Here is a 57,671-nt window from a genome sequence, read left to right as displayed (position 1 = left end):
AAGCCGGCAAGTGTCTGCCTGATCGCAGTATCTAGCAGGTCGGCCTCTGTGCCCGTCTTCTGCTGATCGAGAATGTACAGAGGCTTTTTAAAATCAGGGTCACGTTTTTTTATTTCTTCCTCTAGAATGCTGACTTGCGCATTTTGGCAACCCAAACTTAAAACAGTGGCACCCGCCACGTTAGGGTGGGTGATGTAACCAGCTAACAACCCGCAAAGCGTAACAGAATCTTGCCGTATACCGCCGCAGCCACCGCTATGATTTAAAAATTTAATGCCATCCACGTTTGGGAAAAGCCTTGCATTACCTGCAACAGTGTTCTCTGGCTCAATTTCGGTGAATAACACTTCATCAATGCTGCCACCTGCTTTAATTTTATTGATCAGGTTCTGGGCCTTTAGTTCGTAGCTTTTTTTACGACCGTATCCCAAAGGTTTTACCAGGGCTTCCTGTAGCACTTCTACGTTTCGGTTCTCACAAAATACCATCGGAATAATCAACCAGTAATTGGCCGTTCCAACGCTGCCGTCCGCTCGGTGAAAGCCGTTGAATGTTCTATCGGCAAATTTGCTGCTGTCGGGTTGCTTCCAGCTGTATTGATGCCCCTCGGACATAAAGCTATTGGCTGCATGCTTTACATTACCTGTGGTTAGCAAGCCGCCTGCAGCAATTTGGTGCTGGGCTTTGCCTACCAAAACGCCATACATGATAATATCGGCGCCAGTGGCAAGCGTATCAATGGCAAACTTATGTTTAGCCGGTATAAATTCAGAAGGCTTGTATGTGGTACCTTCGTAAGTTACTTCTTCACCTGGTTTAAGGTCTGTTAATGCAACCAGCACATTATCTGCCGGGTGTACCTTTAAAATCCATTGTCTCATCACATTATCCTTTAATCTCTTCTTCTAATACTTGTAAAGCACCTGCCTCTTGTATCGCTTCCAATTTCTGCACTATGGCCTCTTTAAAGCCTTTTAAGCGGGTGAGGTCTGTTCCCCAAAGTGTTATGTCTTTCAAAATCTTGTTTACTACTACTTTTAAACTGGTATTGCTCCATGCTTTTTGAAATATAGCTGCATTACTATCGGTAATGGTGTAGTCATTTCCGTTAATATTACCAACAAAGACATCTTTGTCTGGCGAAGTTGTTTTCATAAACCTGATGAATGCCGCAAATCCTGTTGCAAAATGTTCCGGCACGGTATCATGCTTTTCATAGTGGTTAAGCAATAAAGGCAGCACCCGCATTTTTATCTTCGAGGAATATTGAGCCGAAATACTGATCCATTGATGTTCGATATTAGGGTTCTTAAACCGGTCGATCACACTATTGATAAAACCGGTTTTAAGTTCATCTTTAATGTTATGCGGAATGGCTGGGGCTATTTCGCTTATCATCAACTGCCTAAGCCATGTTGAAAATGTCTTGTTACTCATAGCCTCCTTAACTGTCGTAAATCCCGACAGGAAAGCCAAAGCACATGACAGGGTATGCGTACCATTAAGCAGGCGCAACTTCAGCTCGCGGTAGATCTCGATATTGGGCGTAACAATAACGCCGCTGTGGACTTCGCTGAAGGAGAGGATTGATTTTACCTTTTCGTTACCTTCAATAGCCCATAAACAATAAGGCTCTGTTACCGTGCGCAGGCTATCTTCATAACCAGATTGCTGATCGAAATCTGCAATTTGATTAACCAGGGGTTTACCCGGCACGATGCGATCTACCAGCGAATTGCAGAAGCTATTGCAGCTTTCCAGCCAGTCCATAAACGCAGGTTCGAGATTGTTGAGGTGCGCCAGCTCTAATACTATTGATTCTAACTTTTTACCGTTATCCACAATTAGTTCGGTTGGGATAATCACCAGTCCGCTTTTAGGGCTGGCGCCAAAAGCTTTATAGCGCTCATACAACAATGCCAATAACTTACCCGGGAATGATACCGGAGGGTGGCGTGTGATATCATCCTGCACCAGTTGAATGCCTACTTCGGTAGTGTTGGAGATAATAACCTGCAGGTGCGGGTTATGGGCAGCCTTTAAAATGCTCTCCCAATCTTTTGTGGCACTAAGCACCCGGCTTATAGATGAGTTGACGATTTGCTCATCAATCTCCTTCCCATTCTCAATTCCTTTAATGTATAAAGTGTATAAACCATCCTGCCTGTCGAAATCAGAAGTAGAACCTGCGTCTGTTGATTTCACAACAGCAATGCGTCCGTTAAAAATTCCTTCGCGGTTAGCCTTGTCGATAAAATAATCCGGTAAGCCTCTTAAAAGTACACCTGTGCCAAATTGTAAAACCTTTTCGGGCAGATCAAACACTTCTTCATCGGGCACCACCAGATTAGGGACATCAATTTTTTTAAGATTAAATCGGGTTAAGATCATAAGTTTCAATAATGTTTCAGTGCTTTTTTGCAGTTGGGGTTGTGCTTATCAGCCATTTTACAAAATCATCTGCCGCCTGGTAGTTCTGATAATCGGCTGGGAGTTTTCGTCCGTCTACATACTCATTATAAAACCAGGGATCGCCAACGGCAAACACAGTTCCTTTGTCATATTTAGCGGTAGCTATAATTACATCCCCTTTGTCTGTTAAAATTGATTTTGCCGGCGATGTAAGTTTTAGGGTGCTAAGCTCTTTAATGTAAACCTTTTGTGTGTTCTTAAATATGGGGTTGCCTGCAGGAATCGACAGGGCTCCCTGTTCAAATTGTGTTCCGGTAACGTGGTTTCGGCTGCCTTCATTAAACTGCATGCCAAATTTGGCCATCAGCATATTCAAGTGTTTAAATTCCGCATTTCCGGTATCGTTGTTTAACACCACCAATGTGCCGCCAGCTTTTACCCAATCGCTAATTGCCTTAATGTGCGGTGCTTCAATAAACTTAGCATCAGGGTTTTCTTTCGGTATATCAGGATCTACAATGATGTAAATGTTAGCTTTCTTAAGATTAGCCGAGGTCGGGGCATCGTTAAGCGTTTGTGTGCTTACGCCATAATTATGGAACAGATGTGCCATAAAAGAAAAACCACTGTTTGGCAATTCGTCCCATTTGTAATGAAACGGCATAGCTGTGCCGGTTATGTCTTTTTTATGTTCGTTGTTAAAATAGCTGTCCAGCAAGGCTGTTTTTCCTTTTCCTTCGTTGATGTGCGCTAGCCGTTCTATCTCCACACTTGCCAGTATAAATGCACCTACACCTTTAGGGTCGTTGGTTACCACTTTTTCACTTAGGTAATATTCGTAGCTACCATCGCGGTAAGGTTTACCACCCAGTCCGCCAACGCTTACGGTGCCGTTTAAATTGGTTTGGCCGGTGGCATCCGTCTCAATAAATTTACTAACGATACCTTTATACCCTTTTTGAGCCACGCTTAAATACGACACAGGTAAATAACCTTTACGTGCACCTTTTGCCATGGCATAAACAAACATGCTGGATGCTGATGCTTCCGGATAGTTACCCTTTGCCGATGCTTTATCCAATATCTGGTACCATAAGCCCGATTTAGGGTCTTGATAGTTTTTAAGAGCTAAAGCCAAGCGATTTAATATGGCAATCAACTCCGCGCGTTTAGGATGCTGCTCTGGAAAATAGTCGAGCACATCTACCAATGCCATTGCGTACCAGCCATCGGCACGGCCCCAAAAGTTCTTAGATAACCCTGTCTTAGGGGCGGCCCATTGCTCTTTATGGCTTTGGTCCCAGGCGTGATACAGCAAGCCTGTTTTAGGGTCGCGGGCGTGCTGCTCAAGTAAGATAAATTGATTGGCTATATCATCAAAAGCAGCATCGTCATGAAACGTTGCGGCATACTCGGCGTAAAAAGGCTCGGCCATATACAAGCCGTCCAACCACATTTGGTCAGGGTAGCGTTTTTTATGCCAAAAGCCGCCCTCTGTTACGCGTGGCTGATTTTTTAGTTGCTGGCGTAACAGGGTAGCCGCTTTATAGTATTTCTCGGTTCCCAATACTTTGTACAGGGTAAGCAGGTTGCGGCCACACAATATATTATCCAGGTTATAGTCTTCGGCTTTATAGGTTTTGATACCGCCATCAGCTGTAACAAACTCGTCCATGCAATGCTGTATGTATTTAAAATAGCTACCGTCGCCGGTTTGCATCCAAACGCCTTCAATGCCTTTTAACACCACGCCATGGTCATAGGTCCACTTTCCCGATGGAAGAGTGTCTTTCCATAAAGTCATAGCAGTTGCGGCCATGCGTTGCGAAAGCGGCTTATTTTGCGCCCACGAGCTATTTGCCCAAATGCTGAGTAACAATAAAATGCAGCGTAATTTTCTCATAGCTTAGTTAATAGTTAGTGATTGCTCCGAAGCACCATTTGCAAATTCAGCTTTGTTTTTGGCTGATGTAAGAGATGTGTTATTTACCCTGATATTCTTTGTTTTATCGCCGTTGATTGAAAACAACAGATCGATTCCGTCCGGGTATTTTAAGCCATCGAAAGTGATGGCGCTGCTATTGTTAATGCTGATTACAGGGCTGGTGTTATTGGTTATCAGTTGCACGTTATTTAGATGCACACCAATAGCCTCCGTACATTCCATCCCTTTGTTTGCTTTGATCACCATGTTATCGAGATAGATATCTGAGATATTCATTTCGGGTAATCCACGCACAAAGATGGCTTTGGCAGCACCGGTACAAATAACATTACTGATATGAAAATCTTTAAATACCGGCGTACCAGCAGTTACCGGGAATATTTCGGCTTTGGGTGCTTCGCGTTTTTCACCAGCAAGAGGCACGGGGTCTTTAGCCTCATAGTACATATCGAAAAGCAGGGCTTCGCCGACAATATCTTTCATGTTGATATTGGCTATGTAGATTTTTTCTACCACGCCACCGCGACCGCGGGTTGTTTTAAAACGGAGGCCAATATCTGTGCCTACGAACGTACAGTTAGATACAAACATGTTTTTTACACCGCCCGACATTTCGCTGCCGATAACAAAACCGCCGTGGGCATGATAAACAATACAATTACGAATGATGACATTTTCGGTCGGCACGCCACGTTTTCGCCCTTCTTCATCGCGGCCCGATTTGATGCAGATACCGTCGTCGCCCACATCAAAAGTGCTGTTTTCAATTAAGGCATTCTTGCACGATTCGAGGTCAATACCATCACCGTTTTGCGCGTACCAAGGGTTCTTTACCTGCACATTGCGCACGGTTACATCTTCGCAAAGGAGGGGATGCAGGTTCCAGGCGGGAGAATTTTGGAAGGTAACGCCCTCCAATAAAACTTTTTTGCAGCTGGTCAGCGCCACCATGTTGGGGCGTAAAAAGTCTTTAATGTCTTCGTAATCCTTAACCGTTTTGCCATTTAAAAGTACGCCGGGTTGTTTGGTTTGTGAGCCCTTTAACGTTTTTTCAGAAGGGTACCAGGTTTTTTTGTCTTCGCTTAACAATCCCCCTGATGCAATCAGGTTTTTCCATTGCGATTCTGTCAGCTTATCTTTCTTCACCATTCGCCAGGCATCACCGTTGCCGTCAACAATACCAGAACCGGTTATGGCAATATTCTCCAGGTTTTTACCCGATATGGGTGATTGGTTACGGGCCGATGGTAAGCCTTCCCAATTGCCTTCTACCAAGGGGTACTGGTCAAAATCTTTGGTGAAAAGTAACACGGCATCCCTGTTGATATGGAGATTAACATTGCTTTTGAGTACAACCGGACCTGTAAGCCATATGCCGGTGGGTATAGTTACCACGCCACCGCCATTTTTATTACAAGCGGTTATAGCGTTGTTAATGCTCACGGTATTTAATGCCTGGCCATTACCTTTTGCCCCGAAATGTGCAATGTTAAACGTATCCCTTTTAAAGGCTACCTGCTTAACCTGCGGCATAATTTTGCCCGCAAAAGCCTTGGCGGCTGGATTGTTTGGTGTGTGTTTTGGTTGAGCGAATGCGCCTGCAAACAGCATATTGCAAACCACCAAAATGGAAGCTCTTTTATTAAGTATCCTCATAAAAATTATTCTTCGGATAATTTGGTTTGTTAATTGGTTTACGCTTCGGTAAAGCGCATTATTCAAACAATTCTAAATAGTTTTTTACGGTTAAAATATTAATTGGAGATAATTATTTATGCAATCGTTCCCGGAAACGTTTGCACAATTTTTCTTCATTTAGGCTCAAAAATTATGGCTTATCAGCAGGGTTCCAATTGTCGGCACCTGCTAATATGTTGTTGATCGTATAGCCTTTTGCTTCTTTAGATGATAATTGTTTCGCCCATGCCACCCGGCCGGTTGTATTGGCACCGGCACCGGTGTTACCGTATTCGGCGTAGTAGGTAGTAAGCTCTTTATCAGGGAACATGCTGTCGCCTTTCCACGGGTCCCAACCTGCAGCCAGTATATGGTTGCCCAGTTCGCAGTGGATCACAACGGTTTTGGCATAAGGGCGCCAGGGGCGGCCGAGGTAAACCCGTTTGGCGGAGGTATCGGCAATGAACTTACAACGCAAAAATACAAAGCCAAACAATTGCCGCGGCGAAGTTGCTGCTGCCGAAACGTACGAGTTGCTGAGGCTTTTAACTATGCATTTATCAAAAACAGCTGTGGCTTCGCCAAAAATAAAATCGGTTGTTCCCTCAATATAGCAGCCCTGGTAAAACTGTCTGCTGCGTTCTGTAGCTGCATAAAGTGTATCCTGGTTGCCTAACAAACGGCAGTTTTTAATGATGCAGCGATCGCCCTCTATATGTAAAGCCACGGCCTGACCAACCCGGCCAGATGTATTCTGAATGGTCAGATTTTCTGCCGTAAAATCATTCCCCTGCACCAAAACCGTATAGGATGTATAAGTGCTGAATTTATCTTTCCCGAAGGCGTCTTTGACACCCGGGTAAAGCTTACCACTAAAATCAGCATTGGCGATAATGGTATTTTGGGCATCTTCACCAACAAGCGAAATCCTGGTTTTCCACGATGGAATTACCAGTTTTTCGTGATAAGTGCCTTTTCTGATATGGATTACTACCTGTTTCTGCGAAAGATCGCGAACTGAATTAACGGCTTCCTGGATAGTTTGATAGTTGCCGCTACCATCTTGCGCCACGGTAAGTTCGGTAGGGTAGGTGACTTTATTTTGCGCTTTGAGCTGAAGGGAAATTAAGCTACAAAATAGAAACAGAAGCTGTAATTGTTTCTTCATTTTTTATAAGTTAAGTCGGGGTTCCAACCATTCAATACCTTGATTATGGTGTATTCCGCTGCTTCCTGATCCGTTAATTGATGCGACCATGTTACCCGTTCAGCCGGTTTGAAACCGGGACCGGTATTTTTATACTCGGCATAATAAGCCGTTGTTTTATTGCTTTCTTTACCCCAGTGATCCCAGCCTGTGGCAATTATTTGCCGCCCCAGTTCGCAGTTAATATAAGCCACTTTAGCGAACGGCCGCCATGGCCGCCCGAGGTAAAAGCTTTGATCTGGTGCATTGCCAGCGATGCGGCAATTTTTAAACACATATCCATACTTTACACTATCCGGCGTAGAAGCTGCCGTAACATAGCCTTTCTTTTTGCAGAAAATATCACAGTCTTGAAACCAGGCCGTAGCGGCGCCAAATATAAAATCGACCGTGCCCTCTATGTAACAGCCAATATAAACCTGCCTGCTACCGGGACCGAAAGTGTATAATGTATCCTGAAAGCCCAGGAAACAGCAGTTTTTGAACACCGCTTTGTCGCCCGCAACCCAAAGAGCAACAGCCTGCCCTGCATCTATCCCGGCAGTATTTTGAATGGTTAAATTCTCGGCACTAAAGCCCGCCCCATAAATGTAAACGCTTGCTGAACCACTTGTGCCAATTTCTTTACCTGTGCTGTCTTTTCGGGCGTGATAATCATCGTAGGTAAGAATGGTGGCGTTTTTATCTTGGCCGATCATCTTCACATTGAGTTTTGTGGCCGGAAGAATTACCTTCTCTTTATATACGCCCTTTTTAATGTAAATAACAGTTAGCTGTTGGCTGCTGTCGGGCACCGCATTTATAGCCTGCTGCACGGTTTTATAATCGCCGCTTCCGTCAGCAGCAACAACGAGTTTCCTTTGCTGACTGTAGCCACTTAAAACTAACAGCAATCCTGTTAGAATTAATATCAGATGCCTCATTTAGCAGCAGATTTGGGTTTTACGATATGTTCTGCCAGATCTGGTAACAGTGTTCGTACGTCTGCCAATACCAACTCTGCTATTCGGCGTGCGCCGAGTTCGCTGAAATGGGTATTGTCTTGCTTACCCTCAGGATAGTTAGGATGCTCGCCGGGAACCAAATAGTTATATAAAAGCTGGGATCTATCCGGCCCTAACTCCTGCAACAAGTCCTGGCTTTTTTGATCAAGATCTATCATCAATACATTATTTTCCCGCGCCACTTGTTTTACCAGCGGGGTATAAACAGGATGCATGGGTACCACCTTGCCGTTTTCATCAAACTTTCTGCGCGCCACGGGCGTAATCAGTATCGGAATTGCCTTTTTGCTGCGGGCAAGCGTAACAAACTGTACCAGATATTTCTTAAAATCGTCTTCGGGGGTATAACTGGCTTTGGTTTTTACTTCATCATTATGCCCGAATTGGATAAACAGATAATCGCCTTCTTTAATATTATCAGCAACCGGCTGCCATAAACCTTCCGAAACGAAAGTCTTGGTGCTCCGGCCATTTTTTGCGCGGTTATCAATGGTAACAGTCGAATCGAAGAAGTTAGCGAATGGCATGCCCCAGCCTGTTTCCGGATAAGCGCGTTTCTCTTTTATAGACATGGTCGAGTCGCCGATCATATAAAAGGTAACATGCCTTGGCTGCAGCGTAAATGCGGCGAACAGGAAGCCAGCCAATACGATACAAATGCCGTAAACTTTAAACCTGGAGGTATTCATTTGCTTATTCTTTTATTAAACTGTTTAAGTAAACTTCGAGGTTGGTGTACTGCTTGTCTAATTTTACCGTAGCGCCGTCTGTGCCATCATTCGGGTTAAGGCCGTGTTGTTTTTCCCAATCATCGGGTATACCATCACGGTCGGTATCAACAGGGGAGGGAAGCGATTTTAATTCGGGCCAGCCGCCAACATCTTTTTGCGAATCGATAATGCCGTTGTGCTCGTTGCCTTCTGTTGCGGTGCCGGTAGCTACATCTTTTAGCGTGCGTATATCCACCGCATCACGGTGAATGTTACATCCCACCTTTTCCAAAACCAGTTGATAGGCTTCGTCGGCGGTTTGTGTTTTTATCGGCATTGTTTTTAAAGGGGTGTCAATTTTGCCGAGGTTAGGGTTTTCGTCCTTCTGTCCTTGCACCCCAAGCCAATTATTAGCAGAGATACTTTTATCACCTGCAAGCACATTGCCCTTTAAATAATACTGCCCGAATGGTGCCCAGGGATTTAAAATTCGGCTATTGGTTTTGATACTAGCCGGACCTGCCTTGTAGTAATTGTTCACCATGTTGTATTTGCCCTTTTCGCCGCCGTAGGTGCTGTTGCCACCCCAATTGAAAATTACGTTGTTTACAAAATCAACATATTCGTCGGGCGGGTTGGGCACCGTGCTCGAGCCACTGAAACGTGGGTTGCGACTGGTGTGGCTGGCAAGCAGGTTATGATGAAACGTAGCGCCTTCGCCGCCCCAGATGCCGCCGTAACCGTGTGGACCTTTGGAATGGAAGGAGTGCTCCAGGCTTTCGGCAATAATGCACCACTGCATGGTAAAGTTTTTATTGTAATAAAATGAAGCGGTTTCGTCAATAGACCAGCTCATAGAGCAATGATCGATGATGATGTTCTTATGCCCGCGACCGTTGAAAGAGTCGTCTTCATACTTGTGCTCATCGCCCATTCGGAAACGCATGTAGCGCACAATCACGTTGTCGGCATCAATGGTGGTGGTGTAATTTTTCAGACAGATGCCATCGCCCGGGGCGGTTTGCCCGGCAATGGTAACATCGTTGTTTTTAATGGTCAGTTTTGATTCGAGCGCAATAGTGCCCGACACCGCGAATACAATTGTCCGTGCCCCTTTTTGTTGTATGGCTTCGCGCAGGCTGCCCTCGCCGCTGTCGTTTAAATTGGTAACAGTGTAAACCTTTCCACCGCGACCGCCGGTTGTAAATTTACCATAACCCTCGGCGCCCGGAAAAGCGAGCACATCGTTACCGGTCGACGCAAAAGCGGAGCTTATCGCCAGCAGCAATAATAAAATCAATGGGGTTTGTTTCATAGGCTAAATAAAAATACGAAAAGGCCGCCCGGTTAAGGGCAGCCTGATAAATCAAGTTAAATTAATATCCAGGGTTCTGGGTTAGCATTGGATTGGCATCGATAGACTGTTGTGGTATTGGTAATAATTCGCTGTGGTTAACTTTATAAGCCTGTGCATCACTAGTAATGTAAGCCACGGTAAGCGAGCTTATCCAAGCCACTTTGGTATAACCGGTTGGCGTTGCAGATGGGGTTGGGGTATACAACGAGTTACCATAAACCAAAGTTTGCGATGCGTTTTGGTAATACATAGATTGCGGTAAGTTGGCAAAAGGCGCTGTTTTGTTCAGCATCAAAGTCATGTTATTACGTGTCGTAGTAAGTGTCGGTAAAAAGATATTCCAGCGGATCAGGTCAAATTTGCGGATACCTTCGCCACCAAATTCAAATAACCTTTCGTTGTTGATTGCATTAAAAAAACCGTCTTTATCCATCGGTATGGTGCCGATTAATGATGCGTTGCCACCAAAACCGCGTGTCCGCACTTCTTTAAGCGCACTTACAGCCGCAGCGGTAGCGCCACCGTTTATCTCGTTCTCCGTTTCTGCAAACATTAATAAGATGTCCGAAAAACGCAGGATAGGCCAGTTGATACCAAAGTACTGAGCGGCAGATGTAGGAGCGATAATTGGGTTTGCAATCCAATCTCTTCTGAATTTACCTAATGGTAAGCCTACCAGTTTCTGCAATGTTTTAGTACCGTCGATATTGGTAAAATACGGACAGATGGTTACATCGCGGCGGGTATCATTTTGATCGAAAGTATAGAAGTAAGTAGGTGTAGCTGTTAAGCTCGAGTTGCCATAGCTGGTACTGCCATTAACGCTACGCGGACCATCATAATATCCTAATTTACTATCGGCCACACCCGAGCCGCCTGCCATAGCTACTTCGAACATAATTTCGTAAGTAGGATCGAGTGTGTGGGCGTCTACATAGTTTTTAAACAGGGTTTGATAGTTGCTGTTCAGGTTATGCTGATCGCGGCGTGCAATCAGGTCGTTACATTCATCGCGGCAAATCTGGTATAATTTCATGTAATCGCTGCGGCGCTCAACCTGGCTCGATGTGTTTCTTAATGAATAACCGCCGGCATAAAGCGCAATACGTGCGCGGAGACCCTTAACCGCGCCTTTGGTAAGGCGTTCGTCGCGGGCTGAGATTTCTGTACGCCAGGGCACCAGGCTTTCTGCCTGTAAAAGGTCGGCAATAATATGATCGTAGATCTCATCGCGGTTTGTTCTTTTCAGCTTTAAATCTGTTTGATCTGCTGATGGCACAAATGGCGCTGGTACATCGCCCCAGTTTCTGATCAATTCAAAATAGAATTGGGCGCGCAGTGTTAAGGCTTCGCCATATAATCTTTTTAAAGCAGTTTGATCAGAGGCGCTACCACTGGTGTAGGCAGCCATCTGCGGAATGTATTTGATGCAGATGTTTGCCCGCTCAATACCATTGTAAAGGTTTTCAAATGGCGCTTCCAACTGCGCATTGTTTGGGGTGGCTACATAACGGGCAATATCCCTGCGGTCGTTGTCGGGAGCGCTGTTGTTCGGTGGGCCAACAAAATCGTCAGCGTCGACGGTGTAGTACATACTAACGCGGATACCATAACCCGCGTCGCCCGCTAATCTGGCATACACGCCTAAAACGGCAGCCGTGGCTGTGTTAACATTGCTAAATGCAGTGGCTGTTGATAATGTTGCAACGGGAGTTTCCTCAAGATACTTTTTGCATGAGGCGAGCATAGTAAGCGACATCATTAGTACTGCCGCAGGTAAATTATATACAAATTTTTTCATGACCTTTCTGAATCAAATATTATAGACTAAGATTAACACCAAACAAATAGCTGCGGCTGCGCGGGTAAGCTGCGTAATCAACACCAGGGGTAACCGGTGTGCCGCGACGGGTATTTACATCCGGATCGTAGCCAGAGTAGCCGGTAATTACTGCAAGGTTATTGCCCGTAGCGTATACCCTTAATTTGCTCACCTTTATTTTCTTTAACCAGTTACCGGTGAAAGTATAGCCTAAAGTGATGTTGTTGATCCTGATGAAAGAAGCATCTTCCACTGCTGATGAGGTAGGGTAAAAGGCTGCACTACCCGTAACCGGGATCGGATATTTGGCATTTGCATTTATGGCGTTCAATTGGTCTGGTGCTACGCCGGTAACAACTCCGTTTGACACCTTTTGAATCTGGTTGCCATTCGCATCAATCGTTTTCCATCTGTCGGCCTCCTGCGCAAGTAAATTGGTATTAGAAGTATATCCGTTGGTGAACTCAATTGCGTTGGCATTAAGCACCTTAGCTTTTGCCTGGAAATTGAGGAACACGCTCATATCAAAGTGCTTGTAGGTGAACGATTGATTTAAACCACCTGTTATTTGCGGGTTGGTTGTACCCAGTATGGTTTTATCGGCCTCCGTAATAACACCATCGCCATTCATGTCTTTGTATTTTACTAAACCCGGTTGTGCAGTACCGATAACTTTAGATGGATCGGTAACACCTGCTTTAAGTGTGTAGGTTTGTGTTGATGCATTATAGTCAAAGTCTGATGTTTTATAGAAACCATCGCTTACATAACCATATACACTACCCACCGGCGAACCCACTTTTACAATGAAGTCGGCAGGCTGGCCGGATACTCCCCAACCCGAGTTTTGCAGGTATGAAGTTTGGCCAGGGGCCAGCGCAAGCACTTTATTGCTGTTATAGGCGATGTTGAAGTTAGCTGTCCAGCTGAAGCTTTTGCTTTGAATAACCGTAGCGTTGATCTGCGTTTCTATACCCTTGTTTTGTGTTTTACCCACATTTTGCAGTTGGGTTGCATAGCCAGAACTTGTGGGCACGGGTACGTTGATCAGTAAGTTTTTAGTGGTGTTTGAATAGGCATCTAACGAAATCTGGATACGATTGCGCAGGATACCAAAATCAAGCCCAAGGTTTTTAGATTCGGTAGTTTCCCATTTCAATAATGGATTGAAAAGGTATGAGGGGCTGAAGCCGATACTGGTTGTGCTTTCATTTAAACCGTATAAGGCATTGGCGCTAAATGATGGTTGGTACAGATAATCGGCAATACGGTTGTTACCAGATGTACCATAGCTCAATCGCAGTTTAATGTCGGATATGGCTTTAAAATCTTTTAAGAATTCTTCGTCAGATACGCGCCATGCCAATGATCCCGAAGGGAAGTATCCCCACTGGCGACCAGGTGCAAATTTCGATGAACCGTCTGCACGCATGGTAAATGATGCATAGTACTTTTTATTATAATCATAATTAGCCCTGCCAAAGAAAGAAAGTAAGTGGCTTGTTGCATAGGTTTGCATTGGATAGGTAGGCACTATAGTACCCAGGTTAAACTGGTTTAAAGCACTAACAGCATCAATACCTATGGGGAATAACTTAAACTGATTGGCTAAACTTTCGGTATGCAGGTTATAGAACTCGTTACCCAGTATCGCATTGAAATTGTGTTTAGAGTTATTGGCGGCGTTGCTGAATGTTAATACGTTAGACCAATCGAGCGTATTGGTATTGATGGTGGTAGTGCCTGCAATTGGCTGCCCGTTACCATTAATACGCGCATTAAAAGTGATCACATCGTCAAAAGCATTCTGTTCCTGATTGTTGAAGTCTACCCCTAATGTTGATTTAAAGGCAAAGTACTTATTGAAGGTATAGTTGATATAACCGTTTAAATCGGTAACGTTTTGGTAGTTTTTGCGGTATTGCGCATTAGCATTTGCAATAGGGTTAAGCACCCCTAAATTGTTACCGGCCTGGTTTGTCTCGTCGAGGTAACTAGGGTCAATTGATTCGTCGGATACACCAGGAACGCTGAACGGCCTGTATTTAACGCTGTTACGTAAGTTGTTATACGATGAGCTACCAGCGTTTGAGGTACCTGCACCGTCAACAGACTGGTTGCTATAGCGTGCATTGAACCCGAATTTAAAATGCTCTGTAGCGGTATGATCTAACCTGAAGTTGACGAGGTTACGAACGTAGTTAGAGTTTAAGACGGTTCCCTCGTGCTGGTCGTTAGTAAAGCTCAGATTAAACTGAGTAGATTTTGAGCCGCCAGTGATACTTACATTGTGTTGTTGTTGTAATGCGCTTTGGCCTAATGCCTTTTTCTGCCAATCAACAAAAGGTACATTTTTATACCTCGAAAGGGAATCGAAGCTGCGACCGTAGTCTTTTATAAATTGAGTACTGTCTGTACTTGGGCTAAAGCGGTTACGCTCGTATTGATAAACCACGAAATCGTAGGGGGTAAGCACTTTTAATTCATTTGCCAGGTTGCTCACACCCACATAGCCGTTGTAATTTACAGTAGTGCGTTGTTCGCGGCCACCTTTGGTTGTAACAATCACTACGCCATTGGCACCACGTGCGCCATAAATAGCTGTTGACGCTGCATCTTTCAAAACGTCGATAGATTCAATGTCTTGAGGCGAAATGCTGTTTAAACCGTTTTCAACCTGTACACCATCAATAATATAAAGCGGGGAGTTGTCTTGCGTAATAGAACCACCACCACGTACGCGGATGCGGATATCCGCATCGGGCGAGCCTTCCGATTGGGTGATTTGCACTCCTGCAAGCCTACCCGCAAGTGCCTGTCCGGCTGATGCCACCGGTATATCTTTTAATTGTTTAGCGGTAACAGATGATACCGAACCGGTAAGGTCGCGGCGTTTAACGGTAGCAAAACCAACAGCAACAACTTCATTAAGCTCTTGTGCATTGCCGCTAAGTTTCACATTTACCGAAGCCTGGTTTGCAGCAACCGTAATTTCTTCGTTTTTGTATCCGAGGTAACGGATAATTAATAAGGTATTGCCTGTTGCCGGTATGTTTAATTTAAACCTACCGCTGGCATCTGTTTGCCCACCTTGCGAGGTACCCTTGATAATTACACTTGCCCCAATAATCGGGTCGTTAGTGTCTTTATCAGAAACCTGCCCGGTTATCTGACGGGTTTGAGCCAATGCCGCCACAGAGAGAAACAGCATAAAGCAAATCTGGAGTAAAGTTTTAGTCATAAATTGGGTCTAATTGGCGTTGTTTTTTTAATAAGGTTTATCACCATTATGGCTATCGATCAGAAAATGCTTCTGCGCTGAACAGCTTTTATGATGTTGTTTTTATAATTGGTTTTAGGCAAAAAGAACTAATTGGTGAGCGTTTTTTATGCCTGTTTTTTGGTTTATACATAGCAAGATTAACTACTACGGTTAAATAAAAAAAGGATATTCCAGACAAAAACTGTGCAATCGTTCCCGGAAACGATTGCACAGTTTTAATGGCCAGTGTATTTGCCTGATTAGGTTAAACTTTACGGTCGAAATGTGTGGGAATGATGTTGCACCATCATTAGATATTAAATAATTAAAAGTTACTTTAGCGTTGATTATGTTTCAGTCATACACCATTAAGGATATTGCAAAAGCGCTTGGTTTGTCTACCTCAACCGTGTCGCGGGCGCTAAACGGCAGTTATGAGATAGGCACCGAAACCAAAAAACTGGTTTTAGAATATGCCGAGAAAATTAACTCCCGGCCTAATCCCATTGCGCTTAGCTTAAAGGATCAAAAAAGCCATTCGCTTGGGGTGGTAGTGGCCGAGGTTGCTAATACTTATTTCTCTCAGGCTATCAATGGTATCGAATCGATTGCATATAACCGGGGCTATCACGTAATCATTACGCAAACCCATGAATCTGCCGCCCGCGAGGCCGCTAACGTACAACATTTGCTATCGCGTCATGTGGATGGTTTGCTGGTATCCCTCTCATCAGAAATTACAGATCTAAGTCAGTATAAATATTTACATGAAAAGGGATTCCCGATTGTGTTTTTCGACCGCGCGGCTCCGGATATCGATACCCATAAAGTAATTGCCAATAACTACAAAGGGGCATTTGAGGCTACGGAGTTACTGATTAATACAGGTTTTACTAAAATAGCGCATCTAACCAATTCGGCTAATTTGTTAATTAGTCAGGATCGGCTGGAAGGCTACAAAGATGCCTTAGAGAAAAATAATATAGCTTATAATGCTCAGTTGGTTAAGCACTGTAACCATGGTGGTATGGTACATGACGAAGTAGAAGAGGCGATAAAAGAACTGGTTAATTTGGGCGAAGACCGGCCCGATGCCATTTTTGTTGCCAGCGATAGGTTGACTACAAGTTGCCTGGCTACCTTGAAAAAATTAAAGCTAAAAGTACCCAAAGATATTGCCGTTGCCGGCTTTACCAACTCTGACGTTGCCGAACTTTTTGACCCGCCGCTAACGGTAGTGCGCCAGCCTGCCTTCCAGATAGGACAGATTGCTACCGAAATGCTGATTAAGGTAATAGAAAGCAAAAGGCCGGTGACGGAGTTCAGCACCGAAACGCTCGACACTATTTTAATACCAAGAGAGTCATCCATTAAGGTTAAATAATACAAGCTTCCTGGCCGCTGGAAGCCACCTTTGAAATAAGCCATAACATATTATTTGGATATTCCGCTGGCGTTATTCTGACAGTGAAAAGAACTTAAAAGTCATAAAAGTGGACGATTTTTTACCTTTCATGACTTTTAAGTATGTATTGTAATTTGCTAATAATCAGATCATTTGCTGTTGTTTTGAGATAAAAAAAAACTTTTAAGTCGGATTCCTGCGGACGATGTGGACGATCCGCTCCACGCTCCACCCGGCCGCGCAAATCCGCCAGATAAATAGCGGTTTTTACGCCCAATCAAAATTCACGATACGGTTATTCAGTTTCCATTTTTGTGGTTCATTGTTGCTCAGCCAATCTAATGGTTCGCCCAATGGTTGCACCCTGGCTGCCTGGGCGAAGGCCTGTTTTACGGCTGCTTTTTGCGCTTCACCCATAGCCTCAGGTTGTCCCGAAATAAATAGAGGTGCCCCACTTTCGGCTAGCAATTGAAGCCATTGTTTATTCCTGCTCCATTCTATTTTAGTGGTGAGACCAACGCAATCGCCATCAACAGCATAAAATTTATTGTGTTGGGGTAAGCGGAACGCTAAGGTATTTATACCCATTTTGCGCGTACGTGCCCACTCGTTTCCGCTGGTATCGTCTCCAATGCGGCATAGCTCAAATATGCCCGCGCTTAAATGGCTCATAGTATTACAACCAATTATATAAATGCCATCACCCGCTGCCTGGCGTATGGCCCGGTAAAGATCGAGGATGATTTCGGCGGTGGTTTTGCTGCGGTCGTTAAAATTCCAGCCGGGTGCGGTAATGCTATCTTTCATATCAAATCCCCAGCGCCCGGTAATATCATAGGTGCTGAAATCGTGCTTCACCATCTCGTATCCCCACTGTTTGTAAACATCGAAGTTGTGTTTAATGCGTTCGATATTTTCGGGTATGGTTGGATCCAGCACCGGATTTTTAGGATCATCCCTACCTGGTATCTTTGGCGCTAACAGGCTTGCTTTATCATCGTGGCGGGCGCATAACGGCCTCATCCACAAGCCCGGGCGCATGCCCAGCTTTTTAATCTCGTCGCCAAGCAGATGCATGTCTTTAAACTTATCGTTGGGTTTCGAGAAGTCGTCGTTCCAGCCGCCGTCGCCGGGTAATAGGGGTGAGTACGTTGCCCAACCCGCGTCTACTACCGAGAAGGGCTTATTGTTGGTATCGGTAACCAATTCGCTCATCATTGCGGTGGTTTGCTTTATAAGGTCGAAGTTGTTATTGCCGTAGGCGAAATACCAATCATTGATACCATAAACTGGGTGTTTCGGTAACCTTGGTTTTTCGCACATCATACCGCAAAAACGGTGGTCGGTATGGAATGGATTTTCTCCGGCTGTACTAGTAGTGGTGATGATGTCTGCCGCATGTAGTGTGCGGTCGCCCAGTAACACGCCATTCCCCCCGGAGTGCGTATCTAAGGTAAGTTCGAGGCTATCGTTGCTTAGGGCCCACCAGCAAACTGTATTGCAGCCAGTCTTTACGCCGAAACAAGATGTTTGTTTAGCATCGTGTATCAACACATACCATGGGTTTTTAATACCGGTTGTGGTAGTTTTCCATTGCAGGTCGCCGTACGAGCGTTCCCATTGGTCGCCGAGAAATATGGCATCGGAAGGTGTATGATGAGACCATTTTAAACGTATCGCGTTCAGTTGATTACCAGGCGATTTGATATAAACTCCTTTGGCGTTGCCGTTGGTTTTGATATAAACCTCGATGTCTTTGTACGTATAAACCGAGCCGTTAGTATGTTTTAACTGAAACCAGTCGCTCCCCGATTGCGCCCAAACTTCACTCGGTGAGTTTATAAGTGATGTTTGTGGTGAGGAAGCGTAGGTAAGTCTGCTAAATAATAAAGTCGCGGCCGTGGTCGACGAGAGTTTTATAAAATGTCTTCTTCGCATAGTGATGTAAGTAATAGTTGGTATTTAAAGGTAGCAATCTATCTAAATACCAACGCATGCAATGTCTTTTTTACTAGAGAAGTAATTCTCAAACTAAAGAGCAAAGCAAAAACTCACTTTACCGGGCGCATCAAAATGCCCGCTCAAAGCGTCAATTTTTTTATGGAATTGCAGGGGGCTGCGGATAACTGTAAACTAACGGGGGGCTTTTAGCTTATAATTGGCTGAATTTAAAAGGGAGAAGTAGCATTTACGCAATTCTTCTTGGTCTTTTCTTTCTCTCATCATTCGGGCCTGGGCTAGCAGGTTTATTAAACTTGCGTGCTGGGGTCGGCGGCGGACTTGCCGGTGCATCTTCATTTATGTTAACCGTTAGCATTTTGCCTTGCATGTAAGTGCCATTCAAAGCTTCCGCAGCATTTTCTGCATGAGCTCTGTTGGGCATTTCTATAAAAGCATAACCTTTACAGATCCTCGTTTTTTTATCACGAACAATTTTCACTGTACTGATGTCGCCATGAGTGCCAAACATTTTTGCGAGTTCAATCTCTCCAATATCAAGTGGGAAACCACCAATAAACAACTTAACCATTGTATTTTATTATATCACAAATATAATGATATAAACAAGCTTTAGATGCTACACGTGGATACGTGCAAATAATTGTGATGTGTGCCATATTTAACCAATAAGCTATTTAATTTAGAGATTTTGAATTGTGTATCTAACATTTATTCATAATTTAGCTTAAGCAGTAAGCTCAATTCTGCAAACCAATTATAAAATATCATGCGCATTAGAAATTTACTCTTACTGGTAGTGTTAGCTAATCTGCAATCCATTGCATACGCGCAGGGCGGTATGTACCAATTTTCTCATTTAGATATTAATAACGGCCTTTCTAATAATCAAACCAACTGTATATTTAAAGACTCTTACGGCTTTATGTGGTTTGGTACTATTTCGGGGCTTAACCGTTACGATGGTTATAAGTTCAAGGTTTTTAAGAACAAGCAATCAGATCCGGCATCAATAGCAGATAATTTTGTTTCACACATTTATGAGGGGCCGGGAAAGAAAATGTGGGTATTTACTCATAAAAATTATAGTATATATGATCCCGAGACAGAAAAGTTCACCAACAACATCAGTCCCGAATTAGCCCGTCTTAAAATACCAACTAACGATCTCGGCTTTATTAAAAAGGATACCAAGGGCAATTATTGGTTTTCCACAAATAACCAAGGGCTTTACTGTTATCACCCCTCAACTAACGCTACTGCTGTTTATAGTAATTCTGAGCGTTCTGATGTGGTATTGCATAATAACTGGGTTATGGATATTGCAGACTGTGGTAAAGGGCTTATATGGCTAATTTACAGCGATGGGGCCTTGGAGCAGATAGATCTAAACACAAATAAGGTTGTTAGTAAAACGACATTACCACATGATGCAACCAAGGGGCCGATGCCCATCAATTTTTCGTTAAAATTAGATGCGGGAAAAAATCTTTGGGTATGGGCTGAGTCGCGGGCTATTGGTGTGTATTATTATGATACGCAGGCTGAAAATTTTACGCATTATTCAAAGGAATCTCCTGGTAATCTCCTTAATTCCGATATTATCAACTCCATCATAGTAGGCGACGATAACAAAATGTGGATTGGTACGGACCATGGAGGTATTAATATCATAGATACTAAAACGTCTAAAATAACATACCTGTTACCTCGCGAGGATGATCCCAAATCAATAATGGGGAATAATGTTGTGTTATACAAAGATCGCGATGGCATTATATGGGCAGGTACTTATAAACAGGGCATTAGCTACTATCATAAAGGAATTTTTCAGTTCCCGCTGGTAAGGCATTACCAATCTGACAAAACAAGTTTCCCTTACGATGATGTAGACTTCTTTAAAGAAGATAAATCAGGGAATTTATGGATAGGTACTAATGGAGGTGGTTTAATTTACTATAATCCTGTAACGCATGAGTATACTAATTATAAACATGATCCTGCCAATCCAAATAGTTTAGCAAGCGATGTGGTGATTAGTTTGTGTATAGACCATGAAGGTAAGCTTTGGGTAGGAACTTATTTTGGCGGACTCGATTATTTTGATGGGAAGACCTTTAAGCATTTCCGGCAGAACGACAAAGTTGCAGGTAGCATTAACGATGACCGTATTTACTCAATTATAGAGGATAAGGACTTTAATATCTGGTTAGGGACTTTTGCAGGGGGGGTAAACGTATATAACCGTAAAACGCATTTATTCTCGACCCCATATAAGTTAAACGCACGATATATCAGCGAACTTTACCCGGATGATGAAGGGAATGTATGGGTGGGTGAAGATCAGGGTATTGACGTTATCAATACCCGAACTAACAAGATAAAACATTACGCCCACGATGCGCATAATGCCAATAGTTTGATAGATAGGGATATTAACAGCATTGTTAAAGATAGCCGGCAACTGATATGGATCGGTACCAAAGGTGGACTGAGTATTTTAAATCCTAAAACGCAAAAGTTTACTAACCTGGGCGAAGAGCAAAACCTGCCGGCCAATACAGTTATCCATATTTTAGAAGATAAGCAGGGGAGGATGTGGTTTAGCAGCAACAATGGCGTGTCGTGTATTACGTTAATCCGTAACGGCGATGATTATAAATTCGACGTTAAAAATTTTAATGAGACTGATGGCTTGCAAGGGCGCGAGTTTAACATAGGTGCAACTTATAAGACCCACGACGGTAAAATGATATTTGGCGGCGGGCATGGGTTCAATATTTTCGATCCGGCACAAATTAATGTACCAATGCATAAGCCGCCGCTTGTTTTTACAGATTTACAGTTATTTAATAAAAGTGTTGCTGTTGGCGATACCATTAAGGGGAGCGTAGTTTTAACCAAAGCAATATCGGATACAAAAGAAATTGTTTTTAACCATAGCCAAAACGTATTTAGCCTGGAGTTTGCGGCGTTTGATTTTTTCAACCCAACCAAGGTGCAATACCAATATAAATTGGAAGGGTTTGATAAAAACTGGCTTAACATGCCGGCAAGTATCAGAAAGGCAACCTATACTAATCTAGATGCTGGAGATTACATCTTCAAAGTAAAAGCTTACAATAGCAACAACCCTCAAAATGCAAGGGTTATAGAGCTTAAAATAACCGTATTGCCGCCATTCTGGAAATCTACCTGGGCTTTTGTACTGTATTTTCTGGCATTTGTAGCCTCGCTGTTTTATATAAGGCACCGAGGCATCCTGAAATTGAAAAAGGAATTTGCTGCTCAACAGCAACAGCGTGAGATAGAAAGGAAAGCTGCTACAGAAGTATTAGAAGCCAAGAGAATGCACGAGTTGGATTTGATGAAGATCAAGTTCTTTACTAATGTGAGCCACGAGTTTCGCACACCATTGTCGCTGATCTTATCGCCAATTGAGCAATTGATCCGAGCAAATGAAAAACCCGAACAGCAACAGCAATTGCAAATGATTAAAAGAAATGGTCGCCGTTTGTTGAACCTGGTGAACCAGTTGCTCGATTTCAGAAAGATGGAATTTAAGGAGCTTAAGTTGAGCCTAACCCGCAGTGATATTGTAGCTTTTATTAAGGAAGTTACGGTGTCGTTTTCAGATATAGCTGTTCAGAAAAATCTGCGTTATGTATTTGATTCGGAAATAGAATCGTTGGTTACGGAATTTGATCAGGATAAGCTGGAACGTATTTTGTTTAACTTGCTTTCAAATGCATTTAAATTTACGCCTTCGGGTGGCCATGTTTGGGTACTGCTGGGTTTAGGTAAAAATAGCAATGCTCAAATGCTGGAAATTAAAGTTGTTGATACCGGTATTGGTATCACACCTGATAAGCAAAACAAGATATTCGAACGCTTTTTCCAGGATGATATGCCGCAGGGCCTTTTGAATCAGGGTAGTGGTATTGGGCTATCTATTACCCGTGAGTTTGTTAAAATGCATGGCGGTGAAATTAATGTTGAAAGCGAGCCTAACCAGGGTAGCTGTTTCACCATTCTTTTACCTGTTATTTCAGAAAGTACATTAACCGTACCTACGGCAAGTGTTAGAATAGAAGCAGAGGCAAAAAAAGGAAAAGAAGATATCCTGCGTTCGAATAAGAAACCTGTGATATTACTTGTAGAAGATAACGACGATATGCGGTTTTATCTGAAAGATAACCTCAAGCATCAGTTTGTTATCATCGAAGCCTGTAACGGTAAAGAAGGTTGGCAAAAAGCATTGTCTATGCATCCTAACCTGATTGTGAGCGATATCAGCATGCCCGAGATGAATGGTATTGAACTTTGCAGAAAAATTAAGGCAGATGGCCGTACCACCCATATCCCGGTAATATTGTTAACAGCATCCAGCGAGCCTGAAGATCAATTGCTGGGACTGGATAGCGGTGCCAACGACTATATCCTGAAACCTTTTAATTTCGAAATCCTGTTATCGAAAGTTAAAAATCTACTATTGCTGCAAGAAACGCTTAAGAAAACTTATCAGAAACAACAAGATGTTAAGGTAGAGGAAATAGAGATAGCATCTGAGGATGATAAGTTTATCAAAACAGCGATCAAAATGGTTGAAACCAATATAACCAACCCTAACTTTTCGGTAGAGGAATTGAGTAGGTTGATGCTGCTGAGCAGAGTGTCATTATATAAAAAGCTATTAATACTTACCGGTAAAACCCCGGTTGATTTTATCCGTAACATCAGGCTCGAAATGGCTGTGCAATTGTTAGAAAAAAGCAAGCTTAATATAGCCAACGTAGCTTACGAGGTGGGTTTTGGAAACCCAACTTATTTTGCAAAAGTGTTCCGCGAGGAGTATGGTATGCTACCGTCCGAATATGTAAACCAGCTAAAGAAAAAAGAAAAAGAATTTTCGGAGCAAGTTTAATAACGCAGTAATCAATTTGTGATATTTATAAGTAAAGCAAAGCCCCGAAAGGGGCTTTTGCATTGATATTAAATTAACATATTGTTGTATGAATGATACGCTGTTTGTTAATTAGCGGCTTAAAAAAGTGGCATAAGGCCACTCATTTGTCTGTATTCGCCACTTTTTACCCACTTAACATTTGTTGCATAAACGTTAACAATACTGTTACAGGATGATGCGGCTCTCGCATAAATTTATGCTTCAATTATAAACGTGGTTCTTACAGTTAAGGCTGACTGGCCAGGTTTCTAAAAGCCAATTTTTAAACTTTTATAATAATTATGATAAGACAACTACAAATTAAAAATGTTGTGCTTTTATTAGGGGCTCTGTTATTGCTGCTCACAATAACAACACCTGGTTTTGCACAAAACGGAAGGGTTACCGGTAAAGTTACCGATACCGAAAAAGGCTTGCCATTACCAGGCGTAACTGTTAAAGTTGTGGGTAAGGCAGATGCCGCTGTTACCGATGCCAACGGAAATTACTCTGTTAAGGCAGCGCAAGGTGATAAACTTTCTTTTAGCTTTTTGGGCTACACTGCTCAAACAATAGATGTGACCGGCGGAGTTGCTAATGTAAAATTAGCACCAGATGTCAAGTCGCTTTCTGAGGTTGTTGTAGTTGGTTACGGTACTACAAAACGTAAAGATTTAACAGGTTCTGTAAGCTCGGTATCGTCAGCGCAATTAGAGCAAACTCCGGTTACCTCGGTTGATCAGGCTTTACAAGGCCGTGCTGCAGGTGTGCAGGTTACTAATAATGATGGTGCACCTGGTAACAGCGTAAACGTGGTTATCCGTGGTGTGGGTAGTCTTTTTAGTAACGACCCGCTGTATGTTGTTGATGGTTATCCTATAACAGGCGGTCTAAACAATATCAACCCAAGCGACATTGCTTCTATGGACGTGTTGAAAGATGCATCGGCAACAGCAATCTACGGTGTTAGGGCTGCAAACGGCGTGGTTATCATCACTACCAAAAAAGGTAAAAAGGATGGTGTGCAAATTGCATTCGACGCTTACGGATCATTGCAGGCTAAACCTAAAAAATACAAAGTGCTAAACGCCGAGCAATGGGCTACTTTGGCTAACGAAGATCACGCCACGGAAGGTACCTTTACTGAGTTGCCAGAGTGGAGCAACCCTTCTGCATTAACTAATGTTGACTGGCAGGACGAGGTTTACCGTACTGGTTTAAAACAGAACTATAATCTGGCTATCCGCGGTGGTAACGAGAAAGTACAATCAGCAGTTTCTATAGGTTATTACGATCAAAAAGGTATCGTGCTCGATTCTTATTTCAAAAGATTAAACCTTGGTTTGAATTTGGATTATAATGCCACCAAATGGTTGAAGTCTTCATCGAGCGCTAAATATTCTAGACAAGACCAGAACAATCCATTTGGTACTGGTTCTTTACAACAATTAACCGAATTAATTCCAACCATTACCGGTAACAAATTCACTAATCTTGCGAAAGATGGAAATGGTAATTATGGTTTCTACAACCCGGTAAATATTTACACCAAAAGCTGGAATAACCCGCTTTATACCATCGAACAAAATGATTACAAAAACCTAACGAACTATTTCCTGGGAAGTACTTCGTTAGAGGCTACAATTATCGATGGTTTAAAAATCAAGACTAATGCGGGTGTTAACGTTAGCGATTATTCTGGTTATTTCTTTCAACCACAAGATGACCGCTCGAGCGATCAGTACGGTTTGGGTGGTGCTAACCAATTAAGTGTTTATTCGCAATCTGCTAACAACACCTTCGAATGGCTTTGGGAAAATACCATCTCTTACGATAAAACTTTTGGCAAACATGCTATCAGTTTCGTAGGTGGTGTTTCTCAGCAAGAGAATACTTACAGAACAGTAGGAGGTAGCGGTAATAACCTGCCAAGTAACGGTATCAGAGATTTGAGCCAGGTACAAAACTTAACCGCTTTTGGTTATCAGCAAACTTATTCGCTGGCATCGCAATTTGCACGTTTAAGCTACAAATTTGGCGACAAATACCTCATTACAGGTACTGTACGTCGGGATGGTTCGTCTAAATTTGACGAAGGTCACCAATATGGTGTATTCCCATCAGGTGCGGTTGCATGGCGCGCCAAAGAAGAATCCTTCCTGAAGGACGTTAATTGGCTATCCGACTTAAAGTTCAGAGGTAGCTATGGCGAGGTTGGTAACCAGGGTAATATTGGCTTGTTCCAATATGCTGCGCTTTATACTTCTGGCGGTCCGGCTAGTTCGGCTACTAACGTAGGTTATCCTTTTGGTAAAGTATACCAACCGGGTGTTGCACTTACGCAATTAGAGAATCCTAACCTGAAATGGGAAACTGATCAACAAACAGATATCGGTATGGACGTTTCGTTCTTACATGGTGATCTGACTTTTACTGTTGATTACTACAACAAAAAATCGAAAGACTTCTTATTAACACTGCCAACACCAGCGCAAACCGGTTTTGCATTCCAAACCCAAAATGTTGGTAGTATAGAAAACAAGGGTTTCGAGTTTAGTTTAAACTATCGTCACCAAACCAGCAAAGACTTTAACTACGGTGCGGCTTTAAACGTAACAACTGTTAATAACAAACTTTTAAGCATCAACAGAAATACCTCTTTTATTAATAACCTTGTTAACCTTACCGGCTTAAATGCATCGGGTTGGTCAACCTTCAGCCAAACCAATATTGGTCAGCCAGTAGGAGAGTTCTTTGGGTATAAGTCATTAGGTATCTTCCAGTCCCAGGCGCAAATCGCGGCATTAAATGCCAAAGCAGCGGCCGCTAACCCAAGTAACCCTTACTACCAAAATTCTACAACCCAACCGGGCGACAGATATTTTGCCGATACAAATGGCGACGGACAGGTAACAGCTTCTGACAGGACTAGCCTTGGTAGCCCGCTTCCTAAATTTTATGGTGGTTTAAGTTTAGATGCAACCTACAAAATGTTTGATTTTAACCTTTATTTCTACGGTAGCTATGGTAATAAAATATTTAACTATCAGCAACGTATGCTGGAAAGTTTCCAGGCACCAGGTTTTGTTGGTGTTGAAAACGTAGGGTTAGATTATTACCAAAACCACTGGACACCTACCAATCCATCAAACCGTTATGCCCGCGTTACTTACAATGATGATGTGAGTGGTAATAACGTAGCATCGAGCGTATATGTAGAGAACGGCAGTTATCTGCGTTTGAAAAACTTTATAGTTGGTTATACGCTGCCTTCTGCACTTACTAAAAAGGTATCTATATCTAAAGTGAGATTCTATTTCTCAGCACAAAACTTATTCACTATTACCGGTTATAAAGGGCTCGATCCGGAAATTGGTACGCCATCTGGTACAAATCCGCAAACCGGTGCAACCCAAACCAGCGCAACAGCTTCTGGTATAGATTTGGGCAACTATCCAACCACCAAATTTTATACCCTGGGTGTTAACGTGACATTTTAACGAGATTAATAGAGACGACAATGAAAATTAAAAAGATAAATATAATTACCACTGCCATGTTAGCGGCAATGATGATTCCACTGGGTTGTAAGAAAGGATTTTTAGATCAAAAGAGTACTTCCCAGTTTACGGCAGATAGCTATTTCCAGAAAGCTTCTGATGGTATAGCACTTGTTAACGCAATTTACGATACCTATCAGAACGCCGACTTACTAAAGAAATCGATATGGTATTATGCCAACTTCCAAACCCACGACTTTTTTAACTGGGGTGCCGACAGGTTTTATAATAACTACTCGATTCCTGCAGATTTTGCACCTATCGAAGTGTTCTGGTCTCGTGCTTACGTTGGCATAGCCCGCGCAAACTCAGCTATTCCAATTATAGCAGATATGAAAGCCAAAGGTATACTATCATCAGCTTTGGGAGATCGCCTAACAGGTGAGATCTATTTTCTACGCGGTATGACTTATTATTACCTGGCAGCCAGTTTCGGCGGTGTACCACTAGAATTACAAACTGGTGCAAATGCTGGTTTAACTGCCCGCGCAAGTCAGGATGATGTGTTTAAGCAAGTGGTTGCCGACATGACCAAGGCCGCAGGTTTATTAACCTGGAAAGAAGATCTGGCGAGTACTGATGTTGGTCGCGCAACAAAGGGCGCCGCTTATGCCTATGCCGGCGCTGCACAAATGTGGTTGAAAGATTACAAGAGCGCATTGGATAACTTTAATCAATTAAATGGCCGCTATACCTTATTGCCAAACTTTGTTGATGTAAATGAATACAATCACCAAAATAGCGACGAATCTATTTTTGAAGTACAGTTTGAAGTTGCCGGTACTCAAAGCTGGGGCGCTGGTAACGAAGTAGCATGGATATCTGACTTTAGCTGGCCTGAAGAGATCTCCAATTTTGGTTACGATTATGGCAACCCTGGTCTTTATTATTCGTACCAGGCAGGTGATAAACGCAAACTGGCAACAATCATTGGTCCTGGTGATGCTAACGTTAGTCCAGGTATAATAGGCAGGGGCGGTATAGCTAGCTACCCATTGGTAAAAGCTGGTTTCGATGCTAAAGATGCACGTTATATTGGCGACGATGGCAAGATCATCAACACCAACGGAACAATTTCAAAACCTTGGTTAGGGTCTGATAAAGGCCGTACAGGTTTCTATTGTGCTAAAATGTGGCGCGACCCTACGTTGGATGCAAACTCTGGTTCGCAAACCATTTTCGGAGCTCAGAACCAGATTCTAATGCGTTATGCTGAGGTTTTATTGTCAAAAGCAGAGTGCCAGATTCGTTTAGGTGATGTAGCCGGTGGTTTGGCTTCTATCAAAACAGTTAGAGATCGCGCATTTGGTGGCGCAGCGCCTGCTGTTATGCAAGATGGTGCTAACTATGATGGTTCGCCAGCTGCACCGATCACTGATCCTTTGCAAATGGTTTATAGCGAATACAGGCATGAGCTTTCGGGCGAGTATTCTACTTTCTACGATCTTCGCCGCGCTGGTATCGCTGCCGATTTTATTAAAAAGGCTTATGGTACTGCAGATAACAGCACTAACCCTATTGCCAACCCTAATAAGCTCGATCCGAGCAATGACGGTGCGGTGCATGGATTGTATAATACATCATTACCTGCCGGTCGCGATGTTTATCCAATTCCGCAGGTAGAGCGTGGGTTAAATCCTAACTTGTCTCAAAACCCGGCTTACGGCAACTAATACGCATAATTTTTAGTATTTGAGAGTTGATTAATTTAATTGGGAAAGGGCTTTCTTCATTAGAAGAAAGCCTCTTTTTTATTTAAAGAAAATCTGTAGTTTATTAGATATTTCCTAATGGTAACTTGCCACTGTTACCGCCAATTTTTGTTTATGAATAAGTGTTATTTAGTCGCCCTTTTACTGCTTGGTTCTGTACTAACTTCATGTAAAAAACATACGCTGTTTGAGCAGGTTTCTTCTTCGCATTCCGGTGTACATTTTACCAACCGGATAATCGAAACAGATACCATTAATCCCTTAGACGCAGTAAATATTTACAACGGAGGAGGGGTAGGCATAGGCGACTTTAATAACGACGGCCTGCAGGACATCTATTTCTCGGGTAATATGGTTTCAAACAAACTGTACCTCAATAAAGGTGATTTTAAGTTTGATGACATTACAGATGTGGCCGGAGTTTCAGGTATGGGGCGCTGGGGACGTGGCGTAGCCGTTGTCGACATTAACAACGACGGGCTGATGGATATATACGTTTGTAATACTTTGTACACCGATTCTACCAAGCGCATCAATATCTTATACATAAATCAAGGAATTGATAAGGATGGAGTGCCTCATTTTAAAGATATGGCAAAGGCCTACGGGTTGGATATTAACGAGCAGTCAACCATGGCCAGTTTTTTTGATTATGATAACGATGGCGACCTGGATATGTATCTCACCGTAAATAGTGCATCAGCAAGTTATAACCCAAATCTTTTCGGCCCGGCCGAAAGCCGGACGGCTGCACGCAGCCAGGGCAGATTATACCGTAATGATTGGGACGAAAATCTGCATCATCCCGTATTTCATGACGTATCCCAACAAGCGGGTATCACACTCGATGGCTATGGCCATGCTGCAACAACAGTTGACATTAATGGTGATGGTTGGAAAGATATATATGTTTCCAATGATTTTGCCTCAAACAATATTCTATATATCAACAATCACGATGGTACTTTTACCAATCGCTCAAAAGAATACTTTAAGCACACTTCTTACAATGCGATGGGGCAGGATATTGTGGATATTAATAATGATGGCCTGCCCGATGTGGTAGAATTGGATATGAACCCCGAAGATAATTATCGTAAAAAGATGATGCTTGGGGCAAACAGCTATCAAACGTTTCAAAATTTCGATTTTTATGGTTATCAATATCAATATGTTCGTAACACCCTGCAAATTAACCAAGGGCCGCGCTTAGGGCAGCAGAGTGAAATAGGAAGTCCGGTATTTAGCGAGATCGGTTTTTTGAGCGGCATGTCGCAAACCGACTGGAGCTGGACACCTTTGGTGGTCGATTTTAATAACGATAGCTACCGTGATTTGATCGTAACCAATGGTTTCCCGAAAGATGTTTCCGATCACGATTTCATGACTTATAGGTCGCAAGCCTATGCAATTACTTCAAAAAAGAAAGTATTAGATCAAATTCCGGAAGTTAAGCTCCATAATTATGCTTTTCAAAACGGTGGGAACCTGCAATTTCAGGATGTAAGTAAAGATTGGGGGCTAGAATTGCCAACCTTCTCTAACGGTGCGGCCTATGCCGACCTGGACAACGACGGCGCTATGGACATGATCGTTAATAACATAAACGATGAAGCACTGATTTATCGTAACACATCTCGCGATGACAAAAAGGTAGCGGACAATGTACGCTACCTGCAAGTCGCTTTTAAAGGCGATAAGAATAACAAACAAGGACTAGGTGCTCTAGCGGCTATTTATTACGATCACGGCAAGCAACAGGTTTACGAAAATGATCCTTACAGGGGATACCTTTCGAGCGTGCAAATCATGGCACATTTTGGTTTAGGTAAGGTGAAAGAACTTGATTCGTTGGTAGTAAAGTGGCCTGATGGTAAGAAGCAAACCATGTCGCATGTAAAAGCAGATCAGAAGATTGTGGTCGACATTGTGAATGCTAAAGATACTTACCGTTCGGTGCAGCCTAAAGTCGACACTAAATCTCTGTTTAGTGAGGTGAGCGATTCTGTGGGGATTCATTATATCAGTAAAGACGGCAATTTCATTGATTTTAACATCCAGAAGTTGTTGCCTCACAAACTATCTGAATACACCCCAGCACTAGCCTCCGGAGACATTGACGGCAATGGTCTGGACGATATTATTATCGGTGGTGACGCCAATAACCAGGCGCAGATATTTTTTCAGCAAACCAACGGCAAGTTTAAACAGCGCGATCTGCTTCCCAATAAAAAGGCCGACAATAGTGTGTTTACCGACGCAGGTATTCTACTATTTGATGCAGATGGAAATGGTAGTCTCGATTTATATATGGCTAGCGGAGGTTATGATGCGCAGGCGAATAACCCTGGTTATCAGGATAAGTTGTATTTAAATGATGGCAAAGGCAACTTTACACTGGCGCCAGCCGATGCCATACCCGGCAACCTAACTAGCAAACTATGCGTTAGGGCGTGTGATTATAATAAAGACGGTAAACCCGATCTGTTTATATCGGGCCGCGTACAACCATGGAATTATCCTCAACCTGTTTCGAGCTTCATTTTAAGAAATGATACCGAGAACGGGCACGTTAAATTTACCGACGTTACCGCACAGGTTGCACCTGCTTTAAAAAATGCCGGTATGGTTTGCGATGCATTATTTACAGATTTCGACGGTGATGGCTGGCCTGACCTGATTATGGCAGGTGAGTGGATGCCTGTTACTTTTCTGAAAAATGAGCATGGTAAATTTGTAAATGTAACTGCGAAATCGGGCATTGCCGATAAATTAGGTTGGTGGAACTCTCTTGTTGCGGGCGATTTCAGGCATACCGGTCGAGCCGACTACATTGTAGGTAACCTGGGAGAAAATAGCTTATTTAAAGCCAGCGATCAGTATCCGGTTTATATCACGGCTAAAGATTTCGACAAAAACGGCTCGTATGCCGCCATACCATCTATTTATCTCCCCGATCAAAATGGCGACAAAAAGGAATTTCCTGTACCGGGAAGGGATGACATTTTGAAGCAAATGATCAGCCTTAAAAAGAAGTTTGTGAACTATAAATCCTATGCCACTGCTACTATGGATGAGGTGTTATCGCCGGAGCAAAGAAAAGGTGCACTGCGGTTAAAAGCTAATTTGCTTAAATCGTGTTTCTTACGCAATGATGGTAACGGCAAATTTGCACTGATACCGCTGCCCATAGAAGCCCAGGTGTCTGTATTAAATGGTATGGAGACCGGCGATTTTGATGGCGACGGTAATCTGGATGTGGTGATTAATGGTAACGACTACGGAACGGATGTCTCGGTTGGCCGTTACGATGCGCTTAACGGACTGATGCTGAAAGGTGACGGTAAGGGTGGTTTCAAACCGTTATCCATTTTACAGAGTGGTATCTATATTCCGGGTAATGGTAAAGCGCTGGTAAAACTGCGCGATAGAAATGGCAATGTGCTTTTGGCAGCAAGTCAGAATAAGGATTTTCTGAAGGTGTTTAAGTTGAATAACGCTGCCAAAACAATACCAGTTAAGCCAACTGATGTCTATGCCTTAATTACCTATAAAAATGGTAAAACATCAAAACAGGAGTTTGGGTACGGAAGCTCATTCTTATCCCAATCGGCCCGGTTTATGAGGTTAGATGATAGCATGCAGAGTGTTACTGTTTTCGATAATTTGGGTAATAAAAGAATTGTTAAATAGATGTAATTGCCTGTAAATAAGTCATGTAATATCCATTTAACATTTGTTGCATATAATTTAACCTCTGTGATGGGCTGCCACAGGCATAAAACATAGTTTTACTATTGACGATAATGCCATGTTATACCGGTTTTATTGCAATAGTATGCGATGATCCAATTATACCTAAAGAATGTTACGGGGTAAACTAACTGACAATGTAATTAAGCGAGTATGCTGCCTGCTGTTGTTAATGATAGGCGGTGCTGCGCATGCGCAATATCAATACCCGTTTCAAAACCCGGCTTTACCAACCGAAAAGAGGATAACCAATCTACTTTCCTTATTAAATATTGAGGAGAAAATCAACTGCTTAAGTACCAACCCCACGGTACAACGTTTGGGCATCAAAGGCACCGGGCACGTTGAAGGACTGCATGGGCTTTCTATGGGAGTTGTGGGTAATTGGGGAGGCAAAACGCCGGTGCCTACAACTATCTTTCCCCAAAGCATAGGTATGGCCGAAACCTGGAGTGCGGAGTTGTTGGAAAAGGCTGCTGGTATCGAAGCTCAGGAAACACGATACATCTTTCAATCCGAGAAATACCATAAAGGTGGCCTGGTTGTACGCGCACCAAACGCCGATCTCGGCCGCGACCCTCGTTGGGGCCGTACTGAGGAATGCTATGGAGAAGACGCCATGTTTAACGCAACATTGGTGATCAGCTACATTAAGGGTTTACAAGGCAACAACCCTAAGTATTGGGAAACTGCTGCGCTGATGAAGCACTTTTTGGCCAATAGTAATGAAAATAGTCGCGATAGCAGCAATTCCGTATTTGACGATCGCTTGTTACACGAATACTACGGCTACACTTTTTATAAGGGGATAACCCAAGGAGGCTCACGTGCATACATGGCTTCCTACAATAAAGTAAACGGTATACCGCAAGCTGTAAATCCGATACTCAGAAAGGTTACTATCGACCAATGGGGCGAGGATGGAATTATCTGTACCGACGGCGGTGCTTACAGAATGTTGATGACTGCTCACCACTACGCCACAACTCCCGAAGAAACCGCTGCTGCTTGTATCAAAGCAGGTATTAATCAGTTCTTAGATAATTATAGAGCAGGTGTAAAGGGGGCTTTGGATAAGAAGCTGATCACCGAAGCAGAAATAGATCAGAACCTGCGTGGTGTTTTTAGAGTGATGATAAAATTGGGCCAGTTGGACCCGCCGGAAATGGTATCCTACGCAGCCATTAAAGATGGCCCCGAACCCTGGCTAAACGGCGAGCACCGGGATTTCGCCAGATTAATCACCCAAAAATCAATAGTGCTTTTAAAGAATGAAAATAGCTTTCTACCGCTCGATAAAAATAAAGGAGGGACAATTGCTGTTGTGGGCCCGCGCTCGGCAGATGTTTTGCAAGATTGGTATAGCGGTACCCCGCCATACAGCGTAAGCCCATTAGAGGGGATTAAGAATAAAATACAAGGTAAAGCCAATATTGTAAGTACTACCGACAATACTGTAGCTGTGAGCATGGCCAAGGCCGCCGATATTGTAATTGTTTGTGTGGGTAATAATCCATCCGGCAATTTGGGCTGGAAAAAAGTTGATGGCCCTACAGAAGGCCGCGAGGCGGTTGACAGAGAGAGTATTTCGCTTGATTCCTTACAGGAAGATCTCGTTAAAAAACTCTATGCGGTTAACCCTCATATAGTGATGGTATTAGTAAGCAGTTTTCCATACGCTGTTAATTGGGAGCAAGAGCATTTGCCTGTTATATTGCATATTACGCATTGCAGCCAGGAACTGGGTAATGCTTTGGCCGATGTTATTTATGGCGATGTAAATCCCGCCGGCAGGCTGGTGCAAACCTGGCCAAAATCTTTAGACCAACTACCGCCAATGATGGATTATAACATCAGGCATGGTCGTACCTACATGTACTCTAAAAGTGAACCATTATATCCTTTTGGTTACGGCCTAAGCTATACCTCGTTTAAATACGGCAATCTGAAATCGGCGAGCAAATTAAGCGCTAAAGACAGTTTAAGCGTAAGTATTGATATAAGCAATACCGGTACACGTGATGGTGACGAAGTAGTGCAGTTATACGTGAAGCACCAAAAATCGAAAGTAGAGCGGCCTATCAAAGAATTAAAGGCTTTCAAAAGGGTAACTATAAAAACAGGAGAGACGCAGACGGTGCAACTCAAATTTGCCGCAGCTGATTTGGCTTACTGGGATATTCATAAAAATAGATTTGTGGTTGAAAGCGAACCCGTTCAACTGATGGTCGGTAGCTCATCTGCCGATATTAAAGAAACCAAAGTAATAGATGTTAGAAACTAAAATAATAAGAACTCGATGTTAAAAACTTTAAAATTTAATGTGAAGGCATTGTTTACCATGCTCGTTACTACTGTAATGTTGGGGCATTACAACACCGCAACAGCTGCTGTAAAAACATACGCTAAACAGGCCGACGGGGTAAGGTTTACGCTCGACAAGGGCCTTATGAAAATTAAGGTTTGCCAGGCCGACATTGTGCAGGTAAAATATACAGCTTTAAATGCCTTCGCACCATTTAATTCACTGGTGGTTAACAATCCCTTTGCCGGTAAAGTTAACTTTACAGTTACCGAAAAAGGCGGCAATATTATTATAAAAACAGATAAGTTAGTTATTTCGGTTAACCGCAAATCAAACGCCATTACCTATTTAACAACAGCCGGCAAAGTAATATTAGCAGAAACCGAAAAAGGCAATAAAGAAATGGAGGCGCAAACTGTGGCTGGTATAGATACCTATAGTTGCAGCACTTCATTTAATTCGCCGGCGGATGAAGGCTTGTTCGGTTTGGGTTGCCATCCTACCGATTCCCTATCTATCAACTACAAAGGCCGCAATCAGGATATGGCCATTAAATATATGACAGGGGCTATCCCTGTTTTATTATCAACCAAAGGTTATGGGCTGATGTGGGATAATTACGCTGCTTCTAATTTCTACGGTGCCGCAGCTGATAATACCCAGTTTAAATACGTGTCAGAAAGTGGGAAACAGGTTGACTATTTTTTCTTCTACGGGCCAACTTTCGATCATATCATCGACTTATATCGCACCGCTACAGGAAAAGCACCCATGTTCCCAAAATGGTCTTTCGGGTTATTCCAGTCTCAAGACAGGTATTTGAGCCAACAGGAAATTATCGGTGTTAAGAATAACTATCGTAATGCTAACATTCCTGTGGATGTTATCGTGCAGGATTGGTATTACTGGGATCCATTGCCTATCGGCTCACACATTATGAAGCCGGAGCGTTACCCAAGTCCTAAAGCTTTGGTTGATGAGTTGCATAGCGCCAATATCCACGCTATGATCTCTATCTGGCCGGTATTTGGTAAAGGTACCCCTAACTATGATGCACTTAATAAAATGGGTGGCTTAACTAGTATTACCTGGGATAACGTAGTTACTCATACTTTCGACACTTATTACGATGCCCACAACCCCAAAGCCCGTGAACTATATTGGGACCAAGCCCGCGACAGCCTGATTAAACGCTACGGTTGGGACGCCTGGTGGGTTGATCAGTGTGAGCCAGACAATGGTACGCTGTTAGACGAACGCCGCAAAGCCAATTTTTCAGTTGGTAAGGGCATCGACTATTTCAATACCTTCTCATTAGAACATTCTAAAGGGTTATACAAAGGCTGGAGAAGAGATATTCCTAATAAACGTGCTTTCTTCCTCATCAGGCAATCATTTGCAGGCGAGCAGCGTAATGCAGCAACCTTGTGGTCTTCTGATATCTTCTGTTCATTTGAGGCATTTAAAGCACAGGTTCCACAGGGAATTAATGCCTGTGTATCGGGTATCCCTTACTGGACATCAGACATTGGCGGCTATCAATATTACTGGAAAGCACCAGATTGGTCAAAACCCGAGTTTCGTGAATTGTTTACCCGTTGGTTCCAGTTCGGTACTTTTTCACCAATCTTCCGTATCCACGGAAAAGGCGAGCGTGCTATCTTCTCTAATAATTGGGATGAAAAAACACGTGATATCCTGATCAAGTATGATAAATTGAGATATCGCCTGTTACCATACATTTACTCGCTGGCGGGTAAGGTTACTCAGAATAACTACACCATTATGCGCTCACTGGCTTTCGATTTTAGAAATGATCCTAAAGTATATAGCATTCCAGATCAGTATATGTTTGGTCCTGCATTTTTGGTAAACCCAGTTACCGAACAAATGTACACAGGCGCTAATGTGGCGAGTGGCAAGCACACCCGTGAGGTTTATCTGCCTAAAGCAGCTACCTGGTACGATTTCTGGACTGGTAAAAAATACGAAGGTGGCCAAACCATCAACCCGGATGTGCCTATTGAAACGATGCCTTTATATGTTAAAGCCGGATCAATTGTGCCAATGGGGCCAGTGGTGCAGTATGCTACCGAAAAACCATCGAGCGTAATAGAGCTGCGTGTTTATGCTGGAGCAAATGGTCAGTTTCAGGTTTATGAAGATGCAAACGATACTTATGGTTATGAGAAGGGCCAGTTTGCTACCTTCAACATTACCTGGAACGATCAGTTACACCAGTTAAGTATATCACCAGTTAAAGGTAGTTTCCCGGGTATGTTAAAGCAACGTACATTTAACGTAGTGGTGGTTAATGGCACACACGGGTCAGATTCAGTTCCGGCTGATCATTTCGACAAAACATTTAAATACAGCGGTAGCGCGGTAACCGTAAAATTGTAGTATAAATACTATCAGGTTGACAAGAATAGACCTGATAAGTGAATAAAAATAAAAACGCCATGAATAATAAATTCATGGCGTTTTTATTTGAGTGCTTTAGAAAACCATATTAATTTATAATGGGTTTAGATTAGATACAAATAAACCCCATAGGGTGTTATTGGTTATAAATTTTCGATATTTATAGTAATTACAAATCTATAAGCCTATGATTAGCCTTAATGTAAATGGGAAACAGCACCAAATTGATGCTGACCCAAATATGCCGTTGCTATGGGCAATACGAGATATACTCGGCCTTACCGGAACCAAGTATGGTTGCGGCGCCGCACAATGTGGTGCCTGTACTGTCCATATGAATGGTGAAGCCGTGCGCTCTTGCGTTACTAAACTCAATAGGGCAGCAGGGCAACAGATTGTTACCATAGAAGGTCTGTCGGCAAACAATAACCATCCGCTGCAATTAGCCTGGAACGAATTGAATGTGCCACAATGCGGATACTGTCAGTCCGGTCAGTTAATGTCGGCAGCGGTATTACTGCGCGAAAATTTAAATCCAACAGATCAAGATATTGACGATGCTATGTCGGGCAATATTTGCCGTTGTGGCACTTATCAGCGAATTAGAGCTGCTATTCACAAAGCTGCTCACATACAGCAGGAGGCGGCAAAAATATGAGTGCACCTTTATCAAGTATTGCAACTACTAAAAGAGTGGTATTATTTACAATGGTGTCATTTATCACTGTTATAATCATGCAGTCGTTCAAAACCGAAACTTCTTTAAAAAATGATGATACTAAGCCAGTTAAAGATAGTATTGGCTCAGTAAAAGCATTTATGTCGGTATATAAAGTATTGATGAGCCCCCGCTGTATGAATTGTCACCCATCGGGTGAGGCTCCTCTACAGGGCGATGACAGCCACATCCACACCATGAATATTAAGCGGGGCACGGATGGTAAAGGGATGTATGCCGCACGTTGTAGTAACTGCCACCAGAATGAGAATACAGCCGGCCTGCATATGCCACCGGGTAACCCAAAATGGGGTTTGCCACCAGCAAAAATGAAGATGGTTTTTCAGGGTCGAACCCCACACCAATTGGCCTTACAGATACTTGACCCCAAGCAAAACGGTGGACGGACAAAGGCTCAGTTAATTGATCATATGGCAAATGATGAACTGGTTGGATGGGGATGGCATCCCGGCGATGGACGGACCTTGCCACCGATGAGCAGGTCAGCTTTTGTGGCACAGGTTAAATTATGGATAGCTAAAGGCGCTTATGCACCAAGTGCTAACTGAAGTAAAAGGACTTAAAGGATTTCAATATGGAACCTAAAGAAATATCAAGAAGAAACTTTATCCGGGTATCGGGGCTGGCAAGTGCGGCGCTTTGTTTAGGCGTCTATTTTCCGGCCAGCGCAAAGGAAGAAGTGATAGTCTCTAAAGCGGCGGCCGATGCCCGCGGGATTGAAATGAATGCCTGGCTTCAAATTGATACCGACGGTAAAGTAACAATTACTGACCATCGTGCCGAAATGGGGCAAGGGTCATTCCAGTCTGTTCCGCAGATTGTTGCCGAAGAATTGGAAGTCGACCTGAAGGACGTTAACGTTATTTTCGCACAAGGCAACCCCAAAAAATATGGCAGTCAGATAACCGGTGGTAGTTCAACTATACGTGGGTCTTACAAACAGCTGTTGCATCTGAGCGCAACAGCCCGCACGGTACTCATCATGGCTGCTGCCAATAAATGGGCTGTTCCTGTTTCAGAATGTTATGCCGAGTCGGGAAATGTGATCCATAAACCATCCGGAAAAAAGTTTCATTATGGCGAATTGGTTGTTGATGCATCTAAATTAGAAGCGCCTAAAGAAATACAATTAAAAAAGATCTCTGAATATAAACTGATCCGCAAGCCTTTAAACCGTAGAGATACGCCGATAAAAACTAATGGTGAAGCCATATTTGGCCTGGACAAAAGACTTCCGGGAATGCTTTACGCTGTGGTGGAACGTAACCCCAGGATGCGCGGTACCTTAAAAAGCTTTGACAGTACCGCTGCACTGAAGGTACCGGGTGTTAAGAAGGTTTTTAAGGTGCAGATGAAGGTTTATGATACTACCCGCGACGGCGTTGTTATTGTTGCTACATCAACCTGGGCTGCTATGCAGGGCAGAAAAGCATTGCACGTGGTTTGGGACGATAGCGGGTTTGAGCATGTAAACACTATTGATATTGTTAAAAGACAAGAAGAGTTATTGAAGACCAGTGAGGGGATCTCTTTCAAAACTCAAGGTGACCCCGACGGTGTGTTAAAGCAATCATCAAATACTATAGATGTAATTTATCAAACCCCTTATCAGGCGCATAGTGCAATGGAACCGCTTAATTGCATTGCGCATTATCAGCCTGATAAAATTGAGGTTTGGGGGCCTATCCAGGCACCCGATTGGATACAGGGTAATTTAAGTGATGAGTTTAAAATACCTAAGGAAAATGTGGTAGTAAACATGACCTTTTTAGGGGGCGGTTTCGGGAGGAAGGCCTTTTTAGATTACCCTTACGAAGCCACGCTTATATCGAAAGAGATTGGTGCGCCCGTGCAAGTAGTTTGGTCAAGAGAAGACGATACCACGCAGGGACCGTTTCGGCCAGGAATAGCTTATCGCTGCCAGGGTGCTATAGCCAATGGCGAAATCAGTGCAATTAAATTCCGTGTTGCGGGACAAAATCTGGACCACTGGCAAGGTGGAAAGAGAGATAAACCCAATTCGAGTACTGATGAAGGCTTTGTAAAGCCTTATTTCAACAGCATTAAGAATATTAGTTTTTCTGACATCAACTTCGAACTGCCGATACCACCTATGTGGTGGCGGTCTGTTTATGCCTCGACACATGGCTTTGGTTACGAGAGCTTTATGAATGAAATGGCAGCGCTGGCCGGTAAAGATCAGCTTGATTTTCGCAGGGAATATTTAAAGGACGAACGTTGCCAGAAATTGATTGACCGAATGGAAGAGGTTTCGGGGTGGAAATCCCGGAAAAAGAATGAAGGTTACGGTGTAGCCATTACCGAGTGTTTCAATACAACCGTAGGCCAGATCGTAAAAGTATCAAGGCATACAGACGGTAAGGTTAAAATAGATCAGGTTTGGGCTGTGATGGATTGCGGCTGGTATGTAAATCCTGATATCATACGGGCGCAGGTAGAGGGTTCGGTTTTAATGGCTTTGGGTGCCGCTACAATTCACGAGATCACCTTTAAAGATGGTTTGCCCGAGCAAAGGAATTTCTATAATTATTTGATGCCGCGCATGAGCGACATGCCGCCAGTTGAAGTACATATTATGGAAAACACGGCAGATGCAGGCGGTGTTGGAGAACCAGGATTGCCTCCATTTTCGCCAGCTTTAACGGATGCTATATATGACCTGACAGGTAACCGCATCAGGAAACTACCTTTTGATATGAATAAGGTTTAACTGGGATGAAGGAGATTGTTGAAATTGTTGCTGCTTATGACCGAGCTGTGAAGGAAGGTAAAAAAGCCGCGTTGGCAACTGTGGTTTTGGTTGAAGGCTCAGCTTACAGGAGAGCGGGGGCACGGATGCTGATCACAGAAGATGGCCAACTTACTGGTGCTATAAGCGGTGGTTGCCTGGAAGGCGATGCCCTGCGCAAGGCCCGTATGGTTATTTTGCAACAAGAGCCGCTACTGGTTACTTATGATACTATGGACGACGATGATGCCAAACTAGGTGTAGGGTTAGGCTGCAATGGTATTATCCATATCCTGATAGAACCCATTTATGATAGTCTTCAAAATCCGATCAACTATCTAAAGGCAATTGTGAGGAATAAGGGCAATGCAGTTTTGGCCACTCTTTTTTCTGTTGACGATAGAAAGGGGCCTCAGCCCGGCACGTGCTTATGCCTTACATCTGACGCAATTCTACAGAGTTGTGTTTTAAGTGATGCTATTTATAAAGATGCTTTAGTTACTGATGTAGAATGTGCCATAAAAAATGGACAGTCTGAAACATCGACTTATGCTGATGGTACAATTTTTACCGGTTTTGTTGAATATGTAAAACCGATGGTTTCTCTGGTGATCATAGGGGCTGGTAATGATGCCATTCCGCTAACCAAAATTGCCGCTGTTTTAGGCTGGGATATAACGGTGGTAGACGGGCGACCGAATTATGCACTGCAGGAACGCTTCCCATTGGCAAACCGCGTTGTGGTTTCAAAGCCCGGGAACATTTTGTCTCAAATTGAACTAACCGCTTCAACGGCGTTTGTTTTAATGACCCACAACTATAATTATGAGATTGAACTTCTAAAGGAGTTAATGCCGTTAGGCCTAAGTTATATCGGCATATTAGGCCCCAAAAAGAAGTTGGTACGTATGCTGGCAGAAATAGAAGATAATGGGGTTCAAATAACATCGGCACAGTTGGCAAGTATTTACGGCCCGGTTGGATTGGATATTGGTTCGGAGGGTTCCGAAGAGATTGCCTTGTCTATTGTTGCAGAAATAAAAGCCGTGTTGTCCTCCAGAGAGGGTTATTCACTTAAATATAAGCCTACGCCGATTCATGCGGAGCTCGATAAAGCAGTTGCCGGTAAATGACGGCTCTAATTATTTTGGCTGCAGGTAGTTCGAGCAGATTAGGCCAACCTAAACAAAACCTTGTGTTTAAAGATAAAACGCTATTGCAAAGAGCCATTGAAACCGGGCTGGCATCAAAGTGCGGGCCGGTAATAGTGGTTTTGGGAGCCAATGCTGAGCTGATTCAGCCCTCCATTCAATATCCAGGTGTGAGGGTTATGATCAATCAAGACTGGGCAGAGGGCATGGCTTCATCCGTAAAGTTTGCTATAATGGAGGTAGAGAAAAAGAAACAGATCGATAGCGCTATCATCATGCTTTGCGATCAACCTTTTGTTTCTGCCGAACTCCTCGACAATTTGGGGAAAACGCATCTGGATGCAGGCACACCCATAGTGGCGAGTAGCTATCTGAATACAATAGGCGTTCCCGCTTTATTTCACAGATCGTTATTTAGCGAACTAGGTAAACTTACAGGTCACGAAGGCGCTAAAAAGATTATTAAAGCGCATCAGGACCAGATAACATCTATCCCCTTTAACATGGGAGGTGTTGATATCGATACGATAACAGATTATCACCGCTTGATTAACTCAGGCAAATAAAACGGTTATCACCTTTTCTACCCACCGAACAACTTTTTGTTGAATAGTTTTATGAGCCTGCCTCATGAGGTGTGACGTTTTGGTCCACAACCACTAAACCATTTCCCCAGTAAAAAGATCCATGTGTATCTTGGTACCAATTCCCAAGTGCGCCATTGGATATATTTGGATCAGTTACCAGGATGCCGTCAAAAGTGTGGCCTTTTAAAACCTGGCCGGTAATACCATCTGGCTCGGGGAGCTGTTTGGGTATATGGCTACGTACGTTTAATTTATTGGCGGTTACGATAAGCTTCATGATGATTGTTTAAAAGAATCAACGCCTGCCTTGCAGCGGGAAATACGATCGCTTAATCCATTGTAACCACCGTTTATTTTACGGGTCAGTATCTTAAAATGAACCAGGTTATCTCCCTCATCAATTGGAAATTGTAAGTCTATCAAATCTACTGTTTTATTAAGATCATGATTGTTCCAATACCAGCCGGCACTTAAAGTTGCATATTTCAACTGATCTGGTGAGCATAGGGTGGCATTTTTACCACCAAGCATAGTGGGTGCGGTCACAAAATCAACTTGAAAATCTTTGGTAAGCCATTGATAGTTTCCACGCCCGGTAATTTGTATCAGCCCGCGGCCCTTATATTTCACGCCATCGCCCTCATGGGTATTCCCCAGGTCGGTACGGCCCTCATAGCGTTTACCACTGGCTAGCTCTTCTGTATAAAATAGCCCGGCACTTTCATGTCCAATTTGTGCCAGGAAGCATAATTGCCTAACAGGGGTGTTAATAGTAAATTTATCGAAAGTTTCTAAAAGGTAGGGCAAAAATTTAGTGGCCGTACTTAGTTTTGCCCCAGTGGCCATGCTTATTTTATCAGCGCTTAGTTTGGCGTCAGTATTTTCAGTAATAGGCGTAACGGCACCTCCCCAATAAAAAAAGCCATCGGTGTCCTTAAACCATTTACCCAGTGCTGCATTTGGAACATCGGCCGGGTCGGCTTCTTCACCTTCAAAAATAAAGCCCTTAAATACCATCCCGGCAATATTAGCCGGGTTAGGTAGGCTTGCGGGTATTATGCTGCGTTTATTCAGCTTATTTGCTGTAACTATATAACGTGTCATATCAACCTACTGCCTCCTCTTCAGTATTTGCGGTGTTTACGTTTACGTTAACCGGTTGTTGCGGTGTTGAAGAAGTACCACCACTACCACTATTACTACTTGCAGTATTGGTTGTCGAATCTTCTTTTTTACCGGCAGCACGCAGGTTAACTAACTTACTAAGCGAGTCGAACCAAAAAGGGGCGCCCAGCGAAATGGCCAAAGCAGTTAATAAAAGACCCAGAAACTTGCGGCCATGTAAAAACGATTGTCTAAGTACGTAAGGCAATTTGTAGGTGAATGGATTGTCTTCATAAAGCTTATCTAAAATGGCCTGATTTGTCTTAGCACTGGGAGGTAAGGCAGGCGTTGTAACACGCCCACCCGCTTTTTTAATACTATCTGCAATTCTTTCCTTCTCTGCAGCATAATATTTTTGTAGCGTTTTTACGCTATCAGCCCGTTTTCCATAATCGCCCCAGCCTATTGCCAATATATCGTTGGCTTTTACTATGCTGGTATCAATAGTTTTACGCGCGTCTTTGATGGCCTGACGATAAGCCGCACGGGAGGTATCAGGACCCGGATGTGCTCGTCTTGATACCCTCGGGTCATTTTTGTAAGTATCCGCCTCTTTTACAGCTAATTGAACAAGCTGATCACGGGCATCTTTGTCTGTTGAAAGTTTGCCCGAAATTAGAAGGATATCGACGTTAAAAGTGGCCGCTATTACGATGCCGATGAGAAAGAGAATGAACTGCACCTGGCGTTTATACCAACCGCTAACGCGGTTCATACTATCGTCATACCAGGTTTCCAGCTTTTTAATAAAATCGTCTATGTTATAAAGGCTGTTCTGGAGATGCATTTGCAATATTTGCCATGTATCTTGTTCTATCGTTATATTCAGATCGGGGAAGAAATCGGATTTAAGTTTTTCCACTTTTTGGATGTTGTCCTGTCGTTCTTGTTTGTTGCGAGCTGCGGGTATTTTGCTCAACTTTGTATAGTAACTGCCATAATAGTTTAACAGTTCCTTTATCTTCACCGTATCTGTGCTGCTCTGCAACTGCTGGTTTAGCGCATCGATCTCAGCCTGGGTTTTTGTGGCCGATGGTAGTTTGCTGGCAATAATCACATCTAGCTTTTGCTGGAAATCTTGCCTTAGTACATCAATTAAAATCGTAGAAAAGTTAGTAGTAGGTAAATAGGAGGGTATAGGAAATATACGGCTTGAACCATAATTTTTTATCATGGGGTGATCATAAAAATAATGCCCCAGTTTTTTATCCTTTACCTCAGGTTTTGTGATTATGATATGGTATATATATTTAAACACGCACACTATCCCCCTGTAATAGCTTTCCCATCGCGTTATATTAGGGGTGTTACAAAGCATGCCGTTAATAATTCCATCTCTAAGGGTCCGTGCGCGCAAGGCGAGAGCAGTTGCTATGGCTTCCTGGATGGAGGTGGCAAGTAAGCTGTATAGTAGAAAAATAAATACAACGCCGATAGCTACATCTAAAACTACATTATTGAACATTGCGGTAAGTTTTAAGTGCCCACTACTCATATACTTAAGGCAGTGGCGGGTTATTTGAGAATAATGAATTGGCTTATCTTGGTGATTATATAAATATAAAAAACATTAATTAATACTTAATGTATAATTATTAAGAATTAATTATTTTTTTAGATGATAATTGTTGCTAAGATTGAGAAGTTACCAGGAGCGGTAAAGCCTGAGATGAACTTTGGCGGAACAAAGAATGCTAAGGTAACGTCAGCAGGGAAGGGGTGGCGTAGCTGCCGAATAATAAACTAAAACCAATCTTTAAGGAACGTCGAAAATACTTCTTTATACTGTTCCGTAACGTGAATTGTAGTACTTGCAATCTGTACTGAATTTTTGGTGACCGATTTAACCGCCTCCCTTGCAATAATAAATGATCGGTGAATCCTTAAAAAAGCTTTTTCGGGTAATTTTTCCTCCAGGTTTTTGAGGCTGGTGAGTGTTAATAACGGTTTTTCCTGGGTGAAAAGGAAGATTTTTACATAATCTTTTAATCCCTCAATATAGAGTATCTCCGCTACATTAACTTTTACCAATTGGTAATCAACTTTAAGGTAGATATAATTCTTATCAGTTTTCTCGGCAGGCGTTATTGCAACTACATTATTAATGCTGTTTTGAAGCATAATGAAATAATCATAAGCCTTAGTTGCTGCTTTAGAAAAATCAACAAAACTAAATGGCTTTAATAGATAATCCAGTGCATCTACTTTGAAGCCCTCGAGTGCATAATGGTCATAGGCTGTAGTAAATATAATTCGAAGGGTTTTCTTTTTACCGGTTTGCTCAATAATTCTTGCTAGTTCAACCCCGCTAAGATCCACCATTCTGATGTCCAGGAATATCAATTGCAGGTCGGGTCTGTCATGGATAGCTTTTAATGCATCCATGGCATTAGTATAGCTGCCCTCCAGATTTAAAAAAGGTGTTTGTTCGATATATGATTCTACCAGCTTTAGGGCGTGCGGCTCATCATCAACAGCTATAGCTTTTATTTTCATTTGAGGTGGAAAGTTAATATTACTGTAAATTCTTTCGTTTTTACATTTCGGTCAACGGTTAAGCTGTATTGTCCTGGATATAATAGATCAAGACGTCTTTTGGTGTTGGCAATGCCAATACCATTACTTTCTTCCAAATCTGCTGTCTGTTCTTCAAATAATGAATTTTTGATTTCCACAGTAAGCTCCGTTGTACGCTGGCTTATGTCAATATATATATAGCTTGGATGCAATGCACTGATCCCATGTTTAAATGCATTCTCAATAAATGGAAGGAAAAGCATTGGCGCCACCTCATAATTTTTCAGGCTGGCTTGTTTTTCAAAAATGATCTGTACGTCATCGCTCAGCCTCAACTTCATGAGTTTGATGTAGTCCTCTGCAAATTTGATCTCTTTGTCCAGATCTGTCAGGTCGTTTTTAGTGTCGTAAATTACATACCGCATCATGTGCGAAAGCGTGTATACAGCGTCTTTAGATGCTCCGGGATCGCTATCCGCCAGCGCATAAATGGTATGTAAAATATTAAAAAAGAAATGCGGGTTGATTTGGGCTTTTAGAAATGAAAGCTCGGAGCTAATCTTCTCCTGTTCGGTGGCCTGTAAAACAGCCTGATCGGTTTTGATTTTTCTGGAAATTGCAATAATGGTACTCACACCGAGCAGTACGAGCGCAGAGATAATAGTCCAATAATTATAACTGTTTTTATCATGTAATGACTTTTTGCCCGTGTCTATAAAAATTCGGCTAAAGGCGGCTTTCCATCCAGTAACCACATCGAGCCAATTGTTTAAATAGACGACTGCAATTAAGATGGCTATTAAAATAAGAACGAACAAAATAACCTTGTTTTTATAGAGTAGCTGGGGTGTTAAGAACAGTAAATTAGAGTAAAACAACGCTGCCCATACCAGGTGAATTAGTATTTGTTTTAGCCAAAATTCGCCGGGTAGTTTTACTGGCCATGAAAGCGGAAGCAGAAACATCACAAGCAAACTGGTTATGATATAAAAGTGAACCGAAAAGAATATTTTCTTCAAGCCTGAAAAAGTCATATTTGGGTTTTACTATAAAAGTAATAGAAAAAATAGTGCGTTTTGTTTCTCAGGCAAAACGCACCTTACTGTATCAATACAGTAATCAACTAAAATCCCATCTCACCGGGATATCTGTAAATGACACAATTATTCTATAATTAAAAAGTGAAATAGACCATTTGATGTAAATAATAGACAGAATGGCAAGTTTGATCGATGGCATTAAACGGGACATTCGTGGCACTTGTAAATGATGGTTATCCGCTTCGGAAACGATCAATTATTAACTCGTAGATTTTAAGTTAGATTTCGTCTATTATAAATGGTCAACCGTCTATTCGGCATATTTGATTGAAAGCAATTGGTTTGATTTGTTTCAAATTCTGAAATATGGAAGCCGAAAATTACAAGTTGAAGTTGATTGCCACGTTTGGTTTGTGGCCAGTAAAAATTATAATCTGTTTTTTATTACTAACAGGTATAGCCCTAGGGCAAAATCAACCCCCGCGTGGAAATTCTGCTGCAGCCGGTCAGGGAAACGGCGTAATATCTGGTACAGTTATAGATTCGCTTACCAAAAAACCACTGGATTATTCAACGGTAAGTTTGTTTAAAGCTGGTGTTACCGCTCCGCTAAATGGAGGCCTTACTGATCAAAAGGGGAACTTCAAAATATCAAATATTCCAGCCGGTAGTTACAGGGTTCAAATTGCGTTTGTAGGTTACGCTACCAAAACGATTGATGGAATTGTAATAACGGCCGCAAAGCCTGACAGGAACCTAGGGCAAATTATTGTTTCGCCTAGTGCCAAAATGTTGGCAGCGGTTGAAGTAACCGGACAAAAGGCCTTAGTGGAAAACCATATCGATAAGCTGGTTTTTAATGCCGAGAAAGACGTTACCAGTTCGGGAGGTAATGTTTCCGATATCCTTCGGAAAGTTCCTATGGTAACAGTAGACATGGACGGCAATGTTGCGTTACGTGGTAACCAGAATGTACGAATTTTAATTAATGGAAAGCCGTCAGGTGCGTTGGTAACAAACGCCGCAGATGTGCTAAAATCTATGCCCTCGGATCAGATTAAAAATATTGAGGTTATTACAGCGCCGTCGGCTAAATATGATGCTGAAGGTTCTGCAGGTATTATTAATATTATTACGAAAAAGAAAGATGTCTCAGGGTTTAGCGGTTCCATTAACGCAGGGGTAGGAACCCGCCAAAACAACGAAAGTGGAAATATTAATTTCAATAAGAACAAGTTAAGCCTAACAGCCAGTTTTGGTTACAATGTTGGATGGCCGCAAACTACTTATCAATCATTCAATAGCCGAAATACAGACGTTGGAACGTCTTCATCCTCTACTGGTCAAAGTACGTCGAACAGGCATTTTAACAACGGATCGGCTTCGTTAGGATATGATTTTGATGATAATAATACTTTTAATTCAGCTTTCAGCCTACGAGGTGGGGCTTTCAAAAACGACGGAAGTTCTGTAAATAGTAATTATTCAGCCTCAGAGGGAAATATCGATTACACCGCATTAACAAGTAATGAGTTCAAGGTCTCAAATTTTGATTGGAATAATGACTTTACGCATAAGTTTAAAAAAGAAGGGGAAGAACTAAGTTTCGCATTTCAGTGGACGCATGGTACGTCAGATGTAAATTATCTATCGGAATATTCTGCCTTTACGCAGAATCAGCGTGCTGCTAACAATGGCACAAATAACGAATATACGTACCAGGTTGATTACGTTCTTCCTGTTAATAAAGTGTTTAAGGTGGAAACGGGTGCCAAAAGCATCTTGAGGCGCATATCAAGCGAGTATGATTTTTTTAATCCAGATGCCTCAGGTAACTATGTATTTAATCCGGCAACTTCCAATACTTATGATTACGATCAAGATGTATATTCGGGATATGGCTTACTAACTGCTACCCTTAAAAATGGCTATACCATACAGGCAGGAGCCAGGGTAGAAAACACAAAGATTAAGGGTAATTCTGGAAACACAAATGTTGGATTATCGCCATTTGACAACAACTACACTAACTTTATCCCTAGCTTTGTTATCTCGAAAGCATTAACGCCTACGCAATCGCTTAAGTTGAGCTACAGTAAACGGATTCAACGCCCCAGCTTGCAATATTTAAATCCTTTCTTAAATACAAGTAATCCCCTTAATCAAACGCAAGGTAATCCGGAACTATCGCCCGAAATAACCCAGACGGCTGAAATGACATATTCTACGTTTTTCAAAACAACGGTTATCAATGCATCTGTTTATTATCGGAAAACAACAGACATTATAGAAAGTTATGTAAGTACCGTACCCTTTACCACAGTAGATAATGATGGCAACGTGGTTACCAGAGACGTTTCTTTAACCAACTACCTTAACGTTGGCAATAACAATTCGGTTGGGGTAACATTCTTTGGATCAACGGATCTTTTTAAAATTTTAACGATAAGAGGTAACGTTAATGCTTTCACTTACAATCCGCAAGTTAACAGCTCGCTTCAGCAAGGCAGTCAATCAACTTATGTACAATACAACGCGTTTATAAGCGGCACGGTAAAGTTAAATAAGACGCTCTCGGCAGAGACATTTTTGATACAGAATTCGGCCCGTCGTACTTTCCAGGGCACTAACCCATCCTTTAATCTGTGGGTGATTGGCGTGAAACAAGACGTTTGGAAGAAACGGGGTACCATAGGATTAAACATTACCCAGCCATTGAATGATTATAAAGATTTTACCTCCAATATTAATAGTGGCCCGTTAATGCAAACAAGCAAGTTCTCTGTTCCGTTCAGATCGTTCGGCGTTAGTTTCGCCTACAACTTTGGTAAAATGAACTACGGACCTCAGATGCCTAAAAAGAAAAGAGGCGTTGATAATGATGACTTAAAGCAAGGCGACAATAATAACGGACAAGGCGGCCAAAATGGTAGGTAATGAATCTATCGTTATTGCTCGATTAATAATTAATCGAGCAAGCCGTTCCGCTCAAAATATTTTTGGATCGTATCGGGGGCAGTCATTAAAAAGGTCTGAATACCCAATTGCTGCGCCGACACCAGGTGTTGCGGGCTGTCGTCAATAAATAAGGTTTCTTCAGGCTTCAGATTGTTTTCTTCTAATACCTGTTTAAAAATTGCTGGTTCGGGTTTGCGTTTACCGGTTAGGTGCGAGTAATATGTTTTTTCGAAAAGGTGATCGTTGCCATCAAGACCAAAATCACGCTTAAGGTAATCCATGATAAAATTGTAATGAATATCATTGATATTACTCAACAAGAAGGTACGGTATTTATCTTTCAGTTTTAACAATAGGTCATGGTTGCCTTCGGCGATACCTATTAAAATACTGTTCCAGGCGTCGTCAATTTGCTGGTCAGCAAGGTCGGGGTTGCCAATTTTTTCGCGTACATGGTTTCTAAATTGGGCTGGAGTGATCTGTCCGCGATCAAAAGCGTCAAAAATCGGGTCCTGTTGCAGGTGCCCAAAAAACTCGTCTACATTGTTAATACCCAACGCCTTGAACGAGTTTTGCACCCGCTTAAAATCAATACTAAAAATAACGTTACCGTAGTCGAAGATGATATTTTTGATGTTTTGCATATTTGATTTGCCTAATTGACCGCAAATATGTAAAATTGCACCCGGAAAAACACAACAAAATTCCGGCGCCTATAGCTCAGTCGGTTAGAGTAGAAGACTCATAATCTTTTGGTCCCTGGTTCGAGCCCAGGTGGGCGCACAAAGTAGACAGTATCTACGTTTCAGAACCCCTTAAATCGCTGATTTAGGGGGTTTTTTCATTAATTATCCCCTTACTAACCCTTTGTAAAGCCAAAGTTCTCGTTACCTATCCGACTACCTGTTTTTTGTTTTTACCTTAGGTAACACAAACCGCTTCAATCCATTGAAGAACAGTTTGTTACAGCGTTAAAAGTTGTTTTTTTTGGACAAGTTTTGATGGTTTTGTGTTACCTGTTGTGTTACCTGAAAACGGGGTGATTATGAAACATTTAAAACTTAAAAATTAAATTTTATGCAAACATCACAGTCGTTCGGTATTCATTTTACCACCCGCCCGGACAAAGCAAAGGACGGAAAAGAACCCATTTACGCCTGCGTGACCGTAAACCGTCAACGCGCTTACATCGCTTTAAAACAAAATGTTGATCCCAAAAATTGGGATGGCGGCAAAGGTGCCGCCAAAGGCAATAAGGAAGAGGTTAAGTCCATTAACAACTACCTGGAGGAAGTAAGGCTTGCCATTGGCAATAGCTATAAGGAACTTCAAATCAAAAGGAAAATGTTATCGGCCAAAGCGGTTAAAGACCTATATCTTGGAGAGGAAGCTGAAGTATATTCCCTAACACGTCTTATAACCTACCATAACGAGACTTCTACGGAGGATCTGAAATGGAGTACCCTCAAACATTATTATGTCACCCAGCGCTACCTAATAAAGTTCCTTGAAACACAGTTTAATGCTACAGACATTTATCTACATCAATTGGATTATAAATTTGTGAAAGATTTTGAGGTTTTTCTGCGCAATCATAAACCGAAAGATCATCAGCAACCGCTCAATAACAACGGTGTGATGAAACATATCATCCGGCTAAAAAAAATGACTAACCTGGCTTTAAACTTACAGTGGATAACAAACGATCCCTTTGCAACCTATAAGTTAAAGATCCAAAAGGTAAACCGCGAACAGCTATCCGAAAAGGAATTGTCGGATATGGAGAAAAAGGCGCTATCTATTGCCCGATTAGATATGGTAAGGGATATGTTTGTCTTTTGCTGCTATACAGGATTATCCTACGTTGATATGATCAACCTAACACCTGCTCACATCATCGCCGGTAGCGATGGAGAACGTTGGATTAGAACGTGTCGGGAGAAAACTTTAATACCTGTTAATGTACCGCTACTTCCACCAGCATTAAAGATTTTAGATAAATATGCGGATAACATAAGGTCACTTTCAGACGGACGGGTATTTCCAACCGTATCTAATCAGAAAGTAAACAGTTATTTAAAGGAAATAGCTGATTTATGCGGCATAACGAAGAAAGTGACTTTCCATATCGCTCGGCATACTTTTGCAACAACTGTAACTTTATCTAATGGTGTACCTATAGAGACAGTTAGTAAGATATTAGGCCATACCAAGATTACAACTACACAGATTTATGCCAAGGTTGTTGAAAGGAAATTGAAAGAAGATATGTTAAACTTACGTGAACGGCTTAACTCTTCTAAACAACCGAGCTAAACTCATTAAGAAGGTGGGCTAAACTAATTTTAGCCCTTCTTCTTTTTAACTGGGGGTACGATTTTGGAATTTACTTGAACAAAATTAATTAAAGTTGCGGTATCGCCACCATTGTCATTCCAAACGCAATCGTCAGAACCCCAATAAAGGGCATGAATTTTTTCTCCATTATCCAGTGTCTTTGGCCCACTTTTCCCTTTGGCTGTACAAACTACCACTCTTTCACCGGCTTTTACTTCGAGACTTGGAAAAACAAAAATGTGCCGGAACTCATTAGATACTTTTCCATCTTCGTCAAAAGTACGGTCGACTAAAGCAAAGCCCTTTGTGTTAATATTGCCTGTTGCGGTTAGTATCACCAGTTCCTCTACCGGTTTACTACCATTTATTACTGATTGAATCTCAAACGTATGCTTCTGTGCCATTATTTTATTTTTCGGTATTACATAGCTCTGCAATAACAGAGCAAATTTTCTATTTATTTTCTTAGTTTCCGATTACATGATGCTATAAACAACCTCAGTTATATAACTCCAGGATGTTCACCACCTCCCAACCACTCGCCTACAATATGCCAAACCTCATAATGGTAAAGCCAAAGGGATGTCCAGGGTAAGATAGTTTCGCTAACCAAGTCGCTTGGTTTAAACTCCCCATATATTGGGCGATAAAGGCATAAGCGTTGTTCCGAATATAAATGCTCCGGCATATCACCTTTAAAGTTCGTTTCAATTTTAGGATTAAGCAATATAATATCTGGCATATCACCTAATTGGTATAGTACCTGTACCTTGTATACAAGACTTCTGGAAGTTGGCTGTAGGTCGCCGATTGCTTTTAACTTATTCCCGCTAATACCTACAGTAAACCCAGGCCACTTAAGCCGAATGGCCTGAGCTTGCTGTGAAAGCGGCTTCGCCGTTAACAGGCTATTATTAAAGTAATTTTTCACCAAAAAAAGTATTAGACTTTACTACTGCACTGGGCATACCACCAGCCTTTACGATATTACCGGAGTCGCGGCTTATACCAAGACCCTGCGTCTTACGGTAACTTTCCAGCAAGGTTGTCTGATCTCGCTGCGCATTTACAAACAGATCGTCCCCGAATAAACCCTTCAATATCCTGCTCTCGGTAAGCACACCATGCTGTTTTTTTAACTCCTGCCATTCACCATACAAATGGATAATGAAGGCTTTAAACGCTTCATAATATTTCGGTTCTGCATCCCATTTATCCGTAAAGTCCTCCTGCAGGTTTACCGGGTTTAGAATTTTAAGGCGGGATGGCAGTTGGTTTACATTTTGTCGTATTTGATTGACAATATTTTCAACTGTATCAAAAATGCTTTCCTCTCCATTGTAGTATAAACCGGCTATAGTAGTTAAAATAATGCTGGATGTTTTGTAAGTATCATCATTCTGAAAATAAATATCACGATAACGCTTGATTAGCTGCACTCCTCGCTGCAAAGGTTTTTTATACCTAAAATTGTCGGCAGGAATGTTTTCTGCCCTTAATGCCTTTTCCAGCAAGCTTACTTTTACAGAATTTGCTCTGTCAATAAACCATTTTGCATAACCGCGCGGATTACTACTTACCCATCTGCCTAATTCGTGATCGGGTACACAAAGCCGGTCGTCGTCCCAATCAAATTCCTGAATTCCGGGTAAGATATCCATGTGAAAATCCCCCGAGTAGTTCAGTCGTATACAGCGTTTTTTTAATTCCATCATGCCTTTATAGGTTTCATGTTCACTAAGCCTCCGTTTCAACTCCTGATAGATTCGTTGTGGTGTATGGGCAGTATGGTTCGTTTTTATATGCAGAGCTATATCTAAGTCAAACTCATCACTGCCGATCGGCTTAACGGTGGTCAGAATACGTACCGAGCCGTGCGGGTATAATTCGTAAGCGAAAGGCTTAAAGAATTTTTCATCTTTTTCGATCCAGGATTTTATAGCCTCGTAATGCTGTTTCATCCTGTCATAACGGCTGTCGCCGAGTTGTAATGATTCTGCCATTCTATCCAGAATATCGTCGATCTGTGCTCCTCTATTGTTTAAATAAATCATTTGGGTAAAATTTTAAAAGTGTGTGGTAAAATCGTACGACCATCATTGGTGGCACCTTTTCTGATCTCATCAGGGGTGGCAAAAACAATTTCTTCGTCGCTGTTAATTAAATTGGCAATGGCAGCTTTTTGAACGTCGGTTTCAGGCCGCAACTCATAAATTTCGGCGTAGCGAAATTCGTCTATAGGATAAACCGGTGATTTCAATACACCCTCCGTATGTTTGCAGATAAAAACATATTTCACATGTCTAAAAATATCATCCCGCAAAAGACCCGGTTCCACAAGTTCTTCGTAAAACTCTCGCCACGGATCTAATTCGCGATTTTTACGGCTTTCAAACCATTTTATGAAATCGGTGAGATTTTTGCGTTTTTTTATACGAATACGCAGGTCTTGATCGGTTTTTCCATCACGAGGTACATGGTCGCATGGCTCAACCCCCAGCTCATCAAATAATTCCCTGTTTTCTTCTTTAAAATACTTAAAAGCGCCGCCTATTGGTTGATAACCAATCCTATCTTTTTTATGACGCTTAATAAGGACATATTTACCATTTACCTCAATTCGGAACAAATATGCCACGGTTACACGCACCGGTTGATTAGCTTTAAACAATTTTGTTTTTAGCAAGCCCCAATGCTTTCTATTCTCCATCAGGAAAACAGTAAAATCAATGATTCCCCCTAATACAAAACCCAATGCAATCTTAAAAATTGTAGATTTAACGTCTGCCGATGTAATAAAGATGCAGGCAATAAACCCTGCTATGCCTATAATAAAACTGATCTTACCTTTTAAATTCATATATCCCTTTCTTTTTTTTAAATTCGCCTGTTTTTTTAAACCCGATTATAATTCCCCTCTATTGTCTATATAACCGGATGCTTGAAAAAATCCCCCACCATGGGGAATAAATAAACTAAACCGGTTATTATCATTATGATTATAGGTCAGTACTATTCAAGCAATCAGCAAAAGTTTTCTGAGGTAAAAGAAAGCGAATGGAAAGTCGTACTAAAAAAATGCGAAAAACATATCCGCATACGTTTAAAACAAAGAATGTCGAGCGGCGTACACACCGCAGCTAATCTTGGCACCAATCCGGTTGAACATTATTTGGAAGCGGCGTATACTAAACTTCTGGCAGGCGAATGGGAATGGAAAGAAGCTTATCCACTGTTAGAGCAGATGATACGCATCATTAATAAGATGATAAGTGTAGAAGTAGAAAAATATAAAACGGATAAAGCTCAGGCATTGAAAATAGAGTATACCGACATAACTGATGAGTTTTATGCTCCTGATGACGAAGAAATTAGTAAAGAGGATGAAGCAACGTTCCAGGCCCAATGCGAAGCATTGAAACAGGCAGCAGCAGGAGATGATGAACTGATAATGATCTATGAGGCAATCTGCGAAGGCATGAAACGTGCAGATATTGCAGAACTACTGGGCAAGACGCCAAAGCAGTTTGATAAATTGAAAGAGAAGTTAATAAACAGGGTTAAAAAATCACAATAATCACGATATGGCACCAAGTAACAAGCAGATTTTAAATAATCTTTACGGGTTAATGCTGGAAATTAATTACCATCAAGATGATCATGATGTATTAGCAGAATTAGAGGCTAAACCGGATGCGGTTGTAAACACCCACATGTTAAAGATTAAACAATTAACTGCCAAGTTGAAGGCAGAAGCAAACCGTCAGCGATATTTAGATGCCTTATCACAGCTTCAGCTTTTAAAACAAAAAGGTATAGAGGAATTTAAAAAACTGTTTAGTTTAAGCGACCAGACAAAGTTAGTGCCGATGTTTAATCGGTTCACAGAGCTTTCTAAAAAAGACGAGCAAGAGATTTTAGAAGATCAAGAAATGCTTCAGTTCATGGAAATACTAAAAGCCCGTGCAAACGAAACGGAGGAATAATGGTTAACCCCGGAACTAAAGCGCTTCAGCTACTTCACCAGATCGGTTGGTCAAGGCCGGGCGATCTAACCATGGAAGACATTGTTTTTTCATTAAATGGTATTTTAAAATTTCAACCCCTATCAGGTTCGGAAGGGCGTATTTTAATCAAAGGTGACAACGCCATTATTACTGTAAATTCTTCTATTAGTTATGAACCAAGGAAAAACTGGGTGATTGCCCATGAAATCGGGCATTTCTGCCTCCATAAAGATGTTGTTCCGTTATTTTCAGACACCGACAAAACTCTATCCGATTGGTTTCAAAAAGGGCCACAAGAGCAACAGGCTAACGACTTTGCTTCGGAGTTGTTAATGCCATCCCCATTATTCAAACAGAAAGTTGCTGGTAAAAAACTTGATATTTCCCTTATACACGATATAGCGAACTATTTTAATGTGTCATTAACCGCCACCTTCTTAAAATATCGGTTTTTAGGCGATTTTCCCGTGATGATCATTTTTATTGAAAACGGATTGATCAAATGGAAGCAATATACTCAAGGCTTCCCTTTTGAATATATCGAGTATGACAGCAAAGTGCCGGTCTATACTGTAGCCGGCGATTTGTTTTATAATAAAACAAAAGAAGAGGCTCCTGAAAAGGTAGATGCCATTGAGTGGTTTCCGGATGACTTCAGTATAAAAACAAGAAAAACATGGCAGCTTTGGGAACAATGTTACAGGGTCTCCGATACAGGAATTGTTTCCTGTTTATGGACATTTTAAGCACTATCAACTTCACATCTGTGAAGTTGATTTATTATTGGCTATTTTATTATTAGGTCTTCTTAATAGCCTTTCTTATTTCATTCTTATTAATTCATTATAATGCGAATCAAGGGTTAAAAGACAAGATAAATAAAAGCGGCAGCAATTTTACCAAAAACATGAATAAGCAAACCCTTTGTTGATCTGACCTTACTGGCTCTCTGTATATCCGTTT

39 protein-coding genes and 1 tRNA gene (1 of these 40 running past the window's edge) are annotated in these 57,671 nt (G+C 42.2%); 18 read left to right on the top strand and 22 right to left on the bottom strand.

Features of this window, described 5'->3' with window-relative positions; translation table 11 throughout:
* From GSY63_RS16680 to GSY63_RS16635, 10 genes are all read right to left on the bottom strand, one after another.
* Positions 1 to 881, bottom strand: partial view of a UxaA family hydrolase gene (locus GSY63_RS16680; RefSeq protein ID WP_166586974.1) — the 5' portion only. The gene continues 772 nt to the left of window position 1, outside the view; 881 of the gene's 1,653 nt are visible here — the first part of the coding sequence; the start codon lies at positions 879 to 881; the stop codon falls past the left edge of the window.
* Positions 882 to 885: 4 nt separating this feature from the next.
* Entirely contained in the window at positions 886 to 2,391 is a 1,506-nt protein-coding gene (locus GSY63_RS16675) for a tagaturonate reductase (protein WP_166586973.1), read from the bottom strand.
* A gap of 16 nt (positions 2,392 to 2,407) precedes the next feature.
* On the bottom strand, positions 2,408 to 4,315 hold the full coding sequence (locus tag GSY63_RS16670; protein ID WP_166586972.1) for a glycoside hydrolase family 88 protein: 1,908 nt from the start codon (positions 4,313 to 4,315) through the stop codon (positions 2,408 to 2,410).
* A gap of 3 nt (positions 4,316 to 4,318) precedes the next feature.
* Positions 4,319 to 6,013, bottom strand: coding sequence for a glycoside hydrolase family 28 protein (locus GSY63_RS16665; protein WP_243749253.1), 1,695 nt, complete (start codon positions 6,011 to 6,013; stop codon positions 4,319 to 4,321).
* 172 nt (positions 6,014 to 6,185) lie between these two features.
* On the bottom strand, positions 6,186 to 7,202 hold the full coding sequence (locus tag GSY63_RS16660; protein ID WP_166586971.1) for a pectinesterase family protein: 1,017 nt from the start codon (positions 7,200 to 7,202) through the stop codon (positions 6,186 to 6,188).
* The gene (locus tag GSY63_RS16655; protein ID WP_166586970.1) at positions 7,199 to 8,164 is read right to left on the bottom strand and encodes a pectinesterase family protein; all 966 of its coding nucleotides are present in this window, start codon (positions 8,162 to 8,164) and stop codon (positions 7,199 to 7,201) included. Before GSY63_RS16655 ends, GSY63_RS16660 begins: the two co-directional genes overlap by 4 nt.
* Complete coding sequence (locus GSY63_RS16650; RefSeq protein ID WP_166586969.1) at positions 8,161 to 8,934, bottom strand: rhamnogalacturonan acetylesterase; 774 nt, start codon at positions 8,932 to 8,934, stop codon at positions 8,161 to 8,163. The genes GSY63_RS16655 and GSY63_RS16650 overlap by 4 nt, the downstream gene beginning before the upstream one ends.
* Before the next feature lie 4 nt (positions 8,935 to 8,938).
* A complete protein-coding gene (locus GSY63_RS16645; protein WP_166586968.1) occupies positions 8,939 to 10,270 on the bottom strand; it encodes a pectate lyase in 1,332 nt (443 codons plus the stop codon).
* A gap of 61 nt (positions 10,271 to 10,331) precedes the next feature.
* On the bottom strand, positions 10,332 to 12,113 hold the full coding sequence (locus tag GSY63_RS16640; RefSeq protein WP_166586967.1) for a RagB/SusD family nutrient uptake outer membrane protein: 1,782 nt from the start codon (positions 12,111 to 12,113) through the stop codon (positions 10,332 to 10,334).
* A gap of 19 nt (positions 12,114 to 12,132) precedes the next feature.
* A complete protein-coding gene (locus GSY63_RS16635) occupies positions 12,133 to 15,375 on the bottom strand; it encodes a SusC/RagA family TonB-linked outer membrane protein (RefSeq protein ID WP_166586966.1) in 3,243 nt (1,080 codons plus the stop codon).
* A gap of 370 nt (positions 15,376 to 15,745) precedes the next feature.
* Between GSY63_RS16635 and GSY63_RS16630 the strand changes: the two genes are divergently transcribed.
* Positions 15,746 to 16,780 (top strand): LacI family DNA-binding transcriptional regulator, encoded by a 1,035-nt coding sequence (locus GSY63_RS16630; protein ID WP_166586965.1) that lies wholly within the window; start codon positions 15,746 to 15,748, stop codon positions 16,778 to 16,780.
* Positions 16,781 to 17,068: 288 nt separating this feature from the next.
* Here GSY63_RS16630 and GSY63_RS16625 read toward each other — a convergent pair whose 3' ends face one another.
* Positions 17,069 to 18,739, bottom strand: a complete 1,671-nt coding sequence (locus tag GSY63_RS16625; protein ID WP_166586964.1) for an alpha-amylase family protein — start codon at positions 18,737 to 18,739, stop codon at positions 17,069 to 17,071.
* Positions 18,740 to 18,989: 250 nt separating this feature from the next.
* Complete coding sequence (locus tag GSY63_RS16620) at positions 18,990 to 19,331, bottom strand: RNA recognition motif domain-containing protein (protein ID WP_166586963.1); 342 nt, start codon at positions 19,329 to 19,331, stop codon at positions 18,990 to 18,992.
* A gap of 198 nt (positions 19,332 to 19,529) precedes the next feature.
* Between GSY63_RS16620 and GSY63_RS16615 the strand changes: the two genes are divergently transcribed.
* From GSY63_RS16615 to GSY63_RS16565, 11 genes are all read left to right on the top strand, one after another.
* Positions 19,530 to 23,684 (top strand): hybrid sensor histidine kinase/response regulator transcription factor, encoded by a 4,155-nt coding sequence (locus GSY63_RS16615; RefSeq protein ID WP_166586962.1) that lies wholly within the window; start codon positions 19,530 to 19,532, stop codon positions 23,682 to 23,684.
* A 323-nt stretch (positions 23,685 to 24,007) separates the two neighbouring features.
* Positions 24,008 to 27,205 carry a SusC/RagA family TonB-linked outer membrane protein gene (locus tag GSY63_RS16610; RefSeq protein WP_166586961.1) on the top strand — a complete coding sequence of 1,066 codons (3,198 nt, stop codon included), beginning with the start codon at positions 24,008 to 24,010 and terminating at the stop codon, positions 27,203 to 27,205.
* Positions 27,206 to 27,225: 20 nt separating this feature from the next.
* Positions 27,226 to 28,938 (top strand): RagB/SusD family nutrient uptake outer membrane protein, encoded by a 1,713-nt coding sequence (locus tag GSY63_RS16605; RefSeq protein WP_166586960.1) that lies wholly within the window; start codon positions 27,226 to 27,228, stop codon positions 28,936 to 28,938.
* Between the two features lie 153 nt (positions 28,939 to 29,091).
* A complete protein-coding gene (locus GSY63_RS16600; RefSeq protein WP_166586959.1) occupies positions 29,092 to 32,670 on the top strand; it encodes a VCBS repeat-containing protein in 3,579 nt (1,192 codons plus the stop codon).
* A gap of 172 nt (positions 32,671 to 32,842) precedes the next feature.
* Positions 32,843 to 35,014: a glycoside hydrolase family 3 C-terminal domain-containing protein gene (locus tag GSY63_RS16595; RefSeq protein ID WP_208094572.1), complete on the top strand. Its 2,172-nt coding sequence runs from the start codon at positions 32,843 to 32,845 to the stop codon at positions 35,012 to 35,014.
* A 15-nt stretch (positions 35,015 to 35,029) separates the two neighbouring features.
* Positions 35,030 to 37,438 carry a glycoside hydrolase family 31 protein gene (locus GSY63_RS16590; RefSeq protein ID WP_166586958.1) on the top strand — a complete coding sequence of 803 codons (2,409 nt, stop codon included), beginning with the start codon at positions 35,030 to 35,032 and terminating at the stop codon, positions 37,436 to 37,438.
* Positions 37,439 to 37,646: 208 nt separating this feature from the next.
* Complete coding sequence (locus tag GSY63_RS16585; RefSeq protein WP_166586957.1) at positions 37,647 to 38,117, top strand: (2Fe-2S)-binding protein; 471 nt, start codon at positions 37,647 to 37,649, stop codon at positions 38,115 to 38,117.
* Between the two features lie 77 nt (positions 38,118 to 38,194).
* Complete coding sequence (locus GSY63_RS16580) at positions 38,195 to 38,746, top strand: hypothetical protein (protein ID WP_208094571.1); 552 nt, start codon at positions 38,195 to 38,197, stop codon at positions 38,744 to 38,746.
* 26 nt (positions 38,747 to 38,772) lie between these two features.
* A complete protein-coding gene (locus GSY63_RS16575; protein ID WP_166586955.1) occupies positions 38,773 to 40,929 on the top strand; it encodes a xanthine dehydrogenase family protein molybdopterin-binding subunit in 2,157 nt (718 codons plus the stop codon).
* Between the two features lie 5 nt (positions 40,930 to 40,934).
* Complete coding sequence (locus GSY63_RS16570) at positions 40,935 to 42,080, top strand: XdhC family protein (protein WP_166586954.1); 1,146 nt, start codon at positions 40,935 to 40,937, stop codon at positions 42,078 to 42,080.
* A complete protein-coding gene (locus GSY63_RS16565) occupies positions 42,077 to 42,664 on the top strand; it encodes a nucleotidyltransferase family protein (protein WP_166586953.1) in 588 nt (195 codons plus the stop codon). The genes GSY63_RS16570 and GSY63_RS16565 overlap by 4 nt, the downstream gene beginning before the upstream one ends.
* A 49-nt stretch (positions 42,665 to 42,713) precedes the next feature.
* On the opposite strand, the gene GSY63_RS16560 is transcribed toward GSY63_RS16565, so the two are convergent.
* The 5 genes from GSY63_RS16560 to GSY63_RS16540 all read right to left on the bottom strand — a co-directional run bounded on the left by GSY63_RS16560 (position 42,714) and on the right by GSY63_RS16540 (position 47,400).
* Positions 42,714 to 42,962, bottom strand: a complete 249-nt coding sequence (locus GSY63_RS16560; RefSeq protein WP_166586952.1) for a hypothetical protein — start codon at positions 42,960 to 42,962, stop codon at positions 42,714 to 42,716.
* Positions 42,959 to 43,789 carry a glycoside hydrolase family 19 protein gene (locus GSY63_RS16555; protein WP_166586951.1) on the bottom strand — a complete coding sequence of 277 codons (831 nt, stop codon included), beginning with the start codon at positions 43,787 to 43,789 and terminating at the stop codon, positions 42,959 to 42,961. The genes GSY63_RS16560 and GSY63_RS16555 overlap by 4 nt, the downstream gene beginning before the upstream one ends.
* A 1-nt stretch (position 43,790) precedes the next feature.
* Positions 43,791 to 45,314: a hypothetical protein gene (locus GSY63_RS16550; protein WP_166586950.1), complete on the bottom strand. Its 1,524-nt coding sequence runs from the start codon at positions 45,312 to 45,314 to the stop codon at positions 43,791 to 43,793.
* Between the two features lie 278 nt (positions 45,315 to 45,592).
* Positions 45,593 to 46,345, bottom strand: a complete 753-nt coding sequence (locus tag GSY63_RS16545; RefSeq protein ID WP_166586949.1) for a LytR/AlgR family response regulator transcription factor — start codon at positions 46,343 to 46,345, stop codon at positions 45,593 to 45,595.
* A complete protein-coding gene (locus GSY63_RS16540) occupies positions 46,342 to 47,400 on the bottom strand; it encodes a sensor histidine kinase (protein ID WP_166586948.1) in 1,059 nt (352 codons plus the stop codon). The genes GSY63_RS16545 and GSY63_RS16540 overlap by 4 nt, the downstream gene beginning before the upstream one ends.
* A gap of 372 nt (positions 47,401 to 47,772) precedes the next feature.
* On the opposite strand from GSY63_RS16540, the gene GSY63_RS16535 reads away from it, so the two are divergent.
* The gene (locus GSY63_RS16535) at positions 47,773 to 50,343 is read left to right on the top strand and encodes a TonB-dependent receptor domain-containing protein (RefSeq protein ID WP_166586947.1); all 2,571 of its coding nucleotides are present in this window, start codon (positions 47,773 to 47,775) and stop codon (positions 50,341 to 50,343) included.
* A 29-nt stretch (positions 50,344 to 50,372) separates the two neighbouring features.
* On the opposite strand, the gene GSY63_RS16530 is transcribed toward GSY63_RS16535, so the two are convergent.
* Entirely contained in the window at positions 50,373 to 51,008 is a 636-nt protein-coding gene (locus GSY63_RS16530; RefSeq protein ID WP_166586946.1) for an HAD family hydrolase, read from the bottom strand.
* A gap of 65 nt (positions 51,009 to 51,073) precedes the next feature.
* On the opposite strand from GSY63_RS16530, the gene GSY63_RS16525 reads away from it, so the two are divergent.
* A tRNA-Ile gene (locus GSY63_RS16525) sits at positions 51,074 to 51,147 on the top strand.
* 294 nt (positions 51,148 to 51,441) lie between these two features.
* The gene (locus GSY63_RS16520) at positions 51,442 to 52,680 is read left to right on the top strand and encodes a site-specific integrase (RefSeq protein ID WP_166586945.1); all 1,239 of its coding nucleotides are present in this window, start codon (positions 51,442 to 51,444) and stop codon (positions 52,678 to 52,680) included.
* Positions 52,681 to 52,709: 29 nt separating this feature from the next.
* Here the strand turns inward: GSY63_RS16520 and GSY63_RS16515 are convergent, their stop codons facing one another.
* The 4 genes from GSY63_RS16515 to GSY63_RS16500 form a co-directional block, all read right to left on the bottom strand.
* Positions 52,710 to 53,105, bottom strand: a complete 396-nt coding sequence (locus GSY63_RS16515; RefSeq protein WP_166586944.1) for a hypothetical protein — start codon at positions 53,103 to 53,105, stop codon at positions 52,710 to 52,712.
* 98 nt (positions 53,106 to 53,203) lie between these two features.
* The gene (locus GSY63_RS16510; RefSeq protein WP_166586943.1) at positions 53,204 to 53,632 is read right to left on the bottom strand and encodes a hypothetical protein; all 429 of its coding nucleotides are present in this window, start codon (positions 53,630 to 53,632) and stop codon (positions 53,204 to 53,206) included.
* Positions 53,616 to 54,755 (bottom strand): nucleotidyltransferase domain-containing protein, encoded by a 1,140-nt coding sequence (locus GSY63_RS16505; protein WP_166586942.1) that lies wholly within the window; start codon positions 54,753 to 54,755, stop codon positions 53,616 to 53,618. The genes GSY63_RS16510 and GSY63_RS16505 overlap by 17 nt, the downstream gene beginning before the upstream one ends.
* Positions 54,752 to 55,456, bottom strand: coding sequence for an SMODS-associated NUDIX domain-containing protein (locus GSY63_RS16500; RefSeq protein WP_166586941.1), 705 nt, complete (start codon positions 55,454 to 55,456; stop codon positions 54,752 to 54,754). The genes GSY63_RS16505 and GSY63_RS16500 overlap by 4 nt, the downstream gene beginning before the upstream one ends.
* Before the next feature lie 240 nt (positions 55,457 to 55,696).
* Here GSY63_RS16500 and GSY63_RS16495 point away from each other — a divergent pair, with 240 nt between their 5' ends.
* From GSY63_RS16495 to GSY63_RS16485, 3 genes are read left to right on the top strand one after another with little or no spacing between them, the layout of a single operon-like run.
* Positions 55,697 to 56,278, top strand: a complete 582-nt coding sequence (locus GSY63_RS16495; RefSeq protein ID WP_166586940.1) for a hypothetical protein — start codon at positions 55,697 to 55,699, stop codon at positions 56,276 to 56,278.
* 7 nt (positions 56,279 to 56,285) lie between these two features.
* Positions 56,286 to 56,687, top strand: coding sequence for a hypothetical protein (locus GSY63_RS16490; RefSeq protein ID WP_166586939.1), 402 nt, complete (start codon positions 56,286 to 56,288; stop codon positions 56,685 to 56,687).
* Complete coding sequence (locus GSY63_RS16485; RefSeq protein ID WP_166586938.1) at positions 56,687 to 57,454, top strand: ImmA/IrrE family metallo-endopeptidase; 768 nt, start codon at positions 56,687 to 56,689, stop codon at positions 57,452 to 57,454. The genes GSY63_RS16490 and GSY63_RS16485 overlap by 1 nt, the downstream gene beginning before the upstream one ends.
* Positions 57,455 to 57,671 lie beyond the last annotated feature (217 nt).

It is taken from the genome of Mucilaginibacter agri (assembly GCF_009928685.1).
GTDB lineage: Bacteria > Bacteroidota > Bacteroidia > Sphingobacteriales > Sphingobacteriaceae > Mucilaginibacter > Mucilaginibacter agri.
Note: the sequence above shows the minus strand (reverse complement) of the source record. Positions and strands in the feature narration are given on the sequence as shown.

Bases quoted from the DNA above. Each gene is read 5' to 3' on its own strand.
- GSY63_RS16675 (WP_166586973.1), bottom strand. From the start codon at position 2,391: ATGATCTTAACCCGATTTAATCTTAAAAAAATTGATGTCCCTAATCTG.
- GSY63_RS16670 (WP_166586972.1), bottom strand. From the start codon at position 4,315: ATGAGAAAATTACGCTGCATTTTATTGTTACTCAGCATTTGGGCAAAT.
- GSY63_RS16665 (WP_243749253.1), bottom strand. From the start codon at position 6,013: ATGAGGATACTTAATAAAAGAGCTTCCATTTTGGTGGTTTGCAATATG.
- GSY63_RS16660 (WP_166586971.1), bottom strand. From the start codon at position 7,202: ATGAAGAAACAATTACAGCTTCTGTTTCTATTTTGTAGCTTAATTTCC.
- GSY63_RS16655 (WP_166586970.1), bottom strand. From the start codon at position 8,164: ATGAGGCATCTGATATTAATTCTAACAGGATTGCTGTTAGTTTTAAGT.
- GSY63_RS16650 (WP_166586969.1), bottom strand. From the start codon at position 8,934: ATGAATACCTCCAGGTTTAAAGTTTACGGCATTTGTATCGTATTGGCT.
- GSY63_RS16645 (WP_166586968.1), bottom strand. From the start codon at position 10,270: ATGAAACAAACCCCATTGATTTTATTATTGCTGCTGGCGATAAGCTCC.
- GSY63_RS16640 (WP_166586967.1), bottom strand. From the start codon at position 12,113: ATGAAAAAATTTGTATATAATTTACCTGCGGCAGTACTAATGATGTCG.
- GSY63_RS16635 (WP_166586966.1), bottom strand. From the start codon at position 15,375: ATGACTAAAACTTTACTCCAGATTTGCTTTATGCTGTTTCTCTCTGTG.
- GSY63_RS16630 (WP_166586965.1), top strand. From the start codon at position 15,746: ATGTTTCAGTCATACACCATTAAGGATATTGCAAAAGCGCTTGGTTTG.
- GSY63_RS16625 (WP_166586964.1), bottom strand. From the start codon at position 18,739: ATGCGAAGAAGACATTTTATAAAACTCTCGTCGACCACGGCCGCGACT.
- GSY63_RS16620 (WP_166586963.1), bottom strand. From the start codon at position 19,331: ATGGTTAAGTTGTTTATTGGTGGTTTCCCACTTGATATTGGAGAGATT.
- GSY63_RS16615 (WP_166586962.1), top strand. From the start codon at position 19,530: ATGCGCATTAGAAATTTACTCTTACTGGTAGTGTTAGCTAATCTGCAA.
- GSY63_RS16610 (WP_166586961.1), top strand. From the start codon at position 24,008: ATGATAAGACAACTACAAATTAAAAATGTTGTGCTTTTATTAGGGGCT.
- GSY63_RS16605 (WP_166586960.1), top strand. From the start codon at position 27,226: ATGAAAATTAAAAAGATAAATATAATTACCACTGCCATGTTAGCGGCA.
- GSY63_RS16600 (WP_166586959.1), top strand. From the start codon at position 29,092: ATGAATAAGTGTTATTTAGTCGCCCTTTTACTGCTTGGTTCTGTACTA.
- GSY63_RS16595 (WP_208094572.1), top strand. From the start codon at position 32,843: ATGTTACGGGGTAAACTAACTGACAATGTAATTAAGCGAGTATGCTGC.
- GSY63_RS16590 (WP_166586958.1), top strand. From the start codon at position 35,030: ATGTTAAAAACTTTAAAATTTAATGTGAAGGCATTGTTTACCATGCTC.
- GSY63_RS16585 (WP_166586957.1), top strand. From the start codon at position 37,647: ATGATTAGCCTTAATGTAAATGGGAAACAGCACCAAATTGATGCTGAC.
- GSY63_RS16580 (WP_208094571.1), top strand. From the start codon at position 38,195: ATGCAGTCGTTCAAAACCGAAACTTCTTTAAAAAATGATGATACTAAG.
- GSY63_RS16575 (WP_166586955.1), top strand. From the start codon at position 38,773: ATGGAACCTAAAGAAATATCAAGAAGAAACTTTATCCGGGTATCGGGG.
- GSY63_RS16570 (WP_166586954.1), top strand. From the start codon at position 40,935: ATGAAGGAGATTGTTGAAATTGTTGCTGCTTATGACCGAGCTGTGAAG.
- GSY63_RS16565 (WP_166586953.1), top strand. From the start codon at position 42,077: ATGACGGCTCTAATTATTTTGGCTGCAGGTAGTTCGAGCAGATTAGGC.
- GSY63_RS16560 (WP_166586952.1), bottom strand. From the start codon at position 42,962: ATGAAGCTTATCGTAACCGCCAATAAATTAAACGTACGTAGCCATATA.
- GSY63_RS16555 (WP_166586951.1), bottom strand. From the start codon at position 43,789: ATGACACGTTATATAGTTACAGCAAATAAGCTGAATAAACGCAGCATA.
- GSY63_RS16550 (WP_166586950.1), bottom strand. From the start codon at position 45,314: ATGTTCAATAATGTAGTTTTAGATGTAGCTATCGGCGTTGTATTTATT.
- GSY63_RS16545 (WP_166586949.1), bottom strand. From the start codon at position 46,345: ATGAAAATAAAAGCTATAGCTGTTGATGATGAGCCGCACGCCCTAAAG.
- GSY63_RS16540 (WP_166586948.1), bottom strand. From the start codon at position 47,400: ATGACTTTTTCAGGCTTGAAGAAAATATTCTTTTCGGTTCACTTTTAT.
- GSY63_RS16535 (WP_166586947.1), top strand. From the start codon at position 47,773: ATGGAAGCCGAAAATTACAAGTTGAAGTTGATTGCCACGTTTGGTTTG.
- GSY63_RS16530 (WP_166586946.1), bottom strand. From the start codon at position 51,008: ATGCAAAACATCAAAAATATCATCTTCGACTACGGTAACGTTATTTTT.
- GSY63_RS16520 (WP_166586945.1), top strand. From the start codon at position 51,442: ATGCAAACATCACAGTCGTTCGGTATTCATTTTACCACCCGCCCGGAC.
- GSY63_RS16515 (WP_166586944.1), bottom strand. From the start codon at position 53,105: ATGGCACAGAAGCATACGTTTGAGATTCAATCAGTAATAAATGGTAGT.
- GSY63_RS16505 (WP_166586942.1), bottom strand. From the start codon at position 54,755: ATGATTTATTTAAACAATAGAGGAGCACAGATCGACGATATTCTGGAT.
- GSY63_RS16495 (WP_166586940.1), top strand. From the start codon at position 55,697: ATGATTATAGGTCAGTACTATTCAAGCAATCAGCAAAAGTTTTCTGAG.
- GSY63_RS16490 (WP_166586939.1), top strand. From the start codon at position 56,286: ATGGCACCAAGTAACAAGCAGATTTTAAATAATCTTTACGGGTTAATG.
- GSY63_RS16485 (WP_166586938.1), top strand. From the start codon at position 56,687: ATGGTTAACCCCGGAACTAAAGCGCTTCAGCTACTTCACCAGATCGGT.